Source organism: Pseudoalteromonas sp. SWYJZ12, from assembly GCF_015864395.1.
GTDB classification, from domain to species: Bacteria; Pseudomonadota; Gammaproteobacteria; order Enterobacterales; family Alteromonadaceae; genus Pseudoalteromonas; species Pseudoalteromonas arctica.
Window position 1 is genome coordinate 1 of sequence record NZ_JADYXH010000025.1, and the last position, 44903, is coordinate 44903.

The following is a 44903-nucleotide window of genomic DNA, read 5'->3' on the forward strand; positions in this document are numbered from 1 at the left end:
CTGTGGTTTGTGTGGTAATAACCATTTGATCATGAATTGAGCTTCAACTCAATTTCTTAAGATCTTACCTATGACATGGATGTAGGTAAGGGGCGTGAGCAGGACGCGGAAGCTTTGCTCGGTTTTTACTTAGCCCGCTAGGTTACAAACCTCACGCCGCGATTAAATCGCCCCTAGATTGAACAAATTTTAATCCTGAAAGGTCAACAGGCCCTAAGCCAGTAACTTTGTTGCTGGCTTTTTTAATGTCAGCCCTTTTTATATTGCAGGTTACGGCTTCTATTGATCAGATCGCTGTACTATCAACGCCGTACTTTGGGATCACGCATTTACTAACACAGCCTTTTCGGATCATTACTTTACTAAGCCAAATACACTTTTTCGCTATTTTAGGCTCTGAGATAATTTGATCGTTATTTATTTGTATAAACAATCAACAACTTATGGCTTTGACTAGGTACAACTCTGATCTGAGAGTGGATCGGCTTGGTAAAAATCTGATCCTTTATTTGGAGCTTAGTAAAATTTAGATCTATTTTTAAACGTATTGATTGTTACACAGGCGGGTATGTTAATTTTAAAATAGCTTTAAAGTTACTTTTAAACGATCGATCTGTAAAAAAGTCTTGGTTAGTAAAACAATGATCCCAGTTAATTTTGTATTATTTAATGATTCAACTAGCGACAAAAAGCAGATAATTTCAAAAATTAGCTATTTTATAAATTTATCGTAAATCTCTTTTTATTACGTTAAATATTAAAAAGGTTTTAAAAATATGACGTTAATGAGGTTTTTTGTCACTAATTTGTGTTTTTTTTACCACCATTTTAATTTACACGTTACACTTTCATAAAAATGTCATACTTAGTCATAATAATGAAAACTAATTCGATAGCGTAAGAGATAAATTGGAATGTCACGTAAAGTACTAGTCGTAGATGACGAAGCTCCTATCAGGGAGATGTTGGTTTTTGTTTTAGAGCAAAATGGATTTCAAGCAATTGAAGCAGAAGATTACGACTCTGCTATTGCAGCTATGGTTGAACCTTACCCAGATATGGTTTTACTTGATTGGATGTTACCAGGTGGAAGCGGTATTCAAATTGCTAAAAAGTTTAAGCAAAACGAACACACCCGCCAAATCCCAATTATTATGCTTACAGCCCGTGGCGAAGAAGAAGACAAAGTACGCGGTCTTGAAGTAGGTGCTGACGATTACGTAACTAAGCCGTTTTCTCCTAAAGAGCTTATGGCGCGTATTAAAGCGGTTATTCGCCGTGTATCGCCAACCTCATTAGAAGAAGCTATTGAAGTACATGGCCTGCGTTTAGACCCTATTTCGCATCGTGTTACCTCAGAAGGTAACGAGCTTGATATGGGGCCAACTGAATTTAGATTACTGCACTTTTTTATGACTCACCCAGAGCGTGTTTATAGCCGTGAACAGCTGCTTGATCATGTATGGGGAACTAATGTTTACGTAGAAGATCGCACGGTTGATGTGCACATTCGTCGTCTGCGTAAAGCAATTGGCCCACTTGGACATGACCGTTTGGTGCAAACTGTACGTGGTGCTGGATATCGTTTTTCAAGTAAGCTGTGATCAGCTTAAAGCTTAGCTAATGTATGAAATACGCATGTATTACTACTCTAAGGTAAAGTGAGTGTATGTATCGAGTTGTTAATAAGCAGGCGTTAGTAAAGCGCCTGTTTATCTATTTTTTACCCTTACTATTAATTGGTGTGCTGGTTGGCGCGCCATTTTTGCTTTTATTTTTAGGATCTTTTTCCCTCCTTATTTGGCACTACCATCAACTTTATCGTTTGAGCGATTGGCTACTTAATCAACGTAGCTTTAATCCACCTGAGGGCGAGGGTGCATGGGAGCAAGTGTTTGAAGGTATTTATCATCTACAGCACCGTAATCGTAAAAAACGTAATGAGCTTGCTGATTTAATTCGTCGCTTTCGCGATGGAGCTGAAGCAGTACCTGATGCGGTAGTGGTACTGCAAAATGATTTAAGTATTGTGTGGTGTAATCAATTAGCCCTTAAAGTGCTTGGTTTGCAGTGGCCAACCGATCATGGTCAGCGTCTTGATAATTTAATTCGCGAACCTAAGTTTGCTAAATACATGCACAAAGGTGAATTTGACGACGCGCTTGAGCTGGATAACGGTCATAGCATTGAGCAAGTACTAGAATTTAGGGTTATGCCTTATGCAAGCACGCAACTTATGGTTGTTGTGCGTGATGTAACGCGCTTAAAACAGCTAGAACAGATGCGTAAAGACTTTGTAGCCAATGTGTCGCATGAACTACGTACACCGCTTACAGTGGTTACTGGGTATCTTGAGATGATGGATGGCGACATGATGCCGCCGCCAGCAATGTGGAACAAAGCGCAAAATACTATGCTTGAACAATGCAAGCGCATGGATAGCTTAGTCAGCCAATTATTATCGCTTTCGCGTATTGAAGGTGCACGGCGCCAAGATAACGATAAAGCCATAAACGTACCGCAATTACTTGGTTATATTCACACTGAGGCAAACTCAATTAATCAAGACAAAGGCCATGAGCTTATTTTTAATATTGATAAAACCCTCGATATTAAAGGCTCTGAGGATGAACTGCGTAGTGCGTTTTCTAATTTAGTATTTAACGCCATTCATTACACTAAACCCGGTGGCAAAGTGGAAGTGTGTTGGCAGCGCAAAAACAATAAAGCGTGTTTTAGTGTTACCGATAATGGTGATGGTATTGCGCCAGAGCATATTAACCGTTTAACTGAGCGTTTTTATCGTGTTGATAAAGCCCGCAGCAGAACAACAGGTGGCTCAGGTTTAGGGCTTGCGATTACAAAACATGTACTAACGCGCCACGATAGTAAATTAAATATTAGCAGTGAAGTTAACAAAGGTTCGTGTTTTTCTTTCGAATTTTCAATAGATAAGATAGTTTCGCTAGCTAAGTAATTAGGCTGAAAAGCAAAGTCATAAAAGTGTCATTTAAGAGTAATGTAACTGTCATGTACTCACTTTAGAGTGGGCAGCAGTTAGAAAATGGGACGAACAAACCGGAGAACCCTACATGAAATTTAAAAACTTAGTTGCCGCAATGGGTGTGGCTGTTACAACTTTCGTATCTGCACAAGCAGTTGCTTTAGATCAAGATATTCCTGAGTATCAAAAAATTAGTGGTGTTTCAGGTAACTTCTCATCAGTAGGTTCTGACACTTTAGCCAACATGATGACGTTCTGGGCTGAAGAGTACAAACGTATTTACCCAAATGTAAATATTCAAATTCAAGCGGCAGGTTCTTCTACTGCGCCACCGGCACTTACCGAAGGTACAGCTAACCTAGGTCCAATGAGCCGTAAAATGAAATCTAAAGAAATCGAAGCGTTCGAAAAACGTTACGGTTATAAGCCAACAGAAGTTCGCGTAGCTATTGATGCACTTGCTGTATTTGTACATAAAGATAACCCAATTGAAGGTCTTCGTATTGACCAAGTAGATGCTATCTTTTCATCTACTCGTAAATGTGGCGCACCAGAGCAAGTTAATCGTTGGAGCGATGTTGGTCTAACAGGCGATTGGGCTGCTAAAGACGTTCAGCTTTATGGACGTAACTCAGTGTCAGGTACTTATGGCTACTTTAAAAAGAAAGCACTGTGTAAAGGTGATTTCCGTAATAATGTAAATGAGCAACCGGGTTCTGCATCAGTAGTACAGTCAATTTCATCTTCATTAAATGCAATTGGTTACTCTGGTATTGGCTATAAAACATCAGGCGTACGTACAGTACCGCTTGCTAAAAAAGGCGATAACTTTGTTGATGCAACACTTGATAACGTTGCGCAAGGTAAATACCCGCTATCGCGCTTTTTATATGTTTATGTGAATAAACACCCGAATAAGCCACTATCACCTATGGAAGAACAATTTTTAAGAATGGTACTTTCAAAAGATGGTCAGCAAATTGTAGAAAAAGATGGTTATGTACCACTTTCTGCAAAGCTAGTAAAAACAGAACTTAAAAAGCTTGGTTTGAACTAATACCAATTGCATTAAATTAGTGAGTTATTATAGCGATAAGAAAATAGCGCAATAACAAGGCTAAAATTATGATACATAGTTGTTCTATATAAATAATTTTTAACGTAGTTAGTGAGTTATTTAATACGCTAGAATGGTCATGTTTTTAATAAAATTGGTATGATAAACCATAGGCAATAAAAAACCGCTCACTGAGCGGTTTTTTTATGCCTAAAACTAAAAATTTTAAGGAATTAAATATTACCTAATTTTTCGGCTTGTGCTTTACATTGGTTGTAGCTCTCAACACATTTTCCAGAGCATACTTGCTGCTTTAAGCCCTCAGCAGTTGTTTGCTGTTCACATGTACTTTCGCATTGGTAATTTTGCTGAGCACACTGATTCATTTCAGGGTTTTCAACTTGGTTTTGGCAACCTACTAATAGTGCAAAAGTAAGGGCGACTACGCTTGTTTTTATTAAAGTGTGCATGCTTCTTATCCTTAAAATGGAGTCGCAATAATATTAAATTTCGACTTGAATATTGTCGATCAATCTAACACCACCAAAATAGGCTGCGGCTAAAATAACAAATTGAGTATCTTCGATTGTAGCAGTTTTTAATGTATCTCGTTGAGCAATCTCAAAATAGTCTGGCTTTAGGCCAGCTTGCTCTAAGCTCTGTTTAGCTAAGCTTTCAAGTTTTACGAAGTCTTTTTCGCCGCTTTTAAGTTGCTCAGCGCATGTATTAAGTGCTTTAAATAATACGGTTGCAGTCGCTTTTTGCTCATCAGATAAGTAACCATTACGTGAGCTCATAGCAAGGCCAGAAACTTCTCGCATTGTAGGTACACCAATAACTTCAACCGGAATTGATAGGTCGCGTGCCATGGTTTTAATTACTTGCAGTTGCTGAAAATCTTTTTCACCAAAGCAGGCGTAATCGGGTTGTACAAGGTTAAATAATTTTGTAACTACCGTGGCAACACCTCTAAAGTGACCAGGACGTGAGCCACCACAGTAACCTAATGAAATATCAGGCACATCTACAAAGCTCTGTGCGCCAAGTCCATTTGGATAAATTGTTTCTACACTTGGGGTAAATACAATATCAGTGCCTAGTTCTGCAAGGCCTTGTTTATCTTCGTTTAGTGTACGAGGATAGTTATCTAAATCTTCGTTAGCACCAAATTGCATTGGGTTAACAAAAATACTCACAACGACTTTATCGGCTAAGTTTTTTGCTTTTTCTACTAGCGAAAAATGCCCACGGTGCAAGTTGCCCATTGTTGGCACAAGTGCCACGCTAAGACCCGCTTGGCGCCATGCTTTAATTTGACTACGTAACGATCTGATTTCAGTAATAGACTGCATTATTTAAACTCGTGTTCAGCGCTTGGAAACGCGCCATTTTTAACGTCTGTACAATACTTTTGAACGGCTGCAGGCATATTGCCTGTTTCGAGCAAAAAGTTTTTAGAAAATTTAGGAATGTAACCTGCTGAAATACCAACAAGGTCATGCATTACCAGTATTTGGCCGTCAGTTAAACTGCCCGCACCAATACCAATTGTTGGGATGCTTAGGGCGTCTGTAATGCGTTTTGCCAATGCACTTGGAATACATTCAAGTACTAATAATTGTGCGCCAGCAGCTTCAAGTGCTTTTGCGTCATCAATCATTTTTTGTGCTTTGTCTTCTTCGCGACCTTGTATTTTAAAGCCACCAAATACATGTACTGACTGTGGTGTAAGGCCTAAATGCCCGCAAACTGGAATACCTTGTTGAGTAAGCGTTTTAATGCTCTCGTAAAGCCATTCTCCGCCTTCAAGCTTAATCATGTTTGCGCCAGCGCGCATAAGCTCAGCTGCATTTTTACAAGTATCACTTACGCTTGAGTAGGTCATAAAAGGTAAGTCAGCAATTACAAATAATTCACGACTACCAGCGCGTACACAACGTGTATGGTATGCGATATCTTGATTGGTTACGCCAAGCGTGTCATCGCCACCTTGAAGTACCATGCCCAAAGAGTCGCCCACTAAAATAACTTCAACGCCGTTATCATGAAATAACTTTGCAAAACTAGCGTCGTAGGCTGTCAATGCAGTAATTTTGTTATTTTCTGCTTTCATTTTATTTAAAGTAGAAACGGTTATTTTAGACATAATATCCTCGCAGGCAAAAGCCTAGGTTAATTACAGAGGTAATTGTTGTAAGTCGTTGAGCGGTAAATTATTTGCAATGGTTTTTAATGCAATGCCGCTAGGTAAAATAAGTTCAGGTGCAAGCTCTAATAGTGGATAAACCACAAACTCGCGATTATTCAAACCATAATGAGGCACAGTTAAGCGCACCGTATTTATAATTTGATCATCAAATAATAGAGTATCTATATCAAGAGTGCGTGGACCCCAACGTTCAGCCTTTCTTACTCGACCATGCTCAAGTTCAATTCGTTGCGTTAAATCAAGTAATTGCTCTGGCTCAAGGGTCGTTTTAATGCACGCTACTGCATTGATATAGTCTGGTTGATCTTGTGGGCCCATAGGCTTACTTGCATAGTAATGCGATACGTTTATAAATTCACAATTAGGCAGCTTTTTAAGCGCGATTACCGCGTTATCAAGCTGCTCTTTTGGTGAGTTTAGGTTGGCACCTAAACCCAAATAAACACAGTGCATGTTATTACTCAGCTGGCTTTTTAGTAGGTCGACGGCGCTTTCGCGGCTTAGGACCACCTTGGTGACCTAAGTTTTTAACCATCTCTTTTTGGCCGTTTATATCTTGGCTTAAGTATTGTGTCCACCACTGGGCAAGCTCAGTGTGCTGTGTTTCGCCTGCATCTACGCGTAAGAGTAAAAAGTCGTAGGCGGCTTTAAAGCGAGGTTGCTGCGTTAGTCTGTAAGCACGTTGGCCTGCACGTTTATCCAAACGGTGCTGAATATGCCAAATATCGCGAGCACCTAAAGTAAAGCGTTTAGGAACCGCAATGTGTTGTGAGTTATCGCTTAGTACTTTATTCATTGCTTGTGCGAAAGCATCGTATTCTGCAAGTTGTTCTTGGCTTTGAATCTTTTTAGTACGTTCAAGCAGCGGGAACCAAAGTAGTGCGGCAAAAATAAACGCTGGTGTTACTTTTTTATCTGCATTAATACGTTTGTCGGTATTTTGAAACATTTGCTGAATAAGCGTGTGTTCTAAGCCACTTGGATTTTTATCTAAGATTTTATCAAGCTCAGGAAACAATGAGCGGAATAAGCCGTATTTACGCAGCATTAAAAAGTTAGCTTCGGCCTTGCCATTTAAAAACAGCTTAAGAATTTCTTCAAATAAACGTGCTGGCGGAATGTTATCAAGCAAACTTGCAAGCTCACTAATTGGCTTTTCACTTTTAGGCGCAATGCTCATATCAAGTTTAGTGGCAAAGCGAACTGCACGTAACATACGAACAGGGTCTTCGCGGTAACGCGTTTCAGGGTCGCCAATTAGCTCGATTTGTTTAGCTTTAATTGCCGCTAAGCCGTTGGCGTAATCGTGAATACTAAAATCTTTGATTGAGTAATAAAGTGCGTTGATTGAAAAGTCGCGGCGTTCTGCATCTTCTTCAATACTGCCAAATACGTTGTCACGTAGTAATTGACCTTCATCGCTTGATTGGCTTATTTGATTTTTGTCTTCTTGCGCTTCGTGGTGGCCACGCATAGTAGCCACTTCAATAATTTCACGACCAAATACAATATGTGCTAAACGAAAGCGACGGCCAATAAGGCGACAATTTCTAAATAGTTTTTTTACTTGATCTGGCGTGGCATTAGTAACTACGTCAAAATCTTTTGGCTGTTGGCCTAACAATATATCGCGAATACAACCACCAACAAGGTAGGCATCGTAGCCACCGTCTTTTAAGCGGTATAATACTTTGATTGCATTTGGGCTAAATTGTTTGCGAGAAATACCATGCTCACCACGAGTGACAACAATAGGTTCACTGCTTACAGAAGCGCTTTCGGCACTGGTATTCGGGCCGATTATTTGTCGGCAAAATTGAAAAAGCTTGGAAATAATAGTCTGTCTCCTAGAAGGTGTGATTGACTCTGCATCGCAATCAAAAGTTACAGCAAATGGGGCGGTTATAGCCCAGTACAAGCTGTTTGACGTAATTAGCATATATTTAGGCGGCTATCATATACCAGCAGGGTTTAAAAATTAAGTTGATGTGTTGAAATTAAGCCGTTTTTAGCTATTTTATTTACTTAAATGTGTAAATTGGACTTTCTGACTACGTGGATGCTGAGAAATTTGTATTTCGGATACTTGTGGTACCTGTTTTAAGCTAAAGTTTTTAATTCCCCAAGCGATTAATTGTTCAATATTTAAATCGATTAAATCAGCTATAACAGGCAACCCTAAAAATTCAAATGCACTAATTAAAGCAGGCTTTGGATTTTGTTTGCTAATGGCGGGAGCATAATTTTGTTTAGACAATTTGAAACCAGGCTTGGCAACCGCTAAAGGTAAATGAGCAAATTCAGGTACAGGGCTATCGAGTTGTTTAAATAAACTAATTTGCCGAGCGGTTGGCTCAATTAAATCAGCACCTCTTACAATTCGATTAATCCCTTGATCAATATCATCGACGACCACAACAAGTTGATATGCAAATAAGTCATCGCTGCGTTTAATTAAGTAATCTTCATGGGAAAGGGCGCTATTTACCGTTATATCACCTTGAATTAAGTCATTAAATTGAGTCGTTGGATATTGCTGAACTAAGCGAAGCGCACCGCATTGAGTATTATGATTAAGTGTTTGGCAATGCCCCTGATAAATACCGCCAATGGCTTTTATTTGTTTGCGAGTACAGGTGCAACCATAAACAAGGTTTTGTTTTAAAAGTGAGTGGGTAATATCTTGGTATAAAGGAAGACGCTGCGTTTGATATACAACAGGTTCGTCCCAGTGAAGGGCGTAGGCATGTAAGGTATTAAGAATATCGGAGTCGGCGTTTTTAACCACGCGCATAGTGTCAATGTCTTCTATACGAACTAACCATTTTCCTTGATTAGCTTTTGCATCTAGATAGCTACCCACAGCCGCTACAAGTGAGCCAAAATGTAATGGCCCAGAAGGAGACGGTGCAAAACGACCGCGATATTTACGCATAGGCGCAGTAACGGCTGTAGGAGACATAACTAATTAATAAGTATTAATTAGCCGCGTCCAGATTGCTTTTCTTTGATTTCTGCAAGTGTTTTGCAGTCTACGCATAAATCGGCAGTAGGACGTGCTTCTAAGCGACGTATGCCAATTTCGATGCCACAAGACTCACAAAATCCAAAATCATCTTCTTTAATCAAATTAATTGTTTTTTCAATTTTTTTGATTAATTTACGTTCGCGGTCACGAGTACGAAGTTCTAAAGAGAACTCTTCTTCTTGTGCAGCGCGGTCAACTGGGTCAGGAAAGTTAGCAGCTTCGTCTTGCATGTGCGATTTAGTACGATCAACTTCGTTACGTAAATCATTACGCCAAGTTTCTAAAATCGCTCTAAAATGAGCACGTTGTGCATCATTCATGTACTCTTCGCCTGGTTTTTCTTGGTATGGTTCTAAACCGGCTTGAGCCAATAAACCATGTTTCTTTTGGTCTGGCATAACTCTCTCCTAAATCCTTAATTTAATGCCTCAGCATTAGCCGGCGGTATAAATAACAGAATCTTATATCCTAGGCAAATTTATTTTTAATTAATCGAATTAGCTTCAACCATGCTTACTGAGTAAAAAGTGTATTAATAGTCTATTTACACTTTTAATTAATTCACATATTCGCTTTCTAAAACTTGCCTTGTTATATGGGCAAAAGCTTTAAAAACAAGTTAATTTTTATAATTCACTTTGTATAACTTTATTTAATTTGAGTACTTTGCTTATTTTGTAAATTACGCTTAGTTCAATCCCTTGGTTTAATACACTATTGTGCAAATACTATTTTTTTATGAAGTAAAACTTCATTAGCAGAAATTGTGGCCTTGTATGCTAATACTTCAACGCCGGCTATTATTGCTTGGCTTAATAGCGTGGCGTATTTTTTATCAATATGCGCAGCTGCACTTACTGTATTTATTCCTTCATGCAAAACAGCGAACAGTAATACTGCTCGGTGGCCTTGTTCGATCATTTCTATTAGTTCGCGAATATGTTTTTGTCCGCGCAGTGTTTGCGCATCAGGAAAGTAGCCTTGCCCGCTTTGTGGTGCATCTTCGCTTAATAATGTGACTGATTTAACTTCTACGTAGCAATCAGGCTTATTTTCGTCTGTGAGTAAAAAGTCGATTCTGCTGTTTTCGCTGCCGTACTTTACTTCGCTTTGCAATTGACTGTAGTCGAGTAGCTCGCTTATTACATTATTGTTTATTGCTTCTTCTACTACTTTATTGGCCACCGCTGTATTTACACAAATAAGCTGCGATAAGTTATTTTGCGTAAGCTCTAATGAATGCGGGTATTTTCGTTTTGCGTTATCGCTTGTTGAATAAAAAGCAGCAAAACCCGGCTCTGCGCATCCCGTCATTTTACCTGTATTAGCACAGTGGGCGGTAAATTCACTGCCATCACTTAATTGTAAATCAGCTAAAAAGCGTTTGTAGCGTTTTAATAAGGTGGCAGGTTGCAGAGTTGGCGTGTACTTCATGATAACTTCCAAAGCGTAAATACTGCACAGCAGTGTGGTTTATGTTATTTATCTCAAGCTGTTGGGAACTTAAGCGCTCTATAGTAAACTCGGTGGCACATTTAAGTGCAAGGGTATTCTAACATGAGTGAAAAATTTGTTGTTCAACTAAGCGAACAAGCAGCAGCGAGTCATTGGGGCGATAATGCGTCATTGTCTTTTAATGAGCGCGGTGCAACTGTTCATTTGTCTGAGCAAGAAACATTGAAAAATGTTCAAAAAGCTGGTCGTACTATTGCAATCCAAGGTATTAAAAACGTTGAATTAGCAGGCGATGCTTGGTGTACAGAAAGCCAATGGGCTTTTTATCAAGGTTTTGTAATACCAAAATCGTTAAACGGTGTTGATTTTGTTGATAACGCACAATCAGATATTAAAGAACTTACTCACTTAAAAACGTCAGCAATTTGGGCACGTGAAATGGTTAACGGGACTGCCGATGACATTTACCCAGAAAGCCTTGCTGAAAAAGCGGCTGAGTTTATTCAATCATTAGCGCCTGAGCATGTAAGTTACCAAATTATTAAAGGTGATGCGTTACTAGAACAACAGTGGATTGGTATTCATGCTGTTGGTCGCGGTAGTGTTCGCCCGCCAGTATTGCTTGAGCTTGATTACAACCCAACAGGCGACGAAAATGCACCAGTAAGTGCAGCGCTTGTAGGTAAAGGTATTACGTTTGACTCAGGTGGTTACTCAATCAAATCAAGCGAAGGTATGCTTGGTATGAAGTGCGACATGGGCGGCGCTGCAACAGTAACTGCAGGTTTAGCATTGGCTATTAACCGTGGTATTGAAAAACGTATTAAACTGTTTTTATGTTGTGCTGAGAACTTAATTTCGGGTCATGCATACAAATTAGGTGATATTCTTACTTATAAAAATGGCACGACAGTTGAAATTGTAAACACGGATGCTGAAGGTCGCTTAGTACTTGCAGATGGCCTAATGGCCGCAGGTGAGACTGGCGCTCCACTTATTATTGATGCAGCAACACTAACTGGCGCAGCGCTTGTTGCTGTTGGCCAAGAGTACAATGCATTATTTGCACTTGATAAAGAACTTGTACGTGAAGTTGAGAGTTTTGCATCTCAAGAAATGGAAGCTGCTTGGCCACTTCCTCTTGAAAAATGGCATCAACAAAACTGCCCATCTCCTTATGCTGATACGGCGAATAGCCGTGCACAAAAAGGTGGCGGTTATGGCGGTGCATCGAATGCGGCAGGCTTTTTATCGCGCTTTGTGCCAAACGATGGCAAAGGCTGGGTACACATAGATTTAGCGGCTGCATTTAACATGGGCAGTACAAGTCAATGGGCAGCGGGTGCAACAACTCAAGGTATGCGTACAGTTGCTCGTACTTTACAAGAAAAAGCATAATATTTACTAAATTACGCTTTTTACGCTAAAAATAGGCACCCTTGGGTGCCTATTTTTTAATTTACAGGCAAGCAATTTTATTTCATTTACGGTAAAATCAGTCGCCAATACCTGTTTGAGTTTAATTTTTGCTTAACTCTAAGCTGCGCTCAAATCTTATATCCACCACTGGGGTTTCTAATTATGTCAGATAAGTGCTACATCACAGCTCAACAGCTGCTTGAAGATTCGTTCCGCGTAGCGGCACAAGTATACCAAGATGGCTTTCGTCCTGATTTTATTATTGGTATTTGGCGAGGTGGTGCACCGATCGGTATTGCTGTTCAAGAATATTACGATTACAAAGGCATTGAGACTGACCACATTGCAGTACGTACATCGTCTTATTACGGTATTGGTAAACAGTCGAAAGAAATTAAAGTACACGGCTTACATTACATTGTAGAGAACGCAAATGCAGGTGATTCATTATTAATTGTTGATGATGTATTTGACTCAGGTCGTAGTATTGTTGCATTAAAAGAAAAGCTTTCAGAGCTTATGCGCTTAAACTTGCCACGTGATATTCGTATTGCATGCCCGTACTACAAGCCAAAAAACTCAAAAGTGGACACTGTTCCAGATTATTATATTCATGAATCTGAAGAGTGGTTAGTGTTCCCGCATGAATTATCGGGTTTAACACCGGATGAAATTATTGCTGGTAAATCTGATCTTGCGAAAATTCATGACATTTTGCTAGAGAAGTAATTAGTAATTTGCATAAATAAAAAAAGGCCGTTAAGGCCTTTTTTTATTTTAAAGCTGAGCAAAGCTATCTACGTATTCACTTAGTTTTGGTATATCGACTGCTTGCAAGCCATCGTTACTTCTAAGTACCAAGCCTTTTTCTACGAGTTCTGTAACAACACGTCTGTAAGCTCGCTCAGTGGTAGCAAAACGTTCGGCTTCAGCATTTACAGTTGGGTAGGCTCTAAGTAGCGTAGGGTTGTTGTTCTCGGCCCTTAGTAAGCAATCTTTAGCTATGTTATAGCTAAGTGGTAGTAATAACTTATCTAAATTGATTTTTTGGTTTTCCTGAAACTTAGCCGCAATAGTTTGTGCTGTGTATAAGCTTAGTTCTGGTTTTTCAAGCAGTAGAGCACGCCAATGCCTTAATTCAATAAGGTTATAAGTGACATCGCTAAAGCACGTTACCGTATATATACACGGATTATTATTTAGCGCTTCTATTTCACCAATAAGGGTGTTGTTACAATCCAATTGTCCTAACAGCAGGCGTCGTCCATTACCTACGTCGTAACTAAACGACACAGTGCCACTGCGTACAAGCACAAGCTTGCTTAAAGGCTGATCTTGATGGATCAGAACTTCTTTTTTTGATTGTTGATAGCTACTACCGGCAAAGGTTAAAAGCTGATCAACAAGGTAACTAGAAAAATGGTATTGAAACATCAATGTGCTCTTCGGACATTTGTCCTATTTATTACATCTTAATGACGATAGCATTAAGACACTAAGAATTTACGCTAACTTGCTACTAATATTATTAGCTTTGCTAAGAGTATTATTTTACCTTCATTTCCCGTGTAATGATTTAAGAATTTGCTGGTATTTTCCGGCAAACTTTTTCAGGTTTTTTAAGCAGGTTAGCTTTTTTATTTTGTTGTAACTTTGCAATACTTACAAGTGCCATAAGATAGCAGTACATGTAATGCTAACCTAAAGGCTAGGAGAGAACAATTGAGTTGGGAATATTTAGGTTATATTGCATCAGCTTTATTGGTTGCATCGTTAACAATGACAGATGTAGTAAAACTACGTTGGTACAACATGTTTGGTTGTATTGTATTTACTGCATACGGTGTTGCCATTGGCGCAGTGCCTGTTATTTTTACCAACGGCTTATTGTCGCTTGTAAATTTATACCACATTATAAAAATATATCGCCAACCTAAAGTTGAAGACGCTAAAAGCTAAAATAAGTTATCTGCACAAAGTAAGTTAATGGTTTTAATTAAAATCAAAAACTTCAGTTTTTGTGCAGTCCAGCTTGAAGCGTATATAGATAATCTCATATCACTCTACATAACTTACCTTGATGAACCTTTGAACCTTTGAACCTTTGAACCTTTGAACCTTTGAACCTTTGAACCTTTGAACCTTTGAACCTTTGAACCATGCTGTATTCTCCTACTTAAAAGATGATTACCTTAGGTTTTAATACGTCGATCGTTAGCTAAATACTGTTCGCGGTTTAGATATAAATAAGTGCTTCTAAATTTCATAAAAAAATCCGATAGCAGTAAACTGCTATCGGATTTTTATCTGTTATACCAACCTACTTACATATGCTATTTAATTCATTAAATTGCTTAAATATTTATGCAGGTAGGCACTATGGTATTTACGCTTTTTCTAAATCTTCAACGTCACCTAAACCTGCAGTTAGCTCTTCAAGTAATTGCTTTATTTCTTCAGAAGCTAAAATAAAGTCAGCATCAAGTTTTAAAGCCATATCTTCTTTAGGAATATCTGCGTTTTCTTCTTTTAGAGTTTCAGAGTAGCTTAAACGTTTGATAGAGCCATCGTTTTGCAGCATAAACTTAAGACGCTCTTGCCAATCAAGTGCAAGTTTAGTTACGCGTTTACCACTTTCTAAATGCGATTTAACTTCATCACACGATAGATCATGACCTTTAAGCTTTACTTGTGCGCCGCTGTCGTCTGCTTCTTCAAGTTCAGCGTCTGAGCCAATAGCAAAACCTTCTGGTGTACTAAAGTTAGTTAACCAATCAGTTAAAAATACATCTAGGTCGTAGTTAGCAAACGCAGGTACAACCGGAAGCGTTCCCAACGATTTACGAAGTAGTGCTAGTAGCTCTTCTGCTTTATTAAAGCTGCCACTATTTACAACAACCCAACCGTTTTCTTGGTCAATAAAGGCAAATTGTAAGCTCGACTTTTTAAATGCTTGAGGTAGAAGAGTATGAAGAATGTTTTCTTTTAATTCGTCTTTTTCTTTCTTTTTAACTGGGCGGTTTTCTTCAGCTTCTATCAGATCAACTTTCTCAGCGACTAGTTCGTTAATAACAGAAGCAGGGAGTACTTTTTCTTCGCGTTTAGCGCAAACTAGAATACTTTTTTGAGAAAAATGCGATAGCGTATCGCCATGTTTTCCAAACGCTTTTGTCCAACCAAATGTTGCAAGCTCTTGACCAGTACATGGGCGAAATAAATCTTGCTCTAATGCTTTATCAAAGTCTTCTTGAGTATATGAAACGTCTTGCTTAAAGCGGTAACAAATAAGGTTACTAAACCACATAGGGGAATTGATCCATTTGAAAAATTTGTACAATCATAGCAATAAAAACAGCATCTCGAAATGACTGATTTGTTACTAGGGCGTGTTGAACTTTATGGATTGAAATTTGTTCAATCTAGGGGTGATTAAATCGCGGCGCGAGGTTTGTAACCTAGTGGAATAAGTAAAAACCGAGCAACAAAGAGTTAATCGTCCCTAGAAAGAACCCAAAGGGCAGCGCATGTTTGGTATTTATGCTGCGTTGTCGCCTATTTATGGGGAATAACCACACTACATAGGCTCTGTCTTGCCTAAAAACCAAACATATTGCTGTAAATTCAACCACCAAAGAACAACACGCCCTAATAATTTAATGCATATACTTTTATTTATTCATATTTATTCATATTTATCAAAAATAGGCAGTGGCTTAGCCATGTTCTTCGGAAATTGAATATAGTAACGCAGACCTTTGCCCGGTTCACTCGTTGCATCAATAGAGCCACTAAGGGTTTGCTTGACCAAATTAAGCATTATATGGGTGCCTAATCCGCTACCGCCTTCATCGCGTTTGGTAGTAAAAAATGGGTCAAATAATTTTTTTAATTGCTCGTTAGTAACACCGTTACCGTCATCTTTGTAATCAATAGTTAAGTTGGTGTCATCAGCGCTTATTTTAATATCCATTACACCGTTGCTTTTACCTTCAAAGCCATGAATAAGTGAGTTCATAATTAGGTTAGTAAAAATTTGGCTTATAGCCCCAGCAGGTAGATTTAAAACTAAATCATCAGGACATTCTAATTTTATAGTATGGGATGTCTTTTTTAGTTTTGGGTGCAGTGAGCGTATTACTTCGTTAGTGTAATCTTTAAAGTTAATGGTTCTTACTGCTTCACTGGCTTGATCGACCGCTATTTGTTTAAAGCTAGCTATAAGCTCCGAAGCTCTATCTAAGTTAGTGGTTAGTAAGCTTGTGCTTTGTTTTGCTTCGTTAATGAATTCTTCTAGTGCTTTTGGCGAAAGTGTTTTTTCGGTATAAGCATTTTCGAGTTTATTTAAGCGTTCTTGTAAAAATGATATTGCCGTTACACCTATCCCAATAGGGGTGTTTATATCGTGTGTAATACCTGCTACAAGTCCGCCTAGCGCAGCCATTTTTTCTGTGCCTAGTAAACGTTCCTGTGCAAGGCTTAACTCTTCTATATAGCGCTGAGATTCAGTTTGCTTTGTAATTAACTCTAGCTCTGTGCTGCGGCGTAAGTCTACTTCTTCGGTGAGGACAATTTTTTGCTTTTCGAGTTCGTATTTTTGCTGCTGTAAATCCATCATTGCTTGGCTTAAATTGGATGTTTTACGGGCTACGTCTTGTTCAAGTTGTATGTTGTGTTGATCAAGCTTTTCGTTACTTATAATGAGTTCTTTTTGGGTGTGTTCAAGCTCTTTTCTATACTGAACCACTTTATCTATTAGTTTGTTAAATGACTGCTCCATCACTTTTAGTTCATTATGTTCTTCTGTTTCTATTTCTATATGTTGACCTTCTAGCTCGTCTAGTTCTAAATTTTCTAGTTGCTCAGTGAGTTCTGCTAAAGGGTCTGTAAGAAGTTTTCTAAATGCCATTAAAAATAAGATGATCAAAAAGGTGGTTTTAATCATCGCATTACCAATCAAAAAGTAGATTGATACCATAATGCGGCTAAAAACAACTTCTCGACTTGAGAATAAGGTAACGTCACCAACTTGAGTAGCACGACCTGAAAATTCAAAAATAAGTGGAAAGGTATAACCAAATAAACCCGATTTTGCGTCTTCTAAAATAACCTCTTCTTGTACTAACTGTTGGTTATATAGCTTGTGTATATCAAGAGATCGCCCTAGCTGTGAAATAATTTCGCCGCTGTCGTCTCGAACAATAATCCCTTCAATCATGGGAATGGCGAGTAAACCTTCTGCTGTTGTAATTGTTTGCTTGGTATTAAGCTCCCAAATTGCACGTGTTAAGCTGCGACTAAAGGTTTTTTGTAAGGTACTAAGTTCATCGCGAATATAGTCTTTAGTATTGACGTATTCAGCAAGCACTTGTCCACAGGTCACTACAAAGGTAAGCAAAAAATAGACGGATAAAACGCTAGTCAGTAGCTTCTTAGAAAGACTTTTTTGTAACATGAGTGACTTGTTCATCCTTTATTATTTTTGTAACGTTACGATAGTAATTTAAAAGTTAGTCAATAAACCTCTAAAAATAAATAAAAAAGTTAAAATTTAATAAGATAAATCCAAAAAGTGAGCGTGTAGTATCAAAGTATTTAAACCAAGGTATAAATTAATAAATTCGTTATCTGTTATGTATTGTAGGCTTAATTAGTATTTGCTTTGGTTAATTATATCTTAAACGGATTTATTCTATATTTATCATTGTATTAAATTATTAATGCGCTGAGTGCTTGGAGGCGTGTTAAAGTGTCTAAAATGCAATGGAAGGCATTAGTTTAATAACCTTTTAATAATTTTGATGGTTGTGTAGTAGTAAACATGATGAAATTTTCGATATTAGTCTGTGACGATTCTGCAGTTGCCCGTAAACAAGTCGTGCGGTGTTTAAATGAATGTATAGACGCTCAAATACAACAAGCTACAAATGGAGCGCACGCTCTAGAACTTTTACGAGCGCAAAGCTTTGATTTATTGTGCTTAGATCTCACCATGCCCGAAGTTGATGGTATACAAGTACTCGAGACTATAAAAATAGAAAAAATAGAGTGCTTTGTTTTAGTTATTTCTGCCGATATACAAGAGAAAATGAAGCAACGAGTCGCACAACTTGGCGCAATAGACTTTATCGATAAACCTATCAATAAATCTAACTTAAACGAAATATTGCATAAATTTGGCATTCATTAGGTTTTTTCATGTTAAAAAAGGCTGTTTTATCTTTTAATTTAGGGTTGACAGCATAGCCTTTGTTAAGGCAGTCTTAACATATGAAAACAATTAATCGCGTACTGACCATTATTATTACAACCATCATTCTTACTGGATAGTGGCATAGGTCGGTGCAACAAATTTAAAGGCCTGTGTTCACTTAGAACACAGGCCTTTTTTCGTTTTATGGGATGAGGAACATAAACAATGCGAGTTTTAAAATTTGGTGGGTCTTCGCTTGCCGACTATGCATGCTTACAACAGGTAGCTCAGCTAGTTAAAGCACAATTAAAAGATGAAATGCTTTTGGTACTTTCTGCTCCAGGTGGAATGACCGATTCGCTAGTTGCACTTGCAAGTGCTGCAGAACAAGGCTCTGACTTTTCGCAGCAATGGCAAGCATTAGTTAGCCGCTGTGAAGGTTTGAAAGCTGACGTTGAAAAAAGTGGTGTAGTAGTTACAAGTTGGCCAAACTTAAGGGAACTTAAAAATAAACTAGATGGCGTATCACTTATACAATGTTGCCCCGATCAAGTTCGCGCATTTGTAATTAGCTTTGGAGAGCGCGTTAGTGTTTCTTTAATGCAGGCTTTATTGAATTCGCACGATGCAAGATACTTAGAAGCAACAAGCTGTATCGCTTCAACTGGCGGTTATATCGACGCCGAGGCTGATTTAGTAACAAGTAAAGCGCGCTTTCAAGCTGTGCTTAAAGAAAGTCCTGCAACTATCTATATCATGCCTGGTTTTACAGCGAGTAATGACAAAGGTGAGCTTACAACGCTTGGCCGTAATGGCTCAGATTACTCAGCAGCCATTGCTGCGGCTTGTTTAGAAGCTGAGATTTGCCAAATTTGGACTGACGTTGATGGTGTATACAGTGCTGATCCTCGTTATATTAAAAAAGCGACTAAAGTAGATTTTTTATCTTATAAAGAAGCGATGGAGCTTTCTTATTTTGGTGCAAAAGTACTTCACCCTAAAACAATTTTACCGTGTGCTAAAGCAGGCGTGCCGTGCGAAATTAAAAATACGCATAACCCAGACGCACAAGGCTCATTAATTGGTAACGATTATTCATCAGATGAGCCAGTAAAAGCGCTTTCGAGCCTACAAGACCTTGCAATGCTAACTGTCTCAGGGCCAGGCATGAAAGGCAAAGTAGGTATGGCGTCTAAGGTATTTAACGCGCTTGCTCACGATAACGTATCAATTGTATTGATCACGCAGTCATCATGCGAATTCAGCATTAGCTTTTGTGTACACGAAACAGACCTAGCACTTGCACTTGATGCGCTACAAACTGCATTTGAACTTGAATTACAAGCAGGGCTTATTGAGCCTGTACAAGTGCAGCGCAATTTAGCCATTGTTACTTTAGTGGGCGATAACATGCGCGCGCACCGTGGCTTAGCGGCTAAGTTTTTTGCATCGCTTGCACAAGCGCAAGTAAATATAGTGGCAATTGCACAGGATTCTACAGAAAGTGCTATTTCAGCAGTAATTGATGGCGAACTTTGTAACGACGCCGTAAAAATATGCCATGAAAACTTTTTCACGCATGTGCCGTCAATTGATGTGTTTTTACTCGGTTGTGGCTTAGTAGGGCAAGAGCTTATTAATCAGCTTGAACGTCAACAAGCGTGGCTTGAAAAGCGTAATATTAAACTCAACTTGTATGGTGTTGCTAACTCTCGTCAATTACACCTTGATAGTGAAGGTATAGCTTTTGGTGATTGGCAGCAAAAATTGGCCTCATCCGAGCAGGCGTTTGATTTAAAACTAGTAGAGCAGTTTGTTAAGCAAAATCATTTAGTAAACCCTGTGCTTGTTGATTGTACGTCGTCGGATGCACTTGCTGCGCAGTATGTAGACTTTTTAAATGCAGGTTTTCATGTGGTTGCTGCCAATAAAAAAGCAACAACAAGCTTATACACGTATTACCAAGATTTAATTGCAGCAACACAAAAAAATAATCGTAAATTTTTATACGAAACAAACGTTGGTGCAGGCTTACCAGTAATCGACAACTTACAGTCATTATTTGGTGCCGGTGATGAGTTATTAGAGTTTAGCGGTATTTTATCAGGTTCACTTTCGTATATGTTTGGCGCACTTCAAGATGGTTTATCACTTTCTGAGGCAACAATTAAAGCCAAAGAAAGTGGCTTTACTGAGCCAGATCCTCGTGATGATTTATCGGGTACCGATGTAGCACGTAAGTTATTGATCATCGCTCGCGAAGCCGGTATGAAATTAGAGCTAAGCGATATTGAAGTTGAGTCAGTATTACCACCAGGTTTTGCACAAGGTGACAGCGTTGATGAGTTTATGGCAAAACTACCAAGCTTAGATGCTGATTTTAACGACCGTATCAAAAGCGCTGCGAGCGAGGGTAGGGTACTTCGCTATGTAGGCACAATTAAAGAAGGCCACTGTAAAGTAGGTATTGAAGCGGTAGATGCAAAGCATGCGCTTAGTGTCATTCGTGATGGTGAAAACGCACTGGCTATTTTAAGCCAATACTACCAGCCACGTCCGTTTGTAATTCGTGGTTATGGCGCCGGCTCGGAAGTAACAGCCGCGGGTGTATTTGCTGATATTTTAAAAACGTTATCGCGCTAGGAGCTCGTTATGATTGAAGTATATGCTCCGGCGTCTATTGGTAATTTTGCAGTGGGTTTTGATGCCCTTGGCGCAGCGCTTGCGCCAATTGATGGCAGTTTATTAGGCGATGTAGCCGTTGTAAGCGCAGCACCAAGCGACGAATTTATTTGCACAGGCGAGTACGCTCACAAGTTACCCAGTGATGCTAATGAAAATTTAGCGTACCAGTGTTTAGTGCATTTTAGAGCGCATGTTGCACCTACTATGCCAAGCGTAAAGCTCGAGCTTAAAAAGAACTTACCAATTGGCTCAGGGCTTGGCTCTAGTGCGTGTTCGGTAGTGGCTACCTTTGCTGCCCTTGATAAGTTTGCACAAACTAATTTAAGCCAGGTTGAGCTAATTGAGCTTATGGCTGACTTTGAAGCTGTGGTAAGCGGCGGTCGTCATTACGACAACATTACGCCATGTTATTTAGGTGGTTTGCAGCTAACGGGTGATTTAATTCCTGATAAATCGATTGCACTGCCGGTTGATGAAAACTGGTATTACGTAGCTGCATTTCCTGGTTTTTCGCTAAATACAGCAAAAGCGCGTTCTGTTTTACCAAAAGAGTTGAGCATGCATGCAAGTGTTGAGTTTGCTCAGCGTTTGTCGGCATTTAGTAGCTTACTGTTAACTAGCCGTTTTGACGATGCGCTAAGCATAATGAAAGATGAAATAGCAGAACATTACCGCGCACCGCTTATAAAAGGTTTTAGTGAAGCCAAAGCAAGCTTGCCAGCACTGGGCGCTGAAATAGTCAGTATTTCGGGCGCAGGACCAACCTTATTTAGTGTGTGTAAAACACTTGAAGCTGCACAGCAATGCGCGCAGTGGTTAGAAACCAATTACATTAACGAGCAAGGCTTTTGCCACATTTGTAAATTAGATAACGACGGCACGCGTCAATTAACAGTTTTATAGGATAGGTAGTCATGCAATTACATAATTTAAAAGATAGCTCACAAAAAGTGTCGTTCGTTGAAGCCGTAAAAACAGGTTTGGGTCGTAATCAAGGTGTGTTTTTCCCTGAATCCCTTGCCCCACTGTCCGATGTTGATGCATTGCTTGATATGGACTTTGTTACGCGCAGTGGTAAAATATTATCTCACCTAATTGGTGATGAGCTGCCAAGCGATACTGTGGCACAAATGGTTAAAAATGCATTTAACTTTCCAGTTAAGCTGGTGGAAATTGAAGAGAACACATACTGTTTAGAGCTGTTTCATGGTCCTACACTTGCGTTTAAAGACTTTGGTGGTCGCTTTATGGCAGAGTGTTTAACGCAGTTTAACAAAGACGAGAAAGTAACTATTTTAACAGCAACATCGGGCGATACCGGTGCAGCCGTTGCGCATGCTTTTTACAATAAACCAAATATCGATGTTGTTATTTTATACCCTAAAGGCAAAATTTCACTTGCTCAGCAAAAGCTATTTACTACGCTAGGTAACAATATTCATTGTTATGCAGTCGAGGGCAGCTTTGATGATTGCCAAGAGCTAGTTAAAAATGCCTTTTTAGATGAAGAAGTTAAATCAACACTTGGGCTTAACTCAGCTAATTCAATTAATATTAGCCGTTTAGTTGCTCAGGTTTGTTACTACTTTGAAGCGATTGCACTGCTACCAAAAGAAAAACGCGCAACAGCACATATATCAGTACCTAGTGGTAACTTTGGTAATGTGTGCGCCGCAATGATTGGTGCGGTTATTGGTTTACCTGTAGGTAAATTAAGCGCAACAACAAATCAAAATGATACTGTGCCGCGCTTTATGCTTGATAAAAACTGGACGCCAAACGCAACGCTTGAGTCGCTTTCAAATGCGATGGATGTAAGTAAGCCAAACAATTGGCCGCGTGTACAAACAATGTTAGATAATAACTGGTTTAGCTACGATAATTTTTATTCAACAAGCGTAAACGAGCAAGACACGCAAGCCGTGATGAAAAAAATTCAACAAACGGGCTATGTTGCAGAGCCTCATACTGCTATTGCTTACCAAGGTCTTGTTGAAAATCGTGCACCTGGTACAGCGGGTATCTTTTTAGCGACAGCTCATCCTGCTAAGTTTAAAGAAAGCGTAGAGGGTATTCTAAATATTGAATTAGGTATGCCAAAACCACTTGCTGATGCACTAGCAAAACCATGCCTAGCAAGCGATATGAACGCCGATTACGACGAGTTACGTACCGAAATGCTCGCTAAATTAGGCTAAGTTAAATTAAAAGGAAAAGCGGCTTGAGCCGCTTTTTTTATAACTTTATACGGATGAATACACTTAGTTATATTTACTAATTAAATGTAGTAAATATAATTCATTTAAAATTATTATGGCTTTATAAAAAAATATCATCTTAAAAGAGCTGTGAAATAGTTTCAATCCCTGTTTAAATATCCTCAACTTAAGAGCGTAGGCAAAGAGTCGTTTAAAGCGTACAATAAAGCCTCTAAAAAACACCATACACGTTGCCCTAGGAGACCCCAATGTTAGAACGTAGCATGAATATTTCGGATTTTGATCCAGAGTTATTTGACGCGATAACCAAAGAAACTGCTCGCCAAGAAGAGCATATCGAACTAATCGCTTCAGAAAACTACTGTAGCCCACGCGTACTAGAAGCGCAGGGTTCACAGCTTACAAACAAATACGCAGAAGGTTACCCAGGCAAACGTTATTATGGCGGTTGTGAGCATGTAGATGTTGTTGAGCAATTAGCAATTGACCGTGCTAACGAATTATTTGGTTCTGACTACGCTAACGTGCAGCCACATGCTGGTTCGCAAGCTAATGCTGCTGTTTTTCTAGCATTATTAGACGCTGGCGATACTGTATTAGGTATGAGCTTAGCTCATGGTGGTCACTTAACTCACGGTTCTCACGTAAGCTTCTCTGGTAAGCTTTACAATGCAATCCAATACGGACTAGATGAAGCAACGGGCGAAATTGATTACGCACAAGTTGAAGCACTAGCACTTGAGCACAAGCCAAAAATGATTATTGGTGGTTTCTCAGCGTACTCTGGTATTGTTGATTGGGCTAAATTCCGTGAAATTGCTGACAAAATCGGTGCTTATCTGTTTGTTGATATGGCTCACGTTGCGGGTTTAATTGCGGCAGGCGTTTACCCAAGCCCTGTTCCTCATGCACACGTTGTAACTACAACTACGCATAAAACACTTGCAGGCCCTCGTGGTGGTTTGATTATTTCTGCATGTGGCGACGAAGCAATCTACAAAAAGCTTAACAGCGCTGTTTTCCCTGGTGGCCAAGGCGGTCCTTTATGTCATGTTATTGCAGCAAAAGCAGTGGCATTTAAAGAAGCACTTCAACCAGAGTTTAAAGTATACCAAACACAAGTTGTTAAAAACGCAAAGGCAATGGTTGCTGTAATGCAAGAGCGCGGCTACAAAATCGTATCTGACAAAACTGAAAACCACTTATTTTTACTTGATTTAATCGATAAAGATATCACTGGTAAAGATGCAGACGCAGCCCTAGGCAACGCTAACATCACAGTAAATAAAAATTCAGTACCGAACGATCCACGCTCACCATTTGTAACATCTGGTTTGCGTATTGGTTCTCCTGCAATTACTCGTCGTGGTTTTAAAGAAGAAGAATCAAAAGAGCTTGCTGGCTGGATTTGTGACGTACTAGATAACATCACTGATGAATCTGTACAGGTGCAAGTTAAAGAAAAAGTAAAAGCAATTTGTGCAAAATTACCTGTTTACGCTTAATTGCATAAGCGGCAGTAATTTAGAGCACATAAGCCCTAATTTTTGCTAAGATAAAAGACCGCTATTTAGCGGTCTTTTTTGTTTTAAAACGGAAGTACCGAGCTATGCATTGTCCATTTTGTACCGCAAAAGATACTAAAGTTATTGACTCACGCCTTGTTGGCGGAGGCCATCAAGTTCGCAGGCGTCGTGAGTGTAACGACTGCCACGAGCGCTTTACTACATTTGAAGGCGCTGAACTGGTTATGCCTCGTGTTATTAAACAAGACGGCAGCCGCGAACCATTTAACGAAGATAAATTATTAAATGGCTTAAATCGCGCACTCGAAAAACGCCCAGTGAGCACAGAGCAAGTAGACGAAGTAGTGAATATAATAAAATCGCAACTACGCGCAACGGGTGAGCGAGAAATTTCAAGCCATTTGGTGGGTGAATGCATTATGGAAGCCCTCAAAAAGCTCGATAAAGTAGCGTACGTAAGATTTGCCTCTGTTTATCGCTCGTTTGAAGATATACGCGAATTTGGCGAAGAAATTGCCCGCTTAGGGGAGTAATACCAATTTTATTAAAAACATGATCATTCTATCGCATTAAATAGCGCACTCACTGCGTTAAAAATTATTCATATAGAACAACTATATGTCATAATTTTCGCCTTGTTATTGCGCTATTTTCTTAGCGCTATAATAGACCACTTATTTAACGCAATTGGTATAATAAATGCTTAACCAAGTTCCTTTTACAGAACATGATGAAATGTATATGGCACGCGCCATAGAACTTGCCAAAAAAGGCCGGTTTACTACCACGCCTAACCCTAATGTTGGCTGTGTATTAGTTAAAAATAATCAAATAATTGGTGAGGGTTTTCATCAATTAGCAGGTCAAGGCCATGCTGAAGTAAATGCACTGGCAATAGCTGGTAATAGTGCACAAGGTGCAACGGCTTATGTAACGCTTGAACCGTGTAGTCATTATGGGCGTACGCCACCGTGTGCTGAAGGCTTAAAAAAGGCGGGCGTTGTAAAAGTAATTGCCGCTATGGTTGATACAAACCCACAAGTTGCAGGCAAAGGCCTTAAAATACTGAGCGATGCCGGTATTGAAGTTGCTTATGGATTACTTGAATCACAAGCTCGCGCACTTAACGTTGGCTTTTTTAAGCGAATGGAACAAGGCTTACCTTATGTGACCTGTAAAATGGCAGCAAGCATAGATGGTAAAACAGCGCTTAAAAATGGGCAAAGTAAGTGGATCACAAGTCCCGCTGCTCGCCAAGACGTACAATTATACCGAGCGCAAAGCTGCGCTATTTTAACCGGTGCCGATACCGTGTTAGTAGACGATGCTAAACTTAATGTGCGACTAAGCGAGTTGCCTTGCACGCTACCTACCGATTTACCGCTTCGCCAGCCCGTGCGTGTTATAATTGATTCACAGAATCGTTTAACGCCCAACCTTGCTTTATTTAAAATCCAAGGTGATGTAATAATATTTACGACTAAGGTTGATAAATCACTGCAATGGCCGCATTTTGTAAAGCATATTGAAGTAAGTGAAAGTAACGGCAAAGTTGATTTACAGGCTGTTTTAGAAAAGCTTGGGCAACTGCAGTTTAATAATGTTTGGCTTGAGAGCGGAGCAACACTTGCTGGTAAAATGACAGAGCTTGATTTAGTTGACGAGTTTGTTTTTTATTTGGCGCCTAAATTAATGGGCCATGATGCAAAAAGTTTAGTTAATTTTCCTGAATTGACGAGTATGCAAAACACCGTTGATTTAACATTTAATGAATGTGCGCGCATTGGTGACGATTTACGTATCACCGCGTTAAAAACTCATTAAAATCACTTAATAAAAAGAGTAGCGCTATGTTTACTGGGATAATAGAAGCCACAGGCAAAATTGCTTTATTACAAAAAAAACAAGGCGACTTAGCCATTCGTATCCAAAGTGCTGACCTTGATATGGAAGACGTAAAGCTAGGCGACAGCATTGCAACCAATGGCGTTTGCTTAACCGTAGTTGATAAACATATTGACGGTTTTAGTGCTGATTTATCTAACGAGACGATTGGTTTAACCGGTTTTGCTCATTATGTTTTGGGTCAAACAGTCAACCTTGAAAAAGCTATGCAGCCGGTTTCACGTTTAGGTGGTCATTTAGTATCTGGCCATGTTGATGGCATAGCAACTATTACAAGCATTACAGCAAACGCTCGAGCAACAGAGTATTGGCTTACAACCGAAGAAAATTTAATGAAATACATCCCGTACAAAGGTTCGGTATGTATTGATGGTATAAGCCTGACAGTAAACGCTGTAGAAGGTAATAAATTCAAATTAACAATTGTCCCACATACGAGTGAGCAAACCACAATTGCTCACTTTAAAGTAGGCACTCAAGTTAATTTAGAAGTCGATCAAATTGCACGTTATTTAGAGCGCCTTATAAAAGGTGCAGAGCAACCAACAGGCTCTGATATTTCGATGAGCTTACTCGCTAAAGCGGGTTTTATTAAATAACGAAACTGATAACTTATACGAGCAAATTTATGAATTTACACAGCGCACAAGAAATCATCGACGATATTAAAGCCGGTAAAATGGTTATTTTAATGGATGATGAAGATAGAGAGAATGAAGGCGATTTAATTATTGCCGCAGAGCATATTAGTGCACAAGCTATTAATTTTATGGCGACTCATGGCCGTGGTTTAATTTGTTTAACTATGACGCAAGAGCGTTGTGAGCAACTTGATTTACCTTTAATGGTTAAAAATAATGGTGCTGCATTTTCGACTAACTTTACAATGTCGATAGAAGCATCAAAGGGTGTTACTACAGGTATTTCAGCAGCAGATAGAGCGCGTACAGTGCAAGCGGCTATAGCGAAAGGCGCAGTACCAAGTGATATCGTGCAGCCTGGTCATATTTTTCCAATTATGGCACAACCTGGCGGCGTATTAACTCGCGCAGGACATACTGAAGCTGGCTGTGATTTAGCGCGTTTAGCTGGGCTTGAAGCATCATCTGTTATTGTTGAAATACTTAATGCCGATGGCACCATGGCGCGTCGCCCTGATTTAGAAGTTTTTGCGAAAGAGCATGATATTAAAATTGGTACTATTGCTGATTTAATCGAATACCGTAACTTAAATGAAACAACAATTGAGCAAGTTGCAAAATGTAAGTTACCAACTATTCACGGTGAATTTGATTTAGTTACTTACAAAGACACAATTGACGGCCAATTACATTACGTATTGCTTAAAGGCGATATAAAAGAGCAAGAACCGACAAATGTACGTGTACATTTGCAAAGTACCTTTAACGATATCCTACTTTCAGATAGAAGTGCTGACCGTAGTTGGGGCCTTTCAGAAGCAATGGCTTATATCGCTAAAAATGAAGGTGCTTTAGTTATTTTAGGTAAGCAAGAAAGCACTGAAGAATTAGAGGCAACTGTAAAAGCATTCGCAGCAGCTGATGCTGGCGAAAGCGTTACGCCTCGTAAATTCAAAGGTACCTCTCGTACTGTTGGCGTAGGCTCGCAAATACTTGCAGATCTTGGAATTAAACAAATGCGATTAATGAGTCGCCCTAAAAAGTACCATGCACTTTCGGGCTTTCATTTAGAAGTTGTTGATTATGTTGAGCCACAATAAGCATCACGCTTAAACTAGGCTATTATTTTATTTTTATGGTATGATGCGCAGCAATTTTTGCGCAATCGCAACCGCTTGAACTTATTTTTAGGGTTATCAAATGAAAATTATTGAAGGTAGTAAGTACGCTCCTGGCAAAAAGTTTGCCATTGTCATTTCTCGTTTTAATGACTTTATCGGTAGCAGCCTCCTTGCAGGTGCTGTTGATGAGCTAAAACGCACTGGTGGCGTATCTGATGACGACATTACCGTTATTTATGTACCAGGCGCGGTAGAATTACCTTTAGCGGCTAAACGCGTTGCGGCAAAAAAAGAGTATGATGCAATCATCGCATTAGGCGTAGTGATCAGAGGTGGTACACCACACTTTGACCTAGTTGCTGGCGAATCAAACAAAGGTCTTGCGCAAGTATCACTTGAGTATGATATCCCGGTTGCATTTGGCGTATTAACCACAGAAAGCATTGAACAAGCAATTGAGCGTGCTGGCACCAAAATGGGCAATAAAGGCGGCGAAGCTGCTTTAGGCGCGCTTGAAATGGTTAATGTGTTAGATAAAATTTAAGTTTAAGGAATTTTTGTGAAACCAGCAGCAAGACGTAAAGCACGTATCTTAGCACTCCAAGCCGTTTATTCTTGGCAAATAAGTGGCAATTTAATTGCCGATATCGAACAACAAATGTTGATCGAAACAGACGTTACTAAAATTGATGTTGAATACTTTAAAGATTTAGCGACGGGTGTTGCTGTAAATTATAAGCAACTAGACGAAGCTGTATCACCACATTTAACACGTCCGTTTAATGACTTAGATATGGTTGAGCGCGCAATTTTACGTTTAAGCAGCTATGAGCTTAAGTTCCGTGAAGATGTACCTTATAAAGTTGCTATCAACGAAGGTATTGAGCTGGCCAAAATATTTGGCGCTGAAGACAGCCATAAATTTGTAAACGGTGTACTTGATAAAGCTGTTAAGCATTTACGCAAGTAAGTAAACCGTTAAAGAGGGGAGCCGGCATAGGCCGGCTTTTTTGTGTATGAAGGAATTTGAATTAATTAACCGCTACTTTAAAGGTCGCGGGATCACCCGTCGTGATGTAAACCTAGGTATAGGGGATGATTGCGCTTTAGTAACCGTTCCACAAAACTGCCAACTTGCCGTTACAACAGATACTCTTGTTGCTGGCGTACACTTTTTTGATGATATTTCCCCTCGTGCATTAGGTCACAGAGCGCTTGCTGTTAATTTAAGTGATTTAGCGGCAATGGGCGCTGAGCCAACATGGGTTTCAGTTGCGTTAACCTTGCCAAGTATTGACCCACAGTGGATTGAAGAGTTTACTGAAGGCATGCATGAAATTGCAGAATACTTTAATGTGCAAATTATAGGTGGCGATACTACTCAGGGCCCATTAACTATCACTATTTGTGCAAAAGGGACTGTACCAGAAGGTACTGCACTTCGCCGTAGTGGTGCGAAAGTAGGTGATTGGATTTATGTTACAGGTCCGCTAGGTGACGCTGGACTTGCAATTGAGTCTCGCAAACAAGGTATAAGTATTGAGCCAGAGCATTTAAAGTACTTAAATAAGCGCTTTGACTTTCCAACACCGCGTGTTGCTGCAGGACAGGTATTACGAGGTCTTGCATCATCGGCTATTGATGTATCAGATGGTTTAATCGCTGATTTAAGTCATATACTTGATATGTCGCAAGTAAATGCAGTTGTGAATATTGAAAGTATTCCGACTTCAGATGCAATGCAAGCAAGCCTTGATTTTAATCAGCAGCTGCCATTTATTCTAAGTTACGGTGATGATTACGAATTAATTTTTACTGTACCTGATAGCAATAAAGGTATGCTAGATATAAAACTGCGTCAATATGGTGTAGATGCAACATGCATAGGCCAAATTAAAAGTGGCGATGGTCAAATTGAACTTTTACACAACGGTGAAAAGTTTGATTTTAAGCAGCAAGGTTTTGAGCATTTTGCAAAGGAGCTGGTTTGAACAAAAACCGAAAGTTTAATTTAAAGCGCCCACATCAGTTTTTTGGTTTGGGTTTTGGTACTGGGTTAGCCCCTAAAGCACCTGGTACATTTGGCACTTTTGCTGCACTGCCATTCATTTTTATGACTATGTATTATCCGCTATGGTTGCAAATTGTGTTTGCCGTAGTGATCAGTATATTTGGTATATGGGCCTGCGGTAAAACAGCTGATGATTTAGGCGTGCATGACCATCCTGCTATTGTATGGGATGAAGTGGCAGGTTATTACATTACAATGATTGGTGCAGCACTTAGCTGGCAAACATTACTCGTTGGTTTTTTGTTATTTCGCTTTTTTGATATAGCAAAACCTGGTCCAATCCGTATGCTAGACAAACGAGTACATGGTGGTTTAGGTATTATGGCCGATGATATACTTGCGGGCGTTTTTTCGCTTATATGCTTACAGGCGCTAATAAAAGTGGGTTTACTACCCTTTTAATTTTTTATATTTGATTTGTTTAACTAGGTGGCAGCAATATGATGCGATTTTTACTGGTTTGTGTACTGATGTTGTGCGCGACACCAAGTTGGGCTTCAATTAGTGATTACGTAGTTAAGCAATGGAATATAAAAGATGGTCTACCTTCGCAATCACTTAAAAGCGTAGTACAAGACCAGCAAGGCTATATGTGGTTGGGTACTCAGTTTGGCTTAAGCCGTTTTGATGGCACAACATTTACAAACTACAACACGCAAAATAGCCCGTTCTTGCCTAGTAATGGTATTAATAAACTTTTAGTCGATTCTAGTGGCTTATTATGGGTAGGTACTAAAAGTGGCTTGGTAGTTATTAATCCAGCCACATTTGCAGCACAAGAGTTTAATATTAAAGGTCCGGTAAGAGATATTCTTGAGGACTCTAAAGGCAGCATATGGATTGCGGCTAATGGTTTATACTATGTAGATAGAGGGCAAGTTGATTTACGCACTCAAGTAAATGGTCCCCTACCTATTGTTAATGCTACCGTAATTACCCAAATTGTTGGCTCTGTTAGCCAAATGGCACTCTCTCCTGAAGGTATTTGGCTGGTTAATGATCGTCATTTATTACGCCTTACTAAAAACTCATCAGATTTCTCTAAACTACGTTTAGAGCTTACCGCTAAAATATCGTTACCAGAGCGCTTAGCGCAAACCATAGTGCACGATTTATCATTCTTAAACGGTAATTTGTATATAGCCTCTGAGCTAGGTGCATACTTTTTAGATTTAGATGACGAACTAAGACCTTTTCCTTTACCTAATGCAAATAACTCAGCCGTTTATAAGTTTATGAGTGATACCGATGGTGGCTTATGGGTTTCGACTTATGGACGTTTATTATTTAGAGATAAAACCGGTGAGTGGCAATGGGTAGAACCAAGCCAACTTGATCAAAGCATATGGTTTGCTGATATTTTTAGAGATGATAAAAATAACGTTTGGTTAGCAAGTTTTAGTGAAGGCTTATGGCTTGCCCATGAAGGGCGAGTAGAAAGGCATTCAGCTGTTTCAGATATGACCGAGTCTGTTATGGCTATCAGCCAAGCTCCTGATGGAAAACTGTGGGTTGCTAACAAAAGCGGCATTGGTTATTTCGATTTAGATAAAAGTTTTATTAATTTAGTTCCAAGTAGTAAATATGGATACGCGTCAGTACACGATCTACAATTCGATGGTGAACGATTATATATAGCCACGGGGCGCGGCTTATTTGTTTTTGAAAACAAGACACTCTATACCGTCCCTGGTCGAGCGCTTCGCGATAACCCGGTATTTGCAATAAGTCGCTCTAGTAAAGGCGGTTTTTGGATTGGTACCGGACGCGGTTTATATCGATTAAATTATGCTGGTTTAACGCCTTTTGCATATAACGCTTTTTTAGGTAGTAAGTTTATTACCTACGTATTGGATAAAACAAACTTTGGTGTGATTGGTACTAGTAAAGGCGCATATTACTTTACAGACCGTGGCATTGAAAAAATTGGTGACCAAACAACACTTGAAAGTGCATACGTAACTAGCGTGCTACATATAGATGGCGTGGGTATTTTAATCGGCTCTCTTAACGATGGGCTTTTTTACAGAAGTACGCAAGGGCAGTGGCGTCAACTCGATGCCGCTAATGGTTTACCGTATGGGTCTATATTTAGCCTAGAATATGATGAAAAGTTAAAACATGTTTGGGTAAGCACCATGAAAGGTGTTTACAGAATGCCTGTAGAGCAATTTAAAACAGAGATAAAAAGCTTAAAAGTTGAAGAAGTGATTTCATCTTTTGACCGTCAACTCGATGGTAAAGCGAATCAATGTTGTAGTGGGCTTGGGCATGATGCGGTAGCAGACACCGGCAATTCTATTTGGTACCCAAGCTTACAAGGTGTTGTTGAAATACCTAAAAATGTAGAGCTATTTGGTGTGCTTGCATTAAAGCCAACAATAGAAACAATAACAACGCCACTTCGTCATTTAACTACCGCTGCGCTTGGTAAAAAACCATCATTAGAAACAGATGAGCGTGATATAACGCTAACTTACACAGCTATTGATTACTATGCACCAAACAGTATTGAATTTAGATATAAACTAAGTGGCTTAGATAGTGACTGGCGCTATGCTAATACGCGACGTGAAGCTATTTATACTAACTTGCCTCCAGGCTCGTTTTTGTTTCAATTAGAAGCGAAGCGCCAAGGTGAAGACTGGACTAAAGCGCAAGAAGTAGAATACGGCTTTGTAGTGCCTGAGCGCTTTGACGAAACTATTTACTTTAGGCTTTTAATTACCAGTGGCTTTATTTTGCTTTTTTATCTCATTTTTTGGGTGTTTAGAGCGCAAGAGCGTAGAAAACAAGAAGCATTAGAGGGCTTGATCACCGAGCGTACCTTAGAGCTTCGTCAAGCTAATGATAAATTAGGCCAAGTGAATTCACAGCTTAAATTAGTTAGTCACTCAGATGAGCTAACGGGGCTGCGTAGCCGCCGCTTTTTGTTTGATCAACTCCCTAAAGATATTGAACACTTTCAACGTAATTCACAATCGCTGCAGGCACAAGGCAAGTCACTGGTGCTGGTAATTATTAACTTTGATAACTTCAGCCGTATCAATGATGCCTATGGCCCAATTGCAGGTGATAGCTGCTTACAGCAAATGGCTGCATTATTAAATTCGCGTACGCAGGGTTCTGACTATGTGGCACGTTGGAGTGGTGATGAGTTTTTACTATTATTACGTGATTTTAAATGCAATAAAATAGACAGCTATGCTTCAGATCTTTGTAAAGTAATAGCGGCTAATTCATTCCAATTACCAAATGGAAAAACAACTAATATCACGGCATCAATTGGTTGGTCATTTTATCCATTACCACTTTTGGGTGGGCAGGTAATTAGCTGGGAGACATCTATTAACCTAGCAGATATTTCACTACACCAAGTTAAAAAGCGCGGTGGTGATGGTGTTGCAAATATTACGTTTGATGATCAGCTTGATGCATTTGAGTTTGAACAAAATTCTAACGTTGATCAACAATTAGGTATTTTACAAAGCAATGGCCTAGCTGATATTAAAGTGTGGATGCGCTGATCATCAATATTTGATATTAAAAAAGGAGCCTAGGCTCCTTTTTTAATATGCTCAACTTTAGATGTATAGGAAGTTAATTAATAAACGCTTTAATAGCGGTTAATATTCCTTGCTCGCCTAACCCCATTTCATCGTGCATTTCATCTTGAGTGCCGTGTTTAATAAACTCATCAGGAATACCTAAGTTAAGGATATTAATATCAGTTTTTTGCGTTGCTAAGAATTCGTTAACTGCAGAGCCGGCACCGCCAGCAATCGCATTATCTTCAAGCGTAACAATTACATCGTGGCTAGTTGCAAGCTCATTTAAAAGTGCGGTATCAAGTGGTTTAATAAAACGCATATTAACAAGCGTTGCATCTAATTCATCTGCAGCAAGCTGTGCATTTTCAAGTAATGTACCGAACGATAAAATGGCAATTTTACTGCCTTTCTTAATTGTATCTGCCTTACCTATTTCAAGCAGTTGCATAGTGCTTTCAATGTCTGCAGTACCTGCACTACCTCGAGGATAACGAACTGCAACAGGGCAGTTTGCTTTATAACCGGTGTATAGCATTTGGCGGCATTCGTTGGTATCGCTTGGTGCCATAATTACCATATTTGGAATGCAGCGCATAAAGCTTAAATCGTACGCACCTTGGTGAGTTTCACCATCGGCTCCAACAATACCAGCGCGGTCAATGGCAAATAATACAGGTAAGTTTTGCAGTGCAACATCATGTATTAATTGGTCATACGCACGTTGTAAAAAGCTTGAGTAAATAGCAACAACAGGTTTTAAACCTTCACAGGCAAAGCCAGCGGCTAAAGTAACGGCATGCTGCTCAGCAATAGCTACATCAAAGTATTGATCTGGATGCTCTTTAGAAAAACGTACCATGCCTGAACCTTCGCGCATTGCAGGCGTGATAGCCATTAACTTACTGTCTTGTTCGGCCATATCACATAACCAATCGCCGAATACTTTTGAAAAAGTAGCAGCACTAGGTTTAGATTTAGGTAGGCTAGTTGTGCTCGGATCGAATTTTGGTACACCATGATAGCCAATAGGATCGGCTTCAGCCGGTTTGTAGCCCTTACCTTTTTGGGTTTTTATATGTAAAAGCTGTGGGCCTTTTAAATTACGCATATTACGTAATGTATCTACAAGCATGTTTACATCGTGACCATCAATGGGACCAATGTAATTTAGGCCTAATTCTTCAAAGAAGGTACCCGGGATCATCATGCCTTTAATGTGCTCTTCCATTTTACTGGCAAGTTGCTTTACCGGAGGCACACCTGAGAGTAACTTTTTACTACCTTCACGAATGTTAGTATAAAAGCTACCTGATAAAATTCGAGCAAAGTGATTTGTTAATGCGCCAACATTTTCAGAAATCGACATTTCGTTATCATTTAAAATAATAAGCATGTCTGATTTTACATCACCTAAATGATTCATCGCTTCAAATGCCATGCCTGCGGTTATAGCTCCGTCACCAATAATGGCTACAGACTTTCGACCTTTACCTTCTTTTTGTGCAGCAATAGACATACCTAAGGCAGCTGAAATAGAGGTGCTTGAATGGCCTACGCTAAACGTATCGTATTGGCTTTCATCGCGAAAAGGAAAAGGGTGTAAACCGTCTTTTTGGCGAATGGTGTGCATTTGCTCGCGACGACCAGTAAGAATTTTATGCGGATAAGCTTGATGACCCACATCCCAAACTAGGCGATCGTCTGGAGTGTTATAAACATAATGCAGGGCAACGGTTAGTTCAACCGTCCCTAAACCAGACGCTAGATGACCGCTACTTTGCGATACTGAGTTGAGTAAATAATCGCGCAGCTCATTGCTAAATGCAGGGAGTTTGTCTTGCGCTAAGTCACGCAATTGGGCTGGCTCGTCAACCAAATTAAGTAATGGATACTTGCTACTATCAAGTGTCATGGTTTTATATATATCCTTCGCTAACATTAATTAATTCAAAGCTTTTACGAATAATTAATGTTGAGTAATAATGTCAGTGCTAATTGCAATACGTATGAGCAAAAATTAGTGGTCACGCTCAATTAGATAATTTGCTAGCGACGCAAGAAGTGTTGTGTCAGCATCTATATTTGCTAACGCTTCATGGGCTTGTTGTATTAAATTCTGCGCCTTTTCTTTAGCGCCTAGCATACCTAATAACGCCGGATATGTCGCTTTATTCGCGGCAATATCGGAGCCTTGTGGCTTTCCTAAAATAACTGTATCGCCTTCAACATCTAAAATGTCGTCGTGTACTTGAAATGCTAGCCCTATAGCATACCCAAAAACACTTAAATTTTCTAAGGTTTGTTGATCAGCCTTTTCACTGCACAGTGCACCAAGTGTAATTGCACAATTAATTAAAGCTCCGGTTTTTAACTTATGTATTCGCTCAAGCTCTTGTACGGTAATTACTTTATCTGTTGCTGCTATGTCAAGGCCTTGTCCGCCAACCATACCCTCAAGGCCTGATGCGTGGGCAAGTGTAGCAATCATTTTTACTTGTGTTTGCGATGAGCATGCAAATTTGTGATTCGCAATAAACTCAAAAGCAAGAGTTTGAAGAGCATCACCGGCTAAAATTGCATTTGCCTCGCCAAACTCTATATGACAAGTAGGGCGTCCACGGCGTAAATCGTCGTCATCCATTGCCGGCAAGTCATCATGAACTAACGAATAGCTATGAATGCACTCAATTGCAGCAGCAAGTACGTTTAAGTCTTGATGGTTTGCGCCGAGCATTTTACCTGTGGCATAAACTAAAAATGGACGTAACCTTTTACCGCCATTAAATAATCCATACTGGGTGGCGTTCTTTACCGTTTCTTCTGTATCGAGAGGCTGGTTAAAATGCTGTTGTAAGGTCGCTACTACATCTTTTTGAGCACGTTCAATATGATTTTTTATGCTCACAGCTATTCCATATCATTATCAAAGTTTGTAAGTACTGACTTTTCGCCATTCCCCATCAAAATTGATACTTTTTGTTCTGCTTGCTGTAATTTCCTTGATGAAGCACTTGCTAATGCAATTCCACGTTCAAATTGCTTTAACGATTGCTCAAGCGATAAGTCACCTTGTTCCATGTCACTAACGATTGTAGATAATTCTTCTAGTGCTTGTTCGAAACTTAAGTTTTCAGGTTTTTTAGTCGCCATCTTTATTTCAGCTTACATAATAAATTTAGGGGTCAATTTTAGGGGGAATGCTAAACTAGGTCAAAGGATGATATTGGTTTTTTACCTTTATAACGTTAAATTATATTTCAAGTGCATTAATAAAGCCTTAATAGCGGTCTGTTGGTTTAATAAATCAATTGATAATTAGGTAGCCCTTATAACTTGATCTAAGATAGTGCTAAAGGCTGCTTTTTATGTTTATTTATAAAAATGGCTTAAGCAATTCAATATGTTGCCGATAAGCAGTTAATAATAAAAGTTTATGATAAGGCCATTAAGCATGAAACTTCTGGAGGAAATGTGGATTTAGCAACCATAATCGGGATCCTAGGCGCAATTGGCTTAATTGTCATGTCTATGTTTATGAGTAGTAGCGGTGAAATGGCTATGTTTTACAATACCCCGTCTGTGGTTATTGTATTTGGTGGTTCACTCTTTATTGTTTTATCAAACTTCACTATGTCGCAATTTTTGGGGATAGGTAAAGTTGTTGCCAAAGCGTTTATGTTTAAAATCGAAACGCCAGAAATACTTATCGAAAAAGCAGTAGAACTTGCGGATTCAGCTCGTAAAGGCGGTTTTTTAGCACTCGAAGAAGCTGAAATTCCAAACCCCTTTATGCGCAAAGGCGTCGATATGCTCGTTGATGGCCACGACGCAGATGTAGTTCGCGCTACACTTCAAAAAGATATTTCTCTAACCACGACTCGCCATGAATTGGGCGCGGGTTTATTTAAGTCGTTAGCTGATATAGGGCCTGCAATGGGTATGATTGGTACTCTAATTGGTTTGGTTGCAATGTTGTCTAACATGGATGACCCAAAGGCAATTGGTCCGGCAATGGCAGTAGCACTATTAACAACTTTATATGGCGCGTTTTTAGCCAATGTTGTGGCAATTCCTATTCAGGTAAAACTTGAACTGCGTAAAGACGAGGAAGCGATGAATCAGCGTTTAATTTTGGATGCTATTTTAGGTATACAAGATGGTCAAAATCCAAAAGTAATCGAAGGTATTTTGAAAAATTACTTAGCTGAATCTAAACGCAAAGTAGATACCGAGGAGTAACTATGTCTGATCAAGAGTGCAAATGTCCACCACCAGGTCTACCTGCATGGATGGGAACGTTTGCCGATTTAATGTCACTGTTAATGTGCTTTTTTGTACTCTTGCTCGCGTTTTCAGAAATGGATGTACTTAAGTTTAAACAAATTGCGGGCTCTATGAAGTTTGCTTTTGGTGTGCAGAATAAAATTGAAGTAAAAGACATCCCTAAAGGGACCTCTGTTATTGCCATGGAGTTTACCCCAGGCAAACCAGAGCCAACCCCAATAGAAACCATTCAGCAGCAAACAGTCGAAATGACTCAACAAATGTTAGAGTTTCAGGCTGGCGATGAAAGCTCAGCAGGCGGCAGGCAAGAACAGCGCGGGGATAAACGCGGTGGCGAATCTCGTAGTACCTCACAAGAAGAATCTTCTGAGCAAGCAACTTCAGCAGCCGATCAGGAGCAAACTAACGAGCTTGTTAAAAAGATAGCGCAGCAGCTTGAAAAGCAAATAATCGATGGCGCAATTGAGCTTGAGTCTTTAGGGCAGCAAATAATTATTCGCATTAGAGAGAATGGTTCATTTCCTTCAGGTAGTGCATTTTTACAACCTAAGTTTAAACCTATAATTCAAGATATCGGTGTGCTGTTAAAAGATGTACCCGGTGAAATAACAGTATCTGGCCATACAGATGATTTTCAGGTATCGAATGAGTTATATATTAATAATTGGGACCTATCATCAAAGCGTGCTGTAGCCGTCGCAAGTGAACTGCAAAAAGTCCAAGGATTTGATAAAACCCGAATGATGGTGGTTGGTCGAGCTGAAACACGACCACTTGTACCGAATGACACCGATGAAGATCGCCGCAGGAATCGCCGAGTAGAAATATCTATATTACAAGGTAAAGCAAAAGAGTCAGCTCCTATAGATGTAAGATAACTTTTATTGGCAAACACACTTATTTATCATAAAGTATGCTTTCTTTAACAAATGTAACGGAATAGTTTATGAAAAAGGTCGATAAGTTTAGTCATATGCCAGGAAATGGCGGTGGTAATGACGATGATGAAAAAAAAACTTGATTAACTCTAATGCCTGAATGGTTTTTAAAGACTATATTGATATTAGATACTAGTTGGGTGTTTATTTTAAGCCCTGCTATTTTCATCTTTTATTTTAGAAAAGATTATTTGGCCCTGCGTTTCGCTTTAATTACAGCCGCTTTTTTTTTATATGGAACCATTATTCATCCTTACTTGAAAGAGTTTGATAATGGGATTTATGTTTATCGATACCTTGTTTGGGCCCTTAATGATATTGCTTGGATGGCACTCATCGCATATCTGGGTTTAAAAGATAAGGTTTATTTATGGCAATGCGTATTAGGTCAATTGGTTGTTATTATGGCACCAATTTTACAGCTATTTAGATTAGTCGACCGCCATTTATGGGATCTTTCTTATAGTACATACATTTATAAAACCTTATTGCCATTTATTAATATAGGCACCGTTGTTGTTTGTTATCTTCCGCTTATTTATATTTTAACAAAAGACAAAAAAAGCCCAGCTAGCCAATAGTTACAAAAAGTTCCCTCCTTTAAAATAGCTGTGCTAGACTACTGTTTATATAAACAGTGATGAGCAGGCTATGAAACTCTACATTGCAGAAAAACCTTCACTTGGACGCGCTATTGCTGATGCGTTACCAAAACCACATAAAAAATATGATGGTTATATAGAAGTCGCTAATGGCGATTGTGTATCGTGGTGTATTGGACATTTGCTAGAACAAGCAGAACCCGATGATTACGATGAGCGCTTTAAAAAGTGGCAGTTTGAACACTTACCTATAATACCTGAACAGTGGAAGTTAAAAGCCAAAACCAAAACTCGCAAACAGCTCACTGTTTTAAAAAAATTAATTAAACAAGCCTCGCAACTTATTCACGCTGGCGATCCAGACCGTGAAGGCCAGCTACTAGTCGATCAAGTAATTGAAGAAGCTAAAATAAGTCAGGCTAAAAAGCAGAGTACGCAACGTTTACTCATTAGTGATTTAAACTTATCGGCGGTAAAAAAATCACTGGGTACTATGCGTTCTAATCGAGATTTTATTCCGCTAAGTGTATCTGCTTTAGCGCGCTCTCGTGCTGATTGGCTATTTGGTATGAATTTAACACGTGCATACACACTAGCTGGGCAAAAAGCAGGGTTTGGTAATGTGCTTTCGGTAGGGCGAGTACAAACCCCTATTTTAGGTCTTGTTGTTAATAGAGATAACGAAATAGCACACTTTGTATCTAAGCCTTTTTACGATGTACTGGCGCATTTACTTACTCCAGATAACCAGCCATTCATAGCTAAGTGGGTTCCTAGTAAAGCATGTGAGCCACATCAAGATGAAGAAGGGCGAATACTTAACAAAGCACTCGCACAAAATGTTGCTTCACGCATTACAAAGCAAAGTGCTGAGCTTACTTCACTTGACCAAAAACAAAAAAAACAAAGTGCTCCATTACCTTATAATTTATCTGCACTACAAATCGATGCGGCTAAAGCATTTGGTATGCCAGCTCAAAAAGTGTTGGATATTTGCCAAATACTTTACGAACGTCATAAATTAATTACTTACCCACGCTCGGATAATCGTTATTTACCTAAAGATCACCATCAAGATGCATCAGCTATTTTTAAAGCTATAAGTGCTAATGGTGGGCAAAGCAGTGAATTAGTAAACGGGGCTGATGTAAAAAAGCGTAGTAAATGTTTTAACGATTCAAAAGTGGCTGCCCATCATGCCATTGTGCCTACGGCTAAGCAGTTAAAGTCAGCGAGTTTGAACGGTGACGAAGCGAAGGTATATCAATTAATAAGCCGCCATTACCTAATTCAGTTTTATCCCGACTATATATATAACGAAACTAAAGCAGAGATAACAATCGCTGGCGGATTATTTAAAGCAAATGCAAAACAAGATGTAAGCCTGGGCTTTAAGGTATTAATGGGTAAGTCTGAATTAAAAGATGAAGCTACGTTACCTCCTTTAACTAAAGGTATGCCTCTTTTTTGTGAGCAAGGCGAAGTGGTCGAAAAGCATACATCACCTCCTGCTTATTTTACCGATGCTACATTATTGGCTGCGATGACCGGCATTAGTCGTTATGTTAAAGATCCACAAATTAAAAAAGTATTAAAAGACACTGATGGTTTAGGTACGGAGGCAACACGTGCGGGAATAATCGAGTTGTTATTTAAGCGGCGTTTTTTAAAACGTGAAGGTAAGTCAATTAGAGCGACCGAAACGGGACTTGCCCTTATTAGCGTATTACCACAAGGTTTAGCGAGTCCTGATTTAACCGCAAAGTGGGAATCGAGCTTAGGTGATATCGCGCAGCAAGTAATGAGTTATCAGCAATTTTTACAGCCTTTACTTGCTGACCTAAATGGGTTTGTACAATTAGCAGCAAACTGCGATAGCAATGCATTTGCAAGGTTACCAAAAAGCTCACCTAAAAAACGCTTTGCTAAACGAGGTGGAAAAGCGACCCTTAAAAAGTCGAGTTATAAAAAAAGCTCTGTTGCTAGTTAGCTACAGAGCCATTTTATTAAACGATATTACTTAACCTGAACTCTGCTTGAGATAGATTTATTATCCAGAATTCAGGTTACTTATTAAATAAAGCAACAGCAGCGTTACTCATTGCTTTTATTCCGGTAGGGATAGCAACTTTATAATCTGGTGCAAATTTACTAGAGTGTAGGGAAGGGAGTACTTCACCTGTTTTTATCGAATCTGCATATTGTGCTTGGTTTACACCTCCTAGCCAAAATAAGGTAATCGGGATATTTTCATCGGTGCGTCCGAATAGGCCAAAGTCTTCACCCGCCATTACAGCTTGTGTTTCAAGCACATTAGTATCACCAATTGCGCTGGCAATAGAGTTTCTAACAATGTCTGTTTGTGCAGGGTTATTATAAGTAGATGGAATAGATTCATCTTCATGTACATATACTACAGGGTAGTTTGATTCATTTAGGCCAGCACTTTGTGCAATACCTGCCGTGATTCGTTTTATTGCTGCTATTTGAGCACTTCTAACATTTGGGTTATAGCTTCTGAGAGTGAGTTGTAGTTTTACTTCATCCGAAATCACATTATGTTTTGAGCCACCATGAATAGACCCAACCGTAATAACCGAAGGCTCTAGCGGTGAAAGTTCTCGGCTTGTGATTGTTTGCAGAGCAAGTACTGTGCGTGCAGCTATAATCACAGGGTCTATAGTTGTATGCGGATAAGCACCATGACCACCTTTACCTTTTATTGTAATATCGACAGAATCTACACTTGCCATAGTGTATTCATTTTTCATTGATACCTTACCAGCGGGGACGCTAGCACTTACATGCAAAGCAATTATATGATCAGGTTTTTCATATTTACTAAATAGTCCTTCGCCTAACATGGCTTTAGCACCCCCACCAACTTCTTCGGCAGGCTGTGCAACCATCATCAAAGTGCCTTTCCATTGATCTTTGTGTACTATTAATTGCTCAGCAGTACCAATAAAAGAGCTCATGTGAATATCGTGGCCACAACCGTGCATTACACCTACTTTCGCACCATGCTCGTCTATTACTTTAACTTTTGAGGCATAGGACTTTCCTGTCTGCTCTATAATAGGTAAGCCATCGGTGTCAGTACGGATCATCACGGTTGGACCGTTTCCGTTTTTGTAAATGCCGACAACACCAAAGCCACCTACATTACTTGTTACTTTAAAACCCAGCTGAGTTAATTTATCCACTATTTTATTACCCGTTTCTTGTTCGTGATAAGAAAGCTCTGGCGATTGGTGTAAATCAAGGTAAAACTTTTCTATAGCTGGCATGGTTTTGCTTAAATTCAAATCGAGTCCATTTGCTTGTACTAATGGGCTTGCTAATAAAAGTATTGCACTTAGATAAGTTAATTTCATGTTTTCCCTCATTGTTGAATATGTATACCGGATGATTTAGGTATATGACTTGTAATTATTATGTTCACCACCATATAAAAACCTAAATAGATGAATATGGCAATCAATTCAATGAGCAACATAGTTAGTATTAATGCGCAAAACCTTCAACAAGTACTCGGTGAAACATCACAGCAAAAATTGGTGTTGCTTAACTTTTTCTCTCCTCAAAGTCCTGACTGCATCGGACAGGCTGCAATTTTAGATAAAATAGCGGCTGAATATGCAAGCTATATAGTAGTAGCAAACCTAGATTGCGATGCAGAGCAAGCACTCGCTTCTCAACTTGCGCAGCAAGTTGGTCTTCAAACTCTGCCTACGCTTGTATTATTAAAAGACTCTGCACCAGTAGATTTACTTGCAGGTGTTCAAAGTGAGGCACAAATACGCGAAGCCCTAGCAAAGCATTTACCTGCGCAACAAGACTTACTGTTAGAGCAAGCAAAACAAGCGTTATTAAAGTCAGATTTAAATGCTGCATTTAATTATGCAAAGCAAGCTTATGAAATAGACAGCGGTAATGCACGCATCAAATTAGTGCTTGCAGACATATGTATTCAAATTCACAAGGTAGATGAAGCCCAAGCGCTTATAAATACAATAGACGTACAAGAGCAAGATGCTTACTTTAATAATATAAAAGCAAAATGCGAAGCTGCGCTTGAAGCAAAAGACTCACCAGAGATTAAAGAAAAGCAACAACAAGTAGAAAAGTACCCAAATGACCTAGAATTAAAAGAAGAGCTCAGTATTTTACTCAATGAAGCAGGCAGAAAAGAAGAAGCATTGGATATACTATTTACAGTGCTGCAAAAAGATCTGAATTTCAATGAAGCGAAACCAAGCTTTTTAGCCATTATTGCCTCTTTACCCGATGGTGATGCGCTCGCAGCAAAGTATCGTCGCAAGTTATATAGTATTTTATACTAGGGTCTGTTGCTCTTTGCGGATTAAAATTTGTTCAAACTAGGGGGGGGTTAATCGCGGCGCGAGATTTGTAACCTAGTGGGCTCGGTAACTGCTCCTGCGTTACCCTACTGGCTTACATCCATGTAAGAATAAGTAAAAACCGAGTAACAAAGAGTAAATAGCCCCTAGGAAGAACCCTTTGGGCAGCGCCTGTTTGGCATTAATGCTACGTTATCGCCTATTTATGGGGAGTAACCACACTACATAGGCTCTGCCTTGCCTGAATACCAAACAGGCTGCTGCAAATTTAACCTTGAAAGATAAACAGACCCTAGATTCTAATAACTATTACTTTTGAGAAGCACCTAAATAAGGTGCTTTTTGCATTTTTAAGGTTTTAATTAAAAGCTATAGAATGGTTTAGCTATGTAAAAACAAGAGTTATCAACAGTTTTTTGTGGGTAACTTGTGCTTATCGTGTGTGCTTGCTTGGGGCTTAATTTTAATTACTATTTTATGCAAATAACGCTTGCGTAAAATCCGCCGCTCCCTATAATGCGACCCCACTGAGACGGGATGTGGCAACGCGCAGCGGACAACGCATAGCGAGGCACGAACTACTCAGAGAGTTAAATAAAACTTCGGTTTTAAATCTTCAAAAAGAAAGTTTAAA

General features: G+C 39.4%; 40 protein-coding genes. 25 read left to right on the forward strand and 15 right to left on the reverse strand.

Going from position 1 to position 44903, the window contains the following annotated elements:
- Positions 1-914 precede the first annotated feature (914 nt).
- From phoB to I6F42_RS18125, 3 genes are all read left to right on the forward strand, one after another.
- Positions 915-1604: a phosphate regulon transcriptional regulator PhoB gene (gene phoB / locus I6F42_RS18115; RefSeq protein WP_006791869.1), complete on the forward strand. Its 690-nt coding sequence runs from the start codon at positions 915-917 to the stop codon at positions 1602-1604.
- A 65-nt stretch (positions 1605-1669) separates the two neighbouring features.
- Positions 1670-2977, forward strand: coding sequence for a phosphate regulon sensor histidine kinase PhoR (gene phoR, locus I6F42_RS18120; RefSeq protein WP_007587170.1), 1308 nt, complete (start codon positions 1670-1672; stop codon positions 2975-2977).
- Positions 2978-3092: 115 nt separating this feature from the next.
- Positions 3093-4061 carry a PstS family phosphate ABC transporter substrate-binding protein gene (locus tag I6F42_RS18125; protein WP_010554592.1) on the forward strand — a complete coding sequence of 323 codons (969 nt, stop codon included), beginning with the start codon at positions 3093-3095 and terminating at the stop codon, positions 4059-4061.
- A gap of 233 nt (positions 4062-4294) precedes the next feature.
- On the opposite strand, the gene I6F42_RS18130 is transcribed toward I6F42_RS18125, so the two are convergent.
- From I6F42_RS18130 to sfsA, 8 genes are all read right to left on the reverse strand, one after another.
- Positions 4295-4531 (reverse strand): hypothetical protein, encoded by a 237-nt coding sequence (locus I6F42_RS18130; RefSeq protein ID WP_007587168.1) that lies wholly within the window; start codon positions 4529-4531, stop codon positions 4295-4297.
- A gap of 33 nt (positions 4532-4564) precedes the next feature.
- A complete protein-coding gene (gene panC / locus I6F42_RS18135; protein WP_007587167.1) occupies positions 4565-5413 on the reverse strand; it encodes a pantoate--beta-alanine ligase in 849 nt (282 codons plus the stop codon).
- Positions 5413-6207: a 3-methyl-2-oxobutanoate hydroxymethyltransferase gene (panB, locus tag I6F42_RS18140; protein ID WP_007587166.1), complete on the reverse strand. Its 795-nt coding sequence runs from the start codon at positions 6205-6207 to the stop codon at positions 5413-5415. Before panB ends, panC begins: the two co-directional genes overlap by 1 nt.
- Before the next feature lie 30 nt (positions 6208-6237).
- The gene (gene folK, locus I6F42_RS18145) at positions 6238-6723 is read right to left on the reverse strand and encodes a 2-amino-4-hydroxy-6-hydroxymethyldihydropteridine diphosphokinase (RefSeq protein WP_007587165.1); all 486 of its coding nucleotides are present in this window, start codon (positions 6721-6723) and stop codon (positions 6238-6240) included.
- Positions 6724-6727: 4 nt separating this feature from the next.
- Entirely contained in the window at positions 6728-8209 is a 1482-nt protein-coding gene (pcnB, locus tag I6F42_RS18150; protein WP_007587164.1) for a polynucleotide adenylyltransferase PcnB, read from the reverse strand.
- 78 nt (positions 8210-8287) lie between these two features.
- On the reverse strand, positions 8288-9232 hold the full coding sequence (gluQRS, locus tag I6F42_RS18155; protein WP_197152983.1) for a tRNA glutamyl-Q(34) synthetase GluQRS: 945 nt from the start codon (positions 9230-9232) through the stop codon (positions 8288-8290).
- 20 nt (positions 9233-9252) lie between these two features.
- On the reverse strand, positions 9253-9696 hold the full coding sequence (gene dksA, locus I6F42_RS18160; protein ID WP_002962671.1) for an RNA polymerase-binding protein DksA: 444 nt from the start codon (positions 9694-9696) through the stop codon (positions 9253-9255).
- A gap of 316 nt (positions 9697-10012) precedes the next feature.
- Positions 10013-10732: a DNA/RNA nuclease SfsA gene (gene sfsA / locus I6F42_RS18165; RefSeq protein ID WP_007587160.1), complete on the reverse strand. Its 720-nt coding sequence runs from the start codon at positions 10730-10732 to the stop codon at positions 10013-10015.
- Positions 10733-10855: 123 nt separating this feature from the next.
- Between sfsA and pepB the strand changes: the two genes are divergently transcribed.
- On the forward strand, positions 10856-12151 hold the full coding sequence (gene pepB, locus I6F42_RS18170; protein WP_197152984.1) for an aminopeptidase PepB: 1296 nt from the start codon (positions 10856-10858) through the stop codon (positions 12149-12151).
- Positions 12152-12334: 183 nt separating this feature from the next.
- Positions 12335-12901 carry a phosphoribosyltransferase gene (locus I6F42_RS18175; protein WP_007377478.1) on the forward strand — a complete coding sequence of 189 codons (567 nt, stop codon included), beginning with the start codon at positions 12335-12337 and terminating at the stop codon, positions 12899-12901.
- Positions 12902-12949: 48 nt separating this feature from the next.
- On the opposite strand, the gene I6F42_RS18180 is transcribed toward I6F42_RS18175, so the two are convergent.
- On the reverse strand, positions 12950-13606 hold the full coding sequence (locus tag I6F42_RS18180) for a Crp/Fnr family transcriptional regulator (RefSeq protein WP_002962665.1): 657 nt from the start codon (positions 13604-13606) through the stop codon (positions 12950-12952).
- A gap of 288 nt (positions 13607-13894) precedes the next feature.
- On the opposite strand from I6F42_RS18180, the gene I6F42_RS18185 reads away from it, so the two are divergent.
- Entirely contained in the window at positions 13895-14131 is a 237-nt protein-coding gene (locus I6F42_RS18185) for a YgjV family protein (RefSeq protein ID WP_002962663.1), read from the forward strand.
- A 427-nt stretch (positions 14132-14558) separates the two neighbouring features.
- On the opposite strand, the gene rdgC is transcribed toward I6F42_RS18185, so the two are convergent.
- Together rdgC and I6F42_RS18195 are read right to left on the reverse strand one after the other, a co-directional pair.
- Positions 14559-15476, reverse strand: a complete 918-nt coding sequence (gene rdgC, locus I6F42_RS18190) for a recombination-associated protein RdgC (RefSeq protein WP_007587156.1) — start codon at positions 15474-15476, stop codon at positions 14559-14561.
- 378 nt (positions 15477-15854) lie between these two features.
- Complete coding sequence (locus tag I6F42_RS18195; RefSeq protein ID WP_024593692.1) at positions 15855-17624, reverse strand: sensor histidine kinase; 1770 nt, start codon at positions 17622-17624, stop codon at positions 15855-15857.
- Between the two features lie 366 nt (positions 17625-17990).
- Between I6F42_RS18195 and I6F42_RS18200 the strand changes: the two genes are divergently transcribed.
- The 14 genes from I6F42_RS18200 to I6F42_RS18265 all read left to right on the forward strand — a co-directional run bounded on the left by I6F42_RS18200 (position 17991) and on the right by I6F42_RS18265 (position 34057).
- Complete coding sequence (locus I6F42_RS18200; RefSeq protein ID WP_024589756.1) at positions 17991-18359, forward strand: response regulator; 369 nt, start codon at positions 17991-17993, stop codon at positions 18357-18359.
- 228 nt (positions 18360-18587) lie between these two features.
- The gene (gene thrA / locus I6F42_RS18205; RefSeq protein ID WP_197152985.1) at positions 18588-21005 is read left to right on the forward strand and encodes a bifunctional aspartate kinase/homoserine dehydrogenase I; all 2418 of its coding nucleotides are present in this window, start codon (positions 18588-18590) and stop codon (positions 21003-21005) included.
- A gap of 9 nt (positions 21006-21014) precedes the next feature.
- Positions 21015-21950 carry a homoserine kinase gene (gene thrB / locus I6F42_RS18210; protein WP_010554586.1) on the forward strand — a complete coding sequence of 312 codons (936 nt, stop codon included), beginning with the start codon at positions 21015-21017 and terminating at the stop codon, positions 21948-21950.
- 11 nt (positions 21951-21961) lie between these two features.
- Entirely contained in the window at positions 21962-23245 is a 1284-nt protein-coding gene (gene thrC / locus I6F42_RS18215) for a threonine synthase (RefSeq protein ID WP_197152986.1), read from the forward strand.
- A 269-nt stretch (positions 23246-23514) separates the two neighbouring features.
- A complete protein-coding gene (glyA, locus tag I6F42_RS18220) occupies positions 23515-24771 on the forward strand; it encodes a serine hydroxymethyltransferase (RefSeq protein WP_010554583.1) in 1257 nt (418 codons plus the stop codon).
- Positions 24772-24875: 104 nt separating this feature from the next.
- Positions 24876-25325 carry a transcriptional regulator NrdR gene (gene nrdR, locus I6F42_RS18225; protein WP_002961761.1) on the forward strand — a complete coding sequence of 150 codons (450 nt, stop codon included), beginning with the start codon at positions 24876-24878 and terminating at the stop codon, positions 25323-25325.
- Between the two features lie 166 nt (positions 25326-25491).
- Positions 25492-26616, forward strand: coding sequence for a bifunctional diaminohydroxyphosphoribosylaminopyrimidine deaminase/5-amino-6-(5-phosphoribosylamino)uracil reductase RibD (gene ribD, locus I6F42_RS18230; protein WP_010554582.1), 1125 nt, complete (start codon positions 25492-25494; stop codon positions 26614-26616).
- 26 nt (positions 26617-26642) lie between these two features.
- Entirely contained in the window at positions 26643-27296 is a 654-nt protein-coding gene (locus I6F42_RS18235) for a riboflavin synthase (RefSeq protein WP_010554581.1), read from the forward strand.
- 29 nt (positions 27297-27325) lie between these two features.
- The gene (ribBA, locus tag I6F42_RS18240) at positions 27326-28438 is read left to right on the forward strand and encodes a bifunctional 3,4-dihydroxy-2-butanone-4-phosphate synthase/GTP cyclohydrolase II (protein WP_010554580.1); all 1113 of its coding nucleotides are present in this window, start codon (positions 27326-27328) and stop codon (positions 28436-28438) included.
- Positions 28439-28538: 100 nt separating this feature from the next.
- Positions 28539-29003 (forward strand): 6,7-dimethyl-8-ribityllumazine synthase, encoded by a 465-nt coding sequence (ribE, locus tag I6F42_RS18245; protein WP_007587130.1) that lies wholly within the window; start codon positions 28539-28541, stop codon positions 29001-29003.
- A 15-nt stretch (positions 29004-29018) separates the two neighbouring features.
- On the forward strand, positions 29019-29429 hold the full coding sequence (gene nusB, locus I6F42_RS18250; RefSeq protein WP_007587129.1) for a transcription antitermination factor NusB: 411 nt from the start codon (positions 29019-29021) through the stop codon (positions 29427-29429).
- A 46-nt stretch (positions 29430-29475) separates the two neighbouring features.
- Positions 29476-30450, forward strand: coding sequence for a thiamine-phosphate kinase (gene thiL, locus I6F42_RS18255; RefSeq protein WP_197152987.1), 975 nt, complete (start codon positions 29476-29478; stop codon positions 30448-30450).
- A complete protein-coding gene (locus tag I6F42_RS18260; RefSeq protein ID WP_007587120.1) occupies positions 30447-30932 on the forward strand; it encodes a phosphatidylglycerophosphatase A in 486 nt (161 codons plus the stop codon). Before thiL ends, I6F42_RS18260 begins: the two co-directional genes overlap by 4 nt.
- 38 nt (positions 30933-30970) lie before the next feature.
- The gene (locus tag I6F42_RS18265) at positions 30971-34057 is read left to right on the forward strand and encodes a ligand-binding sensor domain-containing diguanylate cyclase (protein WP_007587118.1); all 3087 of its coding nucleotides are present in this window, start codon (positions 30971-30973) and stop codon (positions 34055-34057) included.
- 73 nt (positions 34058-34130) lie between these two features.
- On the opposite strand, the gene dxs is transcribed toward I6F42_RS18265, so the two are convergent.
- The 3 genes from dxs to I6F42_RS18280 form a co-directional block, all read right to left on the reverse strand.
- Positions 34131-35993, reverse strand: coding sequence for a 1-deoxy-D-xylulose-5-phosphate synthase (gene dxs / locus I6F42_RS18270; RefSeq protein ID WP_010554578.1), 1863 nt, complete (start codon positions 35991-35993; stop codon positions 34131-34133).
- Positions 35994-36098: 105 nt separating this feature from the next.
- Positions 36099-36986, reverse strand: coding sequence for a (2E,6E)-farnesyl diphosphate synthase (gene ispA, locus I6F42_RS18275; RefSeq protein WP_010554577.1), 888 nt, complete (start codon positions 36984-36986; stop codon positions 36099-36101).
- Between the two features lie 2 nt (positions 36987-36988).
- A complete protein-coding gene (locus I6F42_RS18280; RefSeq protein ID WP_010554576.1) occupies positions 36989-37231 on the reverse strand; it encodes an exodeoxyribonuclease VII small subunit in 243 nt (80 codons plus the stop codon).
- 321 nt (positions 37232-37552) lie between these two features.
- Here I6F42_RS18280 and pomA point away from each other — a divergent pair, with 321 nt between their 5' ends.
- The 4 genes from pomA to I6F42_RS18300 all read left to right on the forward strand — a co-directional run bounded on the left by pomA (position 37553) and on the right by I6F42_RS18300 (position 41895).
- Positions 37553-38320 carry a flagellar motor protein PomA gene (gene pomA / locus I6F42_RS18285; protein WP_007587114.1) on the forward strand — a complete coding sequence of 256 codons (768 nt, stop codon included), beginning with the start codon at positions 37553-37555 and terminating at the stop codon, positions 38318-38320.
- A 2-nt stretch (positions 38321-38322) separates the two neighbouring features.
- Positions 38323-39243 (forward strand): flagellar motor protein MotB, encoded by a 921-nt coding sequence (locus tag I6F42_RS18290; RefSeq protein WP_007587113.1) that lies wholly within the window; start codon positions 38323-38325, stop codon positions 39241-39243.
- 152 nt (positions 39244-39395) lie between these two features.
- Positions 39396-39884, forward strand: a complete 489-nt coding sequence (locus I6F42_RS18295) for a hypothetical protein (RefSeq protein WP_010554575.1) — start codon at positions 39396-39398, stop codon at positions 39882-39884.
- A 70-nt stretch (positions 39885-39954) separates the two neighbouring features.
- Positions 39955-41895: a DNA topoisomerase III gene (locus I6F42_RS18300; protein WP_010554574.1), complete on the forward strand. Its 1941-nt coding sequence runs from the start codon at positions 39955-39957 to the stop codon at positions 41893-41895.
- A gap of 76 nt (positions 41896-41971) precedes the next feature.
- On the opposite strand, the gene I6F42_RS18305 is transcribed toward I6F42_RS18300, so the two are convergent.
- Positions 41972-43282, reverse strand: coding sequence for a M20 family metallopeptidase (locus I6F42_RS18305; RefSeq protein WP_010554573.1), 1311 nt, complete (start codon positions 43280-43282; stop codon positions 41972-41974).
- A gap of 111 nt (positions 43283-43393) precedes the next feature.
- Between I6F42_RS18305 and I6F42_RS18310 the strand changes: the two genes are divergently transcribed.
- Positions 43394-44251: a tetratricopeptide repeat protein gene (locus I6F42_RS18310; RefSeq protein WP_010554572.1), complete on the forward strand. Its 858-nt coding sequence runs from the start codon at positions 43394-43396 to the stop codon at positions 44249-44251.
- Positions 44252-44903 lie beyond the last annotated feature (652 nt).

Bases quoted from the DNA above. Each gene is read 5' to 3' on its own strand.
- phoB (WP_006791869.1), top strand. From the start codon at position 915: ATGTCACGTAAAGTACTAGTCGTAGATGACGAAGCTCCTATCAGGGAG.
- phoR (WP_007587170.1), top strand. From the start codon at position 1,670: ATGTATCGAGTTGTTAATAAGCAGGCGTTAGTAAAGCGCCTGTTTATC.
- I6F42_RS18125 (WP_010554592.1), top strand. From the start codon at position 3,093: ATGAAATTTAAAAACTTAGTTGCCGCAATGGGTGTGGCTGTTACAACT.
- I6F42_RS18130 (WP_007587168.1), bottom strand. From the start codon at position 4,531: ATGCACACTTTAATAAAAACAAGCGTAGTCGCCCTTACTTTTGCACTA.
- panC (WP_007587167.1), bottom strand. From the start codon at position 5,413: ATGCAGTCTATTACTGAAATCAGATCGTTACGTAGTCAAATTAAAGCA.
- panB (WP_007587166.1), bottom strand. From the start codon at position 6,207: ATGTCTAAAATAACCGTTTCTACTTTAAATAAAATGAAAGCAGAAAAT.
- folK (WP_007587165.1), bottom strand. From the start codon at position 6,723: ATGCACTGTGTTTATTTGGGTTTAGGTGCCAACCTAAACTCACCAAAA.
- pcnB (WP_007587164.1), bottom strand. From the start codon at position 8,209: ATGCTAATTACGTCAAACAGCTTGTACTGGGCTATAACCGCCCCATTT.
- gluQRS (WP_197152983.1), bottom strand. From the start codon at position 9,232: ATGTCTCCTACAGCCGTTACTGCGCCTATGCGTAAATATCGCGGTCGT.
- dksA (WP_002962671.1), bottom strand. From the start codon at position 9,696: ATGCCAGACCAAAAGAAACATGGTTTATTGGCTCAAGCCGGTTTAGAA.
- sfsA (WP_007587160.1), bottom strand. From the start codon at position 10,732: ATGAAGTACACGCCAACTCTGCAACCTGCCACCTTATTAAAACGCTAC.
- pepB (WP_197152984.1), top strand. From the start codon at position 10,856: ATGAGTGAAAAATTTGTTGTTCAACTAAGCGAACAAGCAGCAGCGAGT.
- I6F42_RS18175 (WP_007377478.1), top strand. From the start codon at position 12,335: ATGTCAGATAAGTGCTACATCACAGCTCAACAGCTGCTTGAAGATTCG.
- I6F42_RS18180 (WP_002962665.1), bottom strand. From the start codon at position 13,606: ATGTTTCAATACCATTTTTCTAGTTACCTTGTTGATCAGCTTTTAACC.
- rdgC (WP_007587156.1), bottom strand. From the start codon at position 15,476: ATGTGGTTTAGTAACCTTATTTGTTACCGCTTTAAGCAAGACGTTTCA.
- I6F42_RS18195 (WP_024593692.1), bottom strand. From the start codon at position 17,624: ATGTTACAAAAAAGTCTTTCTAAGAAGCTACTGACTAGCGTTTTATCC.
- I6F42_RS18200 (WP_024589756.1), top strand. From the start codon at position 17,991: ATGATGAAATTTTCGATATTAGTCTGTGACGATTCTGCAGTTGCCCGT.
- thrA (WP_197152985.1), top strand. From the start codon at position 18,588: ATGCGAGTTTTAAAATTTGGTGGGTCTTCGCTTGCCGACTATGCATGC.
- thrB (WP_010554586.1), top strand. From the start codon at position 21,015: ATGATTGAAGTATATGCTCCGGCGTCTATTGGTAATTTTGCAGTGGGT.
- thrC (WP_197152986.1), top strand. From the start codon at position 21,962: ATGCAATTACATAATTTAAAAGATAGCTCACAAAAAGTGTCGTTCGTT.
- glyA (WP_010554583.1), top strand. From the start codon at position 23,515: ATGTTAGAACGTAGCATGAATATTTCGGATTTTGATCCAGAGTTATTT.
- nrdR (WP_002961761.1), top strand. From the start codon at position 24,876: ATGCATTGTCCATTTTGTACCGCAAAAGATACTAAAGTTATTGACTCA.
- ribD (WP_010554582.1), top strand. From the start codon at position 25,492: ATGCTTAACCAAGTTCCTTTTACAGAACATGATGAAATGTATATGGCA.
- I6F42_RS18235 (WP_010554581.1), top strand. From the start codon at position 26,643: ATGTTTACTGGGATAATAGAAGCCACAGGCAAAATTGCTTTATTACAA.
- ribBA (WP_010554580.1), top strand. From the start codon at position 27,326: ATGAATTTACACAGCGCACAAGAAATCATCGACGATATTAAAGCCGGT.
- ribE (WP_007587130.1), top strand. From the start codon at position 28,539: ATGAAAATTATTGAAGGTAGTAAGTACGCTCCTGGCAAAAAGTTTGCC.
- thiL (WP_197152987.1), top strand. From the start codon at position 29,476: ATGAAGGAATTTGAATTAATTAACCGCTACTTTAAAGGTCGCGGGATC.
- I6F42_RS18265 (WP_007587118.1), top strand. From the start codon at position 30,971: ATGATGCGATTTTTACTGGTTTGTGTACTGATGTTGTGCGCGACACCA.
- dxs (WP_010554578.1), bottom strand. From the start codon at position 35,993: ATGACACTTGATAGTAGCAAGTATCCATTACTTAATTTGGTTGACGAG.
- I6F42_RS18280 (WP_010554576.1), bottom strand. From the start codon at position 37,231: ATGGCGACTAAAAAACCTGAAAACTTAAGTTTCGAACAAGCACTAGAA.
- I6F42_RS18290 (WP_007587113.1), top strand. From the start codon at position 38,323: ATGTCTGATCAAGAGTGCAAATGTCCACCACCAGGTCTACCTGCATGG.
- I6F42_RS18295 (WP_010554575.1), top strand. From the start codon at position 39,396: ATGCCTGAATGGTTTTTAAAGACTATATTGATATTAGATACTAGTTGG.
- I6F42_RS18300 (WP_010554574.1), top strand. From the start codon at position 39,955: ATGAAACTCTACATTGCAGAAAAACCTTCACTTGGACGCGCTATTGCT.
- I6F42_RS18305 (WP_010554573.1), bottom strand. From the start codon at position 43,282: ATGAAATTAACTTATCTAAGTGCAATACTTTTATTAGCAAGCCCATTA.
- I6F42_RS18310 (WP_010554572.1), top strand. From the start codon at position 43,394: ATGAGCAACATAGTTAGTATTAATGCGCAAAACCTTCAACAAGTACTC.